Origin of the sequence: Frankia sp. CeD (assembly GCF_000732115.1) — a bacterium.
Classification (GTDB): domain Bacteria; phylum Actinomycetota; class Actinomycetes; order Frankiales; family Frankiaceae; genus Frankia; species Frankia casuarinae.
Genome location: NZ_JPGU01000022.1, coordinates 24,240 through 70,782 on the forward strand (window position 1 = coordinate 24,240; position 46,543 = coordinate 70,782).

The window sequence follows — 46,543 nt, forward strand, 5'->3', positions numbered from 1 at the left end:
GNNNNGTCGGAGACGAGGGGGGACGGACTCGACTGGGTGACGGCGGCCGTGGCCGTCGCGATGGCGGTGGGCGACGGTTCCGGAGTTTCGGCGAGCGCCGGGGAGGCCAGTGCGATGGTCGCCATGCCGAGAACGCCGGCCACCGCGGCACGCATTCTGGTGATACGCATAAATCCGTCTCCTCGACGTGTGCCGAGCACGTTGATTGCGGGCAGGAGCGATTGCAGCCAAGAAGGTAGCAACGCGCCGTTCGTCCCCGGCGGGCCGGGTCCGGCGTAGCGGAACTGTTGGGTCGAAGAGGGACGGAGGACGGGCGCGACCCCTTTGTCGATCATGGAGTTCTCGACACTTCATGTTCGACAGGGAAGGGGAATGGGCCCGGGACGCCCGCACCGGGCGGCGTTGGAAAGAGCTGCCGAAGCCTGGATCCAGGCTCACTGGCGGCCCTCGACGCCGCCCCACACNGCCCGACATGGCGGGCGGGCCGGGTACGGCGCGTGCTCACGGNAGATGGAACGACGATGCGCCCCCAGCACGGCAGCCGCCACGTGCACCTGCCCGAAGGCCTCGCCCACGCCTGCGGCGTGCTCCTGACACAGGTCGACGTCGACGAGAAGACCAACGAAAATCCCTTTGTTCTCCGCGGTTTAGGCCAGATTCCTGACCTGACCGGCGTCCTGATCACTGCTTTCCCGGCCCCGCCCTCACACGCCCAGGCGGCAGGATCAAACGGCCACCAGCTCAACACACTGGAGCCCGGGGAACCGTGCCCGCAGAGCCTGGCAGATCTGCTCCGGCCTCCACCGTATGGCGAGGTGGTCCTGGATGAGGTCCCGCAGCTACGAGTTACGGATGATCTTGCTGGTGTCCGAGAAACGGGCCGCACCTCAGTTCACTCGCGTCAGCATTTCGTTGTCCGGTGCCGTGGACCAGTAGCACGGGAACGAGAACAGTAGTCACAGCTACAACGGAGAGCGCCCAGAAGGCAGGGTCTTCTCGATGCGAGGACGGGGCCCAGCCAGAGCCACCGGAGCCGGCACCTGTGGATTTGTGTACGCGCCCTCAGCCAAAGTTCTCCCAAGATCGGCGAGACTTCAAGGGGCGAGGCGTTCGACGACCCAGAGATCTTCGGCCGCGGTCGGGACGCCGCCGCCCGCATCGCCGCCGCCCGCATCGCCGACCCGGACACCGGTGGCGTCCGGGTCGGCGACGGCGAGGGAGTCCGTGCCGCCGCCGTCGGCCGGTACCGACACCCGCCGGTACCGCAGCCGGTCGTGCAGCCGGTCCGCGCGGCCCTGCCAGAACTCCACGGTGTCCGGCACGATGCGTAGCCCACCCCAGAACTCCGGTGTCGGCACCCGGGTGCCCTCGGGCCAACGGGCCGCGAGCTCGGCGGCGCGGTCGTCGAGCACCGTACGGGACTCGATGATCGTCGACTGGTGGCTGGCCCAGGCGCCGAGCTGCGAACCATGCGGACGCGACTGGAAGTAGCGTTCCGTCTCGGCCCGGCTCACGCGCTCGATCGATCCGATGACGACGACTTGGCGCTCGAGGGCGTACCAGGGGAAGACCAGCGAGCCGAAGGGGTTCTCGGTGGCCTCACGGCCCTTGCGCGAGGCGTAGTTCGTGTAGATCACGAAGCCCCGCTGGTCGAACCCCTTGAGCAGCACGGTCCTGGCACTGGGCCGCCCAGCGGCGGATGCCGTCGCGAACACGGCCGCGTTGGCCTCCGGAACGCCTACCCCGGGGGTGGCCGCGTCGATGAACCAGGCGGCGAACTGTTCGACCCAGGTCGGCGCGAGATGCTCCGGCTCCAGACGACCGGCGCGGTAGCCCTGGCGGAGCAGGGCGGGATCGGGGACGTCCAGATCGGGGACGTCCGGGTCCGGACCGCCCACCGGCGGCTCGTCGGCAGCGGAGGCTGGGGCCACGCCCCGATCCTGCCAGGCAGGCCGCGCACCCCAGCGGGACGGCCCCGAGAGTGATCCCGCCGGGCCAGGGTCCGTCGTCCCGGTCAGGAGAGCTCGGCCAGGATCTCGCGGACGCCGAGGTCCCAGCGAACCGTGAGGTNGGTGCACCGTCGGCCGGCCAGCCGATATGGCGCGTCGCCGCCCGACGACCCCGACAACAATGCTGGTAGCAGGGTGATACCGCGAGCGGCGAGATCATCGGCCAGCGCGGGCAGCCATTCCTGGACGATCCACGGCGTGTGGATTCCCAACGTTGAGTATCCGAGCACGAGAAAGTCGGCGACGGCGAGCGTCTCATTCATGAACATGGACACGGTGTCGCCGATGCGTATCTCCCAACGGTCCAGGTGCACCGCGTGCCCCGCCGCGCCGATCGCCCGGCCCAACCGTTCGGCGGGTGCGATGTCCGCTGCGCGATGACTGATGAAGACGAACGCCATGATCCTCCCGTCGTGTTCGCGCTGCGTGACTGCCGCCGGTCAGGCGTTCCAGGCACGAGGCCCGACCGTAGCGCGGAATGATCTCAGTTGACCAAACTTTCCATTCACGACTTTCGGCATATTCGTATAAATAGTAATATGATAGATAAAACTGCTGTGACTTACGTCATATTTTATGGGTTTCGCGTTGCCCGGTGCGTCGGTCTGTGCGCGGTCGGCCCCAGATAAGGGTTGGATGGAGCATCGCGGGGCACCTGCGCCCTGGCGCGCTGGGAGGCCTCACGGCAGGATCGGACGGAGCAGCACCGACGAAGCAGGCAGCACCGACGAAGCAGCACCGACGAAGCAGGACGCGGACGGGCCGCCGGCGGGACCATAGAGACAGAACCGGTGGGACCAAGAGACAGAAGCGGAGATCCGGACTCGATGGCCGAGAAAACAAGCGATTTCAAGCCCGGTCTGGAAGGTGTGATCGCCTTCGAGACGGAGATCGCCGAGCCGGACAGGGAAGGTAGCGCGCTGCGTTACCGCGGCGTCGACATCGAAGACCTTGTTGGCAAGGTCGACTACGGCCACGTCTGGGGGCTGCTGGTCGACGGGGCGTTCGAGCCCGGACTGCCGCCGGCCGAGCCCTTTCCGGTCCCGGTGCACTCCGGTGACATCCGGGTGGACGTGCAGAGCGCGCTCGCGATGCTCGCGCCCTACTGGGGCCTGGGCCAGCTGATCGACATCACCCCGGAGCAGGCACGGGACGATCTTGCCCGGGCATCGGTCGTGGCGTTGTCGTTCGTCGCCCAGTCCGCGCGGGGCCTTGGTCAGCCGGCGGTGCCGCAGAAGGAGGTTGACCGGGCCCGGACGATAACCGAGCGGTTCATGATCCGTTGGCGTGGTGAACCGGATCCCAGGCACGTCCAGGCCGTGGACGCCTACTGGGTCTCGGCCGCCGAGCACGGCATGAACGCCTCGACGTTCACCGCCCGGGTGGTCGCCTCGACCGGCGCGGACGCCTCGGCGGCGCTGTCGGCTGCCGTCGGTGCGCTGTCCGGTCCGCTGCACGGCGGTGCTCCGTCCCGGGTGCTCGCGATGCTCGACGAGGTCGAGCGCACCGGCGACCCCCTCGGCTACGTCCGCCGCGCCCTGGACCGCAAGGAGCGCCTGATGGGCTTCGGGCACCGGGTGTACCGCGCCGAGGACCCGCGGGCCCGGGTGCTGCGCCGGACCGCTCGTGACCTGGGCTCGACCCGCTACGAGGTGGCGGAGGCGCTGGAGGCCGCCGCGATCGAGGAGCTGACCAATCGGTTCCCGGNTCGCCCGCTGCGGACCAACGTCGAGTTCTGGTCGGCGGTGGTGCTGGACTTCGCCGAGGTGCCGGCCCATATGTTCACGTCCATGTTCACCTGTGCCCGCACCGCCGGCTGGAGTGCCCACATCCTGGAACAACAACGCACCGGGCGGCTGATCCGCCCGTCCGCGCGGTACGTGGGCCCCGCTCCGCGCCCGCTCGGTGACGTTCTGCCGGGGGTCAGCCGTGGCTGACGCTCCCGCGATCGTGCTGCCCGACCGGCTGCGTCCCCGGGACGGCCGGTTCGGCTGTGGCCCGTCGAAGATCCGTCCCGAGGCGGTCGAGGCCCTCGCCACGAGCGGGGCGACCTACCTCGGCACCTCACACCGGCAGAAGCCGGTCAAGAGCCTGGTCGGCCGGGTGCGGGCAGGCCTGTCCGAGCTGTTCTCCCTGCCCGAGGGCTACGAGGTCGTGCTCGGGATCGGCGGCGCCACCGCCTTCTGGGACGCGGCAGCCTTCAACCTCGTCCGGACCCGCTCCCAGCACCTCGTCTTCGGCGAGTTCGGGGGCAAGTTCGCCGACACGACGAAGGGCGCGCCGTTCCTGGCCGCGCCGTCGGTGATCTCCTCGCCGCCCGGTACGCATCCGGACTGGGCGCCGGAGGCGGGCATCGACGTCTACGCCACTCCGCACAACGAGACCTCGACCGGTGTCGCCCGTCCGGTCCGCCGGCCGGTGGGTGCGGACGACGGCGCCCTGCACCTGGTCGACGCCACCTCGGGGGCCGGCGGGCTGCCGGTCGACGTGCGCGAGGTGGACGTCTACTACTTCGCGCCGCAGAAGAGCTTTGCCTCCGACGGCGGCCTGTGGGCGGCGCTCGTGTCCCCGGCGGCGATCGACCGGCTCGCCGAGATCGCCGCGACGGACCGGTGGATCCCGCCGTTCCTCGATCTCACCACGGCCCGGGACAACAGCTCCAAGGACCAGACCTACAACACCCCGGCAGTCGCGACGCTGTTCCTGTTCGCCGACCAGATCGAGTGGATGCTCGCCCAGGGCGGGCTGGACTGGTGCGTGCGGAGGACCGCGGAATCGTCGTCCATNCTCTACACCTGGGCCGAGAAGACCTCCTACGCGACACCGTTCGTCGCCGACCCGGCCGCGCGTTCACAGGTCGTCGTGACGGTCGACTTCGAGGGGGTGGACGCCGCCGCCGTGGCCAAGGTGCTGCGCGCCAACGGTGTCGTCGACGTCGAGCCCTACCGCAAGCTCGGCCGCAACCAGCTGCGGGTGGCCTGCTTCCCGGCGGTCGAGCCGGCCGACGTCGAGGCGCTCACCACGAGCATCGACTACGTGGTCGAGCACCTGTAGGTGGTCGAGCACCTGTAGGCGCCGGGAACCGGCGGGAGCCGCCGGCCAACCACAAGGGCCGGGGCCGCGGGAGACGCCGCGGCCCCGGTGGGGCCGCATCCGGTCAGCGCAGCGGGCGCTCCGGTGCCGCCTGGGCCGCCTGGGCCGCGATCGGGTCGATCCCGCTGNCCCCGACCCCGCTACGGTCGTCTATCGGGACATACGACCGCTGGTCGTAGCCGATGTACAGCTGGCGCGGTCGGGCGATCTTCTGCTCGGGGTCGAGTAGACCCTCCTCCCACTGCGCCAGCCATCCCGGCATCCGGCNGATGGCGAACAGCACCGGGAACATCTCTACCGGGAAGCCCATCGCCTGGTAGATGATGCCGGTGTAGAAGTCGACGTTTGGGTAGAGCTTGCGCGCGACGAAGTACTCGTCCTCCAGCGCGATCCGCTCCAGCTCCATGGCCAGGTCGAGGAACGGGTTCGTGCCGGTGACCTTGAAGACCTCGTCGGCGACCTGACGGATCACCCGGGCCCGCGGGTCGTAGTTCTTGTAGACCCGGTGGCCGAAGCCCATCAGCTTCTTCTTGCCGTCCTTCACCTGGGCGATGAAGGCGGGGATGTTCTCGACCGACCCGATCTCCGAGAGCATCCGCAGCACCTGCTCGTTGGCGCCACCGTGCAGCGGACCGTAGAGCGCGGAGATCGCGGCGGCGGCCGCCGAGAACGGGTCCGCCTGCGAGCTGCCGACCGCGCGCATCGCGTTGGCCGAGCAGTTCTGCTCGTGGTCGGCGTGCAGGATGAACAGCACGTCGAGGGCGTGCTCCAGGTTGGGGTCCGGCTCGTACTTGAGCTCGGTGGCCTTCCACATCATGTTGAGGAAGTTGCCGGCGTAGGACAGGTCGTTGTCCGGGTAGACGTACGGGAAACCGACCGAGTGCCGGTAGGAGAACGCCGCCAATGTCGTGATCTTGGCGATCAGGCGGACGATCTGCAGCCGGCGCAGCCCCGGGTCGTCGATCGTCTTGGCGTCCGGGTAGAAGGTCGACAGCGCACCTACCGTGGAGACCAGCATGCCCATCGGGTGCGCGTCGTGGTGGAAGCCGTCGATGAACTTCTTGATCGACTCATGGACCAGGGTGTGATGGGTGATCTCGTCTTCCCAGGTCGACAGCTCCTCGGCGGAGGGAAGCTCGCCGGCGAGGAGCAGGTAGGCGACCTCGAGGAAGCTGCTCTTCTCCGCCAGCTCCTGGATCGGATAGCCGCGGTAGCGCAGGATGCCGGCGTCACCGTCGATGTAGGTGATCGCACTCCTACAGCTCGCCGTGTTCGTGAAGGCGGGGTCGTACGTCATCAGCCCGAAGTCGTCGTCGCTCGTTTTGATCGAGCGAAACGCACTCGCACGTACCGCGCCGTCCGTAACCGGTATCTCATACGTTTTTCCGGTGCGGTTGTCGGTGACGGTCAGTGTGCTGACCTGCTCGGACACGCCGGGCTCCTCTCGCTGTGGCGGTGCCGCAATGACGGCACTAGCCCAAGTCGGGGCGCGCGTCCGGGTACGGAGCGCTCACGCCGGTTCGCTGGCTCACATGGTTGTTCCCAAGTTTGGCCGTTCGTGCCTGCACATGCCCGTGATCGGTGAGCTCCGTCCCACGTGTGCTACACCACCCCCGGTGGGACAGAGTCTCCCGTGGCTGCGCTCGGGGTTGGAATCACGCTTCGATGGTCACCGCGGCTCGCCCAACCGGGTGGACCGCTCCTCGCAGAGCGAGGAGCGGTCCTCGCCGCCGGCCTCGCCGCCGGTGGCTCGGAGCCAGGCGAGCACGGCCAGCACCCGACGGTTGTCGTCCGCGGAGGCCGGCATCCGCAGCTTTGTGAAGACGTTGGCTACGTGGTTCTCGACGGTCTTCGGCGCCAGATGGAGTTTGGCGCCGATGCCCTGGTTCGATCGTCCCTCGGCCATGTGCCGGAGCACGGCCCGCTCCCTGGCGGTGAGGCGTTCCAGTTCGTCGGCCCGCCGGCGATGGGCCAACAGGCCGGCGATGACTTCCTCGTCGACGACGAGCCGGCCGCTGACCACCCTGCGTAACGCGTCGTGCAGCGCGGTGATGTCGTCCACCCGGTCCTTGAGCAGATATCCGATGCCGCCGCCCCCGTCGCCCAGCAGCCGCAGCGCGTACGGCGTCTCGGCGTACGTGGACAGCACCAGGATGCCCATCGCGGGATGGGCCGCACGTATCGTCTCGGCCGCTATCAGCCCCTCGTCGGTGAACGTCGGAGGCATCCGGATGTCCAGGATGACGGCGTCGGGCCGGTTGCCGGCGAGCTGGTCGATGATCTCGTCCGCAGTCCCGGCCTGCGCGACGACCTCGACTCCCGCGGCGGCCAGCAGCATGGCCAGCCCCTCGCGGAACAGGGCCGAGTCGTCCGCGACGGCTACCCGCACGGGATGCTCGCAGTCAGCCGGGTGCCGCCGCCGGACGGGCTGACGATGCTCAGGTCGCCGCCGAGCGCACGNACCCGATCCGTGAGACCCGCGAGCCCGCCACCCTCGACCACGACGGCACCGCCCTTACCGTCATCGGTGACTTCGATCAGGATGCCGCCGTCCACGCACCGGACCGTCACCCGGACCTGGGCCGCCCCGGCGTGTTTGACCGTGTTCGTCAGCGCCTCGCAGATCGTGTAGTAGGCGCCGGCCTCCAGGATCGGCTCGAACCGGACGGTCGGGNTGTCGAACTCGACCTTGACGGGGAGGGGCTCGATCACCACCTCCAGGGCTGGGCGCAGCCCACCCTGACTCAGCATGGCCGGGTGGATTCCCCGGGCCAGACTGCGCAGGTCCTGGAGAGCATGATGCAGATCCTCGCGAGCGGCTTCGATGGCAGAGATCGTATCGGGGTCGGAGGTCTTTGTCCGGGCGAGTCCCAGTCTGGTGGCGAGGGCCAGCAGCCGTTGCTGGACGCCGTCGTGCAGATCGCGCTCGAGGCGGCGCCGTTCGATCAGGCCGGCCTCCACGATGCGGGCCCGGGAGGCGCGTACGGCGTCCAACTGCGCGGCCACGGCGGCGTGCAGCCGGGCGTTCTCCAGCGCCATGGCGCTGGCCTGCAGGGCGACCGTGACCAGGTCGCGGTTGCGCTCCTGGGCGGCGGTGGCGGAGATCAGCGCCAGTGGCGCGCCCGACGAGGTCGTCACCGGCACGAGCAGCCGGCCGGCTCCGGGGCGGGGCGGGGNGGCCGTGGCGCCGTCGGCGTCGACGTGCCGCCGCTCCTGCGGCATCCATAGGAAGAGCTCGGCGGAGTCGTCGTGCAGAGCCGTACGCAGGATGTCCCGTACGGCCGGGACCGTCGGTGGCATCGGCAGCGTCGCCAGGATCTGGGCGATGCGGGCGCGGGCGAGCTGGCGGCGTACGCCTGCCGCGGCGAAGGCCAGGGGGATGGTCAGCAGCGCGAGCGCGATGAGGATGAAGGCCGGCGGGACGTAGGCTCCGCTGGGGTTGCAGACGAAGATGTTGACCGTGGCGGCGAGGGTGAACGCGACCAGCAGCGCGATGGCGACCGGTCCGAAGATCCGGCGGNCGAGCGCGGAGTAGCGGCGCAGCCGCACGCGGACGACCCAAAAAAAGGCCGCGGCCAGCACGAGGGTCAGGCTGTCGAGGACCCAGATGATCTCCTCGAAGGCATCCCGGTCGATCGGCGAGCCATACCACCAGACATTTCGGGAATATCCGAACCAGGTCGGGTCGGAGATGCCGACCAGTCCCAGGTTTGCCACCGGGATGAGGAGGACGGCGCTCGCCAGCAGGGCGCGCTCGCGGTTGCTCTGCAGTCGCCCGACCGGATATCGCAGCGCGCCCCAGCCGAGACAGACCCAGAAATGCGTGTAGGCGAACGTGGAGATGAAAGCCGACGGACCCTCGTCCCACGCCACGGTCCAGGTCAGTGCCCACAGCAGACCACTGAAGATCATGGCTCCGGTGGCGCTGCCCAACGCGTCCTCACCGTTCAGCAGCACTCCGGTGAGGACGAAGGTGAGCGCCACCGAGACGTTGATGCCCGCCGTCACCGGGTTGTCGGAGAATGCCGGCCACTGGCAGGCGACCGTTCCGGCCGTGGTGGCCACACCCCCGATGCCGAAGCACCATGAGCGGTGGCGGGCGGCGCAGGCGGCCAGCCGGCGGGGTACACGCGGATGAGGCACCTCAATCCACCGTATGTAGCCGGAATCTCACCGAACAAGCGTCGCACATGGCGACCGGGGGTTTCGAGGGTTCCCCCCTAATCTCCCGGCGGCAACCCCCCGAAGAACTCTGGAGCTGCCCCCGAAGCCAGCGGTGGCATCGAAGGTGGAGGCTGGGAGAAACGGGTCGGTGTCCCTCGGGGACCGGGCCTTCGGGGCCGGGTCTTCGGGGTCGAGCCTTCGGGGCCGGAGCTCGCGAGAGGCCGCCTGTGGTGGTGGGTCGGCTGCCGCTGGGGGGTGGCCGGCCCACCTCCTGCTGTTTTCGGCGGTTCACCAGAATGTCATTCGTTTCTGAGTGTCGCTAACGAGTACCGTCGTGAGATGGAGACCGAGACGGCACGTGAGGCCGAACTCGCGTCCGCGCTGCGCCTGTCGGTGATGCGGCTTTCCCGGCGCATGCGCCAGGAGCGGTCGAGCCGGCTCACCCCCACGCAGACCTCCGCGCTTGCCACGCTGGAGCGGCACGGCCCCATGACGCTCGGGGAGATCGCCGCCCNCGAGCGCGTCCAGCCGCCGTCGATGACCCGGGTGATCGCGCATCTGGCCGTCACCGGGCTCGTCGAGCGCCGGCCGCATCCCACCGACGGCCGTCAGGTGATCGCCGAGGTGACCGAGGCGGGTCGAGCCCTGCTCGAGGACGACCGTCGGCGCCGGGACGAATGGCTGACCGATCGGCTGGCCGAGCTCTCACTCGAGGAGATCGCCGCGCTGAACCGCGCCGCACCGATCCTGGACGCGCTTGCCGGCTCGTAGGCTGCCCGCCGATCCGAGCATCGTTCCGACCGCCGTTCAGAGCTCCACCCAACCGCCCTGCTGATGGGAGGTCTGCGCGGCGGCCATCAGGTGGTTCGCGGTGAGCAGGTCGTGGAAGGTGGCGCCGCGGACCAGCCGGGCGTCGTCGAGTTCGGTGGCACGCACCACGTCGTAGGTGGCCTCCATCAGCCCCGGCCGGGAGGTCGGCACGGTCGGCATCATCAGATCCCGGATGCCGCTGCCGTCCTGGCGGCGGACCAGACGGCCCCGGACGACGATGCGTCCGGAGTCGCCGCATACCGTGAGGGTGGCTGTGCCGAGGTTCCCGCCCATCTGCTCGTTGATCAGGACCGTCGCGCCGCTCGCCGCCAGCAGGGCCAGCGTCACCGGTGCGTCCGGGGTGAGCGCCGGGGCGGGCATCGCGGCCGGATCGGCGCAGACCGCGAGGATCTCGCCGCACCAGCGCATCGCCAGATCGATGATCTCGACTCGCCCGGCGGGCCCGTTCGGCGCGCCCACCACGGTCATCTGGGTGAGCCGGCCCAGGGAGGGAACGGTCGCCGCGACGTGGGTGGCAGCCGGCCAGGCCCGCCCGTCGAGCGCGACCACGTGGGCGAGATCACCCTCCTCGGCGAGGTCGGCGACCGCGCGCAGGGCCTCGGCCTCGACGGTCGCCGGCCCGGCCAGGAGCACGTGCAGGCCGATCTCGGCCGCTTGCCGGGCGACGATGTCGGAGGCGGGCGGCGGCATCTCCACGCAGACCGCCTCGATGTCGTCCGAGAGCAAGGTGAGCAGATCGGCGTACGCCCGTCGGACACCCGCCTCGGCGGCCCAGGCCAGGGACTCCAGCGGCTCCGGGGCGAGGAGACCGACGACGTCGACCCCGGCATCGCGCAGCACCTCGGCGGTAGTGCTGTCCGAGCCGTCGGTGACCAGGGCCATCGCGAGGGGCAGGTCCGGCTGCCGCCGACGCACGACGCGCCGCAGCTCCCGCCAGGCCTGAGAAAGGGCGGGATCGCGCGGCGGCACCAGATCGGGGAGCGTCGTCACAGCATTGATAGTGCTCCCCGTCCGGTGGCGAGGGTCGCCGGTCAACCCGATTGTCGCCGAGAACCGATCGGAGGCCGAGCGCTCGCCATCCGAGCCCGGAGCAGGTCCGTGCCGCACTGTTCGTCTCGTCCCAGGGAGACTGTCGTCTCGTCCCAGGGAGAGGGAGCCTGTCGTTCCAGGGAGGTTGAGCTGGCAACCAGACTGTTCGTGGCGGCCGTCCCACCCCCCGAGGTCGCCGAGGCGCTGCTCGCGGCCGTGCGCAGGACGCGCGCCGCGGCGGCGGATCTGCGCTGGACCACGCCGGACCAGTGGCACGTCACGTTCGCCTTCCTCGGGCCGGTGCCGGACGACCGGCGCGCCGAGCTCGGCGTGAGACTGGCGCGGGTGGCACGCCGGCACGGCCCGTTCGCCGTCGAGACGGTCGGCGGCGGACGGTTCGGCGATCGGGTGCTGTGGACCGCGGTGCGGCAGCCACCGCCGGTGACCGCGGACGCATCCGTCGACGGCATTGCCGCGGCCGCCGCCGCGGCCGCCGGTGACGTGGCAGGCTCGCGAGCCAGCCCACGCCTGACGGCGCTGGCGGTCGGGGTCCGGCGGGCCGCCGAGCGTGCCGGGGCGGCCCGCCGGAACACCCGTCCGTTGCGCGCACATCTGACACTCGCCCGGGTGCCGAACGGACGCGGGCGAGCACTGGAACCGCTCGTCGAGCTGTTGCGTGCCGATGTCCCACCGCTGCCCTGGAGCGTCGAGCGGCTCATCCTGATGAGCAGCTCGGGCGGCGGCGAGTCCGGATCATCCCCCACCTACCGGGCGGAGACGGTCTGGGACCTCGTCGGCGGTCAACCGTCGGTCGAGGGATCCGCCGGGCGGTAGCGGTAGCCCACGCGGCGGATGGTCTCGATGCGGTCCCGGTGCTCCGGGCCGAGCTTGCGCCGCAGCCGCGTCACCAGGACATCCACCGTGCGGATGTCGGGAGCCGACTCGTCGTCGACCTGATGGCCCCAGACCGAGCAGAGCAGTGCCTCCCGGCTGTACGCCTGCCCGGGATGGCGGACGAAGAAGTCCAGTACCTCGAACTCCAGGTAGGTCAGCTGCAGGGTCCGGCCGTCAACGGTGGCGAGCCAGGCGGTGCGGTCGACCCACACCCCGCGCTGGGGCGGCGGCGCGATCTCCCACTGGCCGGTCCGGAGGCCGGCGTCGGGCGTGTGCGTGGGCGCCGTCGCGGGCAGGGACGGTCTCGGCAGGGACGGTCTCGGCCGGGACGGTCGTGGAAGGGACGCCGCCGGAACGGACGCCGCACGGGAGGGCGCGGTGTGGGGCGTCCGGTACGGGAGGACGGTCGTCTGCGGGGGCATTGCTGGCCTTTCGGTCAGGTTTCTCTCGGTCACCGAAGATCGGGTGGGCGGCGAGATGCCGTCGACGTGTCAGCGTTCTGGCCGGTGGGTCCGCCGGGTACGCGGCGCGGTGGCGCGAAGATGGTGGCGGTGTCTCTCACCGGCGGCGGCGGGGGAGGGCGGGGCCGATGTTGTTCGGGGGAGGTCGGCATGTGCAGCTACCAGCGATGACGCTGCCCGGTGGGGCTTTCCTGGCGATGCTTGCCGGTTCGCGCGAGACGAGGCAACGTCGGTTGACAGACGGTGGCGTGCCCTGGTGCGGCGTCCGGACCGACTGACGCTTCGTGAAGCGCCGTGCGGGAGGTAGGCGGCTGCCCGTCAGGCCGCCGGACAGGCGGCCGAGGCAACGCGGAGCAGATCAATGTGGCCCCGGGTGACCAGGATCAGCCGCTTCAACACAAGAGCAACGGAAGCACACTGCTCCGGTGGTCGCCAAGCATTGAAAAGTATGACTTATCTCACCTCTTGGTCTTTCGGTGGAATCCGTGGTGCATGACGCCGGCCGTGGAGGTCCCGGGATATCCATCTTCCCGATGGAGAAGCGTGAATATACTCACGGACTGTTCCAGGAACCGCGGCCGGGGACGTCAGGAACAGGAGATGCCGTGGCTCTGCCTGATTTCTTCGTGATCGGTGCTCCCGACGCGGGTACGGAGGTCCTGCACGAGGAACTCGGCCGCCATCGATCCGTCTTCATGTCCGAGATCCCGCAACCGGGGTACTTCCTGGCCGGGCGCATCCTGGAAAGCGGGCTCGACGTCACCACGGCAGGCCGGGCCGGCGTCGTCTGTTCCGTTTGGGACAAAGCCGGCGGGAGTGCCGGTCGTCCGGGCTGTGTGGCTCGCGCCGGGCCGGGCGAGCGATCACCTGTCCGTCGGCGATCCGACTACGAGGCGCTGTTCGACGCGGCTCCGGCGGGTGCGGTGCGCGGCGAGAGCACCCCGTACTATCTCGCCGACTTCACGGCGCTGCGGCATATTCACGAACTGCTTCCCTACGCGAAGCTCATCGTCGTTCTTCGTGATCCGGTGGAGCGGGCCTATGCGAACTGGGTCCGGATGCGGCTGGCCGGTCTTGAGGACCTCGACGATTTCGAACGTGCCGTGGCCGCCGAGGCCGCCCGGACGGCCGCGTGCTGGCCATGGCCGTGGCGCTACCTGGCCCTGGGCAGGTACGGCACGCAGCTGCAGCGGCTGTTCACGCTGTTCCCCCGCGAGCAGGTACTCCTGACGGCGCACCGCGATCTGATCGGGGATCCCGCCGCCGTCATTCGACGGGCCCACGGTTTCCTGGGGGTCAAGCTGGGGGTCAAGCGCCGAGGCCGTCCCGGGCCACCCGGGACGTCCGTGCCGACGCCCCCGTCCGTGCCGACGCCCCCGTCCGTGCCGGCCTTCCCGGCCCCCCGGCTGGATCCGGCGATCGGGGCCCGGCTGCGGGACGGGTTCCGTTCCGATATCGCCCTGCTGAGCGACGTGACGAGACGCCGGTTCGACGAGTGGCTCGTCGAACCGGCGGACGACTCCTGACTATCATCCCGGCCGCGAGCAGCCCGGCCGCGAGCCGAGAGGGTAGCGTCGAGCGGGATGAGCGTCTCAGCAAGCAGCGATTCCACGGGTGGTGCGCACGCCCCCGAGGTACCGCCCGTCCCGGAGGGCGGCGAGCCCGCCGCGACAACCCGCCCGTCCGCGCCCGAACCGTTGCCCTACGACGGGGTCGCCTCCGTCGCGGTGGGAACCGTGCTGTGGGCCATCGCCGCGCTGGTCATGGTGTTCTTCCTCGACGACCTGCGGGGCGATGGCCGGCTCTGGTGGTTCGCGACGGCGATCTGCGGCTTCGTCCTCGGGCTCGCCGGCCTGTGGATCGTGATCCGCCGCCGCAACCGGCTGCGGGCGCGGGGAAACCCTGACCACGCGGATCGATAGTCCGGCGACCGGAACCCACCGGCGCGGCTCAGGTCTCGTCGAGGTCGTCCTCCGCGGCTCGGAAGGCGGCACCGTCGGGGTCGCGCAGCGCCGCGGCCAGCGCATGCCGCCGGTCCCACTGCCCGCCGCGCCAGGCCAGGGCCCGCGCGAGCGCGTCCGAGCCGGCCTCGGCATCCACGTGGATCTCGCCGCCGATCCCGCCGAGTACCCGCCAGGGCACCCGGGTTGGCCGGCCGGCGAGATCCTCGACCAGCAGCGGGTCGTGAACCCGGTACGGTGTGCCGTCCGGTGCCTGCCGGGCCTCGCCGGGGCCCGCCGAGGCGATCTCGCAGGTGCCCGCCTCGGCGGTGAGGCGCACGCCGAGGACGTGGGCCACCTCGGCCGCCCGGTCCAGCGGGAGACGCAGCCCGAAGCGGTCCGCGCCGAGCAGCCCCAGCATGTCCGGTGCGTCCACCACGACGACGTCGGCGCAGGCCCGGACGCCGTCCGGGGTGCGGACGGTCAGCGGCGGGNCGAACCGCCCGNCGTGGGCGGAACCGTCCGGCGCCGTCAGGACCCGGGCCACCGCGTCGACCGCGGCGATGTACAGCGTGCGAGCCGCGGGCCACGGCACGTCCCGGTCAACGTCGCCCAGCCGGTCGAGCAGGTCCATCACCGCGCCCAGGTCGCCGAGGACGTCCTCCAGCGTCAGCCGGCAGCCGAGGTGGCGCAGGAACTCGTCGTCGACCCCNGGGAGCGGTGCCGCCGGCGCGAACAGCCCGGTGAGCAGGGGGTCCGCGTCGGGTAGGACGAGCTCGCCCGGAGGCAGAACCCTGCTGTCCCGGTGCGCCGGGTGTTCCGCGGAGCGCTCCGCCGGGTGTTCCGCGGAGCGGGGCACCCGGCCGTCGCCACCGACGGGCAGCACCGCGTGCCGCGCCAGCCACCAGCGCGTATAGGACGGCTCGGGGGCGAACACGATGTCCCGCAACGGTGGTCGGGCGAGCTCGGCGAGCGCCTCGGGCCAGGCGGTCCGGTCGACGAGTTCGAGGTCGCGTACCGCCGCGAACACCCCGATCATGGCGGGTGCCGGTGGCCCGCCGGGAGGCGGCCGACGCAGGTTCGCCGAGCCGCCCGGCGCGCCGTGGTCGTCCGCCGCGACGTCGTCAACCCAGATGTCGCTGTCGTCGAGGTCAAGCAGGATCTGCTCGTCGGGATCCAACGGCAGGTCGTGGGCGTGCAACACCCCGAAGGTGCGCAGCACACCGACCTTCGCCAGTACCTCGGCGGGCCAGGCCCGCGCGACCTCGGCGCTCAGGGTGCCGAAGGGCGCGTCCTCGGCGAGCACCCGATCCAGGGGGCCTCCCTGGATCAGCAGCTCGCCGGCCGGGGTGAAGTCACCGTCGCCGTCCGGCAGCAGCAGCTCGTCGAGCCAGCTCAGGTCGGCCGCGGACTCCTCGCCCGCGTCCCGGACCAGCGCCAGCACCGCGTTCGCCAGGGCGGTGAGATCATCGGGATCGTCCTCCGGATCGGCGTCCAGGACCGCCTCGCGTACCGCCGCATCCCTTAGGACACCCGCTGGAGTGCCCTCAAGCGCGCCGAGGGTGCGCAGGGCATCCCGCGCCGCGTCCTGGGCGCAGGCGTCAGGATGCACGACCCGCAGCGGCAGCCCCGATCGGGCCAGCGCGACGATGTCGAGGTCGGCGGTGGGCAGCAGGGTCCCACGCGGACCGGTGACCATCCGCGTCCGCAAGGCGCTGGACCCGGCTGCCCCGCGCGGCTCGGTGTCCTCCCAGGGCGCGGGAACCTCCGTGACCGGTACCGGAAGCGCGCCGAGCGCATCCCGGTCCGGCGCCCCGACCAGGAGCGGATAGAGACGTCCCCACCAGTGTGGCGGGCGGGGNACCCCNGNGAGCAGCTCGACTAGGGCGGCGCTGTCCACCCGTCGAACGCCCAGGGCGGAGAGTGCGGTACGCCACCGGCGGGCCGCATAGGCCGCNGGGAGCAGGCCGGGANCCTGCCCATCGNCCTTCGCCGCGACGGTGTCGTCGCTATCCGGACCCGCCCCGTCCGTGCCGGCGATCTCGGCCGGGTCGGCCTCGGTCCAGGCCTCGGCCGGGTCGGCTCCGCAGGAGCGCAGCAGCTCGGTGACCGCATCGGTCGCGGGGCCGAGATCGCAGACGGAACAGTCCCGGCCACGCAGACCGGCGGGCAGCATCGCCGCGTCCGGGAGAAGTCGGGTCAGCACGTCCCGTAGCCTGCCGTCGACTTCGCCCACCGGCAGCCCCGTCGGCACGAGGGCCAGCGCGGCCAGCGGGTCGCCAGGTGTCTCGGCTGGGTCCCTGCCGGCGTCTGGGTCCCTGCCGGCGTCTGGGTCCCTGCCGGCGCCCAGGTATTCGGCCAGCGCCACGGTGGCCGCGCTCAGCTGATCGGTGAGCCAGTCTCGTAACGGACCCGATACCGTGTGTCGACGCGAGGGATCCAGTGGCAGCTCGACGCTCGCCAGGATCGGCAGCGAGATCGGTTCGTCCGTCGGCTGAGGTGCCCGCACGACCCGGGCGACGCTCTCGGGCCATCCGCCGTCGCGGACCATGACCCGGGCGGTGAAGCGGTTCCGGCCGCGCTCCTCTACCGGGCGGTCGGCCAGCAGGTTGGCCGGGATCACGCCGCTACGGGCGATGCCGCGCCAGCGCTCGCCGTCGAGATCGGCGATCTCCACGCGGGTCGCCGTCACGCCCGGCGCGGGCTGGGATGAGCCGCCCCCGCGGATCCATCGACAGGTGATCGTCCGAACGGCTCCGTCGACGTCAACCACGATCTCGCTGGGACCGCCGAGGACGAGCGGCAGAGTCGGATCGAGCCCGGCCAGCAGATCCCGGGCCGCCGTGGCCGCCGCGACGTCCCGCAGCGGGAGGCGGATCACGGTGTCGTACCCGTCCGGCGGTGCGGGCGGCGCGGGAAGATCGAATGGCAGCCGGAGGATGGGTACCGCCCCGTCGCGCCGGGCCAGTTCTTCGGTCAGGCCCGGCGCCGGCGTCGTGGTGCCGGCGCAGCCCACCCCCGCGGCCGTCACGGCCTTGATCACCCTGCTCTTCGACCAGGTGACTCCGGACGCCCTCCCGCCCGGGCGGGACCGGGAGACGATCGAGGGATCGTCGCTCACCGCGAGCACTGCGGCGAACCCGGCGCCGAACCGCCCTACCGACGTGGTGTCCCGTTTCGCCGAGGCACGCAGGGTCGACAGCGCCTCCACCCCCGCCGGGCTCAGCGGTGCCCCCGTGTTGGCGATCTCCAGCAGGCCCCCGGGACCGGCGCCGGTCTTCGAAGCATCCGGAGCATCCGACTCCGAAGCGGAGGTGCGCAGCCGCAGGTACACCCGGGCCGGGACGCCGGCCTCACGCGCGGCGTCGACCGCGTTCTGCACAAGTTCGACGACGAGGCGGTCGCGATAGGCGCCGAGAGCCGCGTCCTCCTCGGCATTGGCGTCTTCCCGGAAGCGGGCCGGGGAGGCGGCCCAGGCGTCAAGAACCCGCTGCCGGATCGCGGCGGTTGCGTACTCGTCGGCGGGAGCGCGCGGGATCGTCACTGGCACCCGTCCATACTCGTCTTCCTGCCCGGCAGGGCGGGGGATCGGGTCCGGCACACCGGCGCGCGCGGACAGCCGGATATGACCGCGTACCGGTTTGTACCGGTTTGTACTAGATGTTATCGGGTGGTGCCTGGTGGTATCTGGCAGGTAGGCTATCCGGCCGGGACGCGGCGCCGGGCAGGATGGAGGGGTGCCACCCCGCGGACGCCGCCAGGATCCCAGGGCGACCGGTACCGAGCTGGCCGCGACGTTGGCGGACCAGTGGCAGCGGATCGTCGATGCGGTGAGTGTCCTGCCCAACGGGGCCCTCGGGGTGCCGAGTCCGCTGCCCGGCTGGACGGTCGGCGACCTCGTCCTGCACGTCTCCCGCTCCGCGTCCGCGCTCACCGAGGCCCTGGCCCCCGCGGTCCCGGCGTCCCGGCGCACGACGGATCTCGTCACGGCGAGGGATCTCGTCACCGCGAGCGGCTACCTGACGGGCGCCGGAACCCGGACGGAGGCCGTCGCGGACACCGCCCGCTCGCTGGCGGCGAACCGTGGGCCGGCCGAGATCAGAGGCCGGCTGGCCGGCGAGGTGTCGGCCGCGGTGGCCGCCATGGCCGCGGTGACTCAGGAAGCGGTGGTCCCGACGCCGGGCGGCCCAATGCGACTGGCGGAGTTCCTGCGCACCCGAGCGGTCGAGGCGGTGGTGCACGGCCTCGATCTAGGCGTCACGCCGGTCCGGGATGCGCTCAGGGCGGCGACGAAGGTGTTCGCGGAGATGTTCGCCGAGCGGGCACCCGGACGCTCGGTGGAACTGCGGGTGCNGCCGTTCACAGCCGTGCAGATCGTCGAGGGTCCACGCCATACCCGGGGCACACCGCCGAATGTCGTCGAGGCCGAACCCGTCGCCTTCGTCCTGCTGTGCGCGGGCCGCCTGCCGTGGGCCGAGGCGGTGGCCGACGGCCGGGTCGCGGCCAGCGGCGAGCGCGCCGACCTCAGTTCCTACCTGCCCCTCCTGTAGATGCGGGTTGGCTGGTCCGGATGATCTACCAGGGACGATCTGGTCCGTCCGGGCATGCGCGCACAACGGCCGATGCGCGTCCTCACTGCTAGCGTGGTGGAAGGTAGCTGCCGGGGTGAGGCGGTGGTCGGAGTGGTCGGCGCGTCTCGGCACGTCTCGGCACGTCAGCGGACGAGCCCGGCACCTCTGTGGTCCCGCATGGTCCCGCGCGAGATCGTCCGCATTCTTCGGTGTCCCTGACCTGTCGAGGAGTCCTGGTGCCAGACGTCGCACCCCGCTTCGGCGCCACCCCCGGATGGGAATCAGACCTCTCCGACGAGCCGGGGCCGCGTGACGCCTGCGGTGTGTTCGGGGTGTGGGCGCCCGGTGAGGACGTGGCGAACCTGGCCTACTACGGTCTGTACGCGCTGCAGCACCGCGGGCAGGAGGCTGCCGGCATCGCGGTCGGGGACGGTCGGACCGTGGTGGTCTTCAAGGAACTGGGGCTTGTCGCTCAGGTCTTCGACGAGGTCACCCTGTCCAGCCTGAGCGGCCATGTGGCGGTCGGTCACACCCGGTACTCGACGACGGGCTCCTCCACCTGGGAGAACGCCCAGCCGTCGTACCGCACCGCCCGCTTCGGCGGCCCCATCGCGCTCGGGCACAACGGCAACCTCACCAACATCGTCGAGCTCGCGCGGACGCTCGGCGCGGAGCGGGACCGCCTGCGGGCGACCACCGACTCGGACCTCATCACCGCCATGCTCGCCGACCATCCCGGCCCGACCCTCGTCGACGCGGCGATGGACGTGCTGCCCCGCCTGACCGGGGCCTTCTCGCTGGTCTTCTCGGACGCCTCGACGCTGTATGCCGCCCGGGACGCGCACGGGATCCACCCGCTCGTGCTCGGCCGGCTCGACGGCCATCCCGACGGCGCGTGGATCATCGCCAGCGAGACGGCCGCCCTCGACATCGTCGGCGCCACCCTCGTACGGGAGATCGTTCCCGGCGAGCTGGTCGTCATCGACGCCGAGGGGGTGCGTTCGCGCACGTTCGCCCGGCCCGATCCGCACGGCTGCCTGTTCGAGTACGTCTATCTCGCCCGCCCGGACACGTCGATCGCCGGACGTTCCGTGCACGCCACCCGGGTCGATGTTGGCCGGCAGCTGGCCCGCGAGGCGCCGGTGGAGGCCGACCTGGTCATCCCCGTGCCGCAGTCCGGGGTACCCGCCGCGGTCGGCTACGCGGAGGAGTCGGGTATCCCGTTCGGTGAGGGCCTGGTCAAGAACTCCTACGTCGGGCGCACCTTCATCCAGCCCTCGCAGACGATTCGGCAGCGCGGGATCCGGCTCAAGCTGAACCCCCTGCGGGATGTGATCGAGGGGCGTCGCCTCGTCGTGGTGGACGACTCGATCGTCCGCGGCAACACGCAGCGCGCGCTGGTGCGCATGCTGCGGGAGGCCGGCGCCGCCGAGGTCCACATCCGGATCTCCTCGCCGCCGGTACGGTGGCCCTGCTTCTACGGCATCGACTTCGCGACCCGCGCCGAGCTGATCGCCAGTGAGGCGGGCATCGAGGAGATCAGAGCCTCTCTCGGGGCCGACTCGCTGGCCTACGTCTCGTTGGAGGGCCTCGTCGAGGCCTCCCGCCAACCGGCCGGCACGCTCTGCCGGGCCTGCTTCGACGGCGTGTACCCGGTTCCGCTGAACGATTCCGACAAGCTCGGCAAGCATCGGCTGGAGGCGACGGGCGGCGCGGAGACCACCGAGGACATGATCGCCGAGGCGTTGCGGCGCGGCGTGACGCTGGGCATGAACGGTGCCGATCCCTCCCCGGACAACCACGACGCCGAGCCTGAGCCCGAGCCCGATCTTGAGTCCGAGCCCGAGCCGGCCGGGGTGAGGCCCGCATGAGCGGTGGATTGAACTCGTACCGGGCGGCCGGGGTCAACGTGGCCGCGGGCGAGCGTGCCGTCGAGCTGATGCGCGGTCACGTCGCGCGCGCGATCCGGCCCGAGGTCGTCGGTTCGCTCGGCGGATTCGCCGGCCTGTTCGCGCTGGATACGGCGCGGTACCGTCGGCCGCTGCTCGCCTCGTCGACCGACGGTGTGGGCACCAAGATTGCCGTTGCCCGGGCCCTGGACACGCACGACACCGTGGGCATTGATCTGGTCGCCATGGTTGTCGACGACCTCGTGGTGTGCGGCGCGGAGCCGCTGTTCCTGCTCGACTACATCGCGTGCGGCTCCCTGGTCCCCGCGCGCGTGGCCGAGATCGTCTCCGGCATCGCAACCGGCTGCGAGCAGGCGGGGGCGGCGCTGGTCGGCGGGGAGACCGCCGAGCACCCCGGGCTCATGGGTAGCGACGACTACGACCTGGCCGCGACGGGGGNCGGGGNCGTGGAGGCCGACGACGTGCTCGGGCCGGAGCGAGTCCGGCCCGGGGACGTGGTGGTCGCGATGGCATCATCCGGCATCCACTCCAACGGCTTCTCGCTCGTACGGCATATCTTGTTCGGTCCTGTCGATTCTGGCCAGCCCGGTGGGATTCCCGAGACCGCGCGGGAGGATCTGGAGGCATACGTCCCGTCCCTGGGGGGCACGCTGGGCACGTCCCTGCTGGTTCCGACCCGCATCTATGCTCGGGACTGCCTGGCGCTGGCCGCGGCTGTCGAGGTGCACACCTTCGCCCNCATCACCGGCGGCGGTCTCGCGGCGAACCTCGCCCGGGTCATCCCGCCGGGCCTGCTGGCCACGGTGGACCGGGCGTCGTGGTCAGTGCCCCCGATCTTCGGTCTGCTCGCCGAGCGCGGCGAGGTGACCCAGGCGGACATGGAAGCCACCTTCAACCAGGGAGTCGGCATGGTGGCGGTCTTGCCGGCCACCGCGGTCGCCGACGCTCTCGCGCTGCTCGCCGCGCGGGACGTGCCGGCCTGGGTGGCAGGGGAGGTCGGCACGGCGGACGCTCCGGAGCCAGCCGGCGTGGCCAGGGCCCGGCTCGCCGGCCGGCATCCACGCTGAGGCGGCCCGTCCGGGACAGCACGTCCGGGACAGCCCGTCCGGGCAGGGCAGCCCCTCCGGGCAGGTTGGGCAACCTGTCCGGGCAGCCTGGGCTGATCAGGAGTGAACTGGCGAAGAAGCATGCAGCGCGGCCAACATCACGGCAGCACGTTATGGCGGTGGGAGCCCGGGCCTGAGCCCGGACGACCACCGTCGGCGACGACCACCGCGGTGAGCCTGCCGCGGTGAGCGACTACCGAAGCGACGCTGTCAGCGGGAGGAACGTCGATCGTCCTCGTCGTCTGCGTAGGCGTCGTATCCGTAGTCGTCATCTACGTACGAGTCGTCGTTGTTGTTCTCGCGCGTCGAGCCCGCGCCCAGATCCGCCTTCAATCGGTCGAGATCCATAGTGGGCGAGTTGTACTTGAGCTCGCGGGCGACTTTCGTCTGCTTGGCCTTAGCTCGGCCGCGCCCCATGGCTCGACCCCCTCGAACATGACGACGGGGACCCGCCCCGGTGCTCTCACTGTCTCGTGCTTCCCGAGACTACAGGGACCGGAGGCTTCTCGGCACGCCAACCCGACAGTTGCCTGTCCCCGGACAAGGTGTCCGCGATCGGAAACGGTGTATGAACCCGCTTGTCCGGTGGGTTCGATCGGGGATATCCGCTCGTCCCCGCCGTCGGCNGCCCGTTTGACGGGGCCTGGATGTGATCACCGTCACCTGTTCCCATTGACGTTCAGGCCTCCGCCGGGCGGGTGATCGTGCCTCGCCTCACGGTGTGCCTCGCCTCACGGTGTGCCTCGCCTCACGGTGTGCCTCGCCTCACGGTGCGTCTCGCCCCATCCGCGGTCGGCGTCAGGGCAGCAGGATCCCCCGCAGGCGTCCCACGTCGGTCATGCGGCGTTCGGCGAGCCGCTCCGCGGCCTCGGTCGGGGTCACCTCCTCGGCCTCGGCGAGGCGGAACACCTCCGAGGTGGTGTCGAAGATCTGCGCGGCCCTGGCCCGGGCCCGCTCCGGCGAGTAGCCCTCGATCTCGTCCGCGACCTGGATCAGGCCGCCGGCGTTGACCACGAAGTCGGGGGCGTACAGGACTCCGGCGTCGGCGAGCTGCCGCCCGACCTCGGGCTGCGCGAGCTGGTTGTTGGCGCCGCCGCAGACGACGCCGGCTCGCAGCCGGCGGACGGTCTCCGCGCTCAGCGCTCCGCCCAGCGCGCAGGGGGCGTACACGTCGATGTCGAGGTCGAGCAGATCGTCCGGGTCCGGCACGGTCTCGGCCGCCGGGAACTCCACCCGCAGCCGGGCCAGGGCCACCGGGTCCACGTCGCCCGCGACCACCGAGGCGCCGCTGTCGAGGAGATGCCCGACGAGCCGCCGCCCGACCTTGCCGACTCCCGAGACCGCGACGCGGCGCCCCGCCAGGCTCGGCGTTCCCCACCGGTGCCGGGCGGCGGCGCGCATGCCCTCGAAGACCCCGTAGGCGGTCAGCACGCCGGAGTCGCCCGAACCGCCGTGCGCCGGTGACCGTCNGGTTACCCACCGGGTTTCCCGGGCGATGACGTCCATGTCCGCCACATAGGTACCGACGTCGCAAGCGGTGATGTATCGGCCGCCCAGTGATGCGACATGGCGGCCGAAGGCGCGCAGCAGTGGCTCCGACTTCGCNACGGCCGGATCACCGATGATGACGGCCTTGCCGCCGCCGAGGTCCAGCCCGGCGCAGGCGGCCTTGTAGGCCATCGCCCGGGACAGGGCGAGGGCGTCCGCCAACGCGACTTCCTCGTCGGCGTAGGGGTGGAAGCGGGTACCGCCCAGCGACGGCCCCAGCGCCGTCGAGTAGATGGCGATGATCGCGTGAAGACCCGAGGGACGGTCCGAGCACAACAGCACCTGCTCATGGTCACAAACGGCGCTGAACAGGGACGACATGGCGCACCTCTCTCCTCGGGGCCTTCTGGGGGCCTTCTGGGGGCCTCCGTGGGGCCCGTGGCCCCCACCGCCCTGATCCCGCGCGCGGGCCAACCACCCCGCGCCGCGCCCAGGGCCCGCAGATCGTGTCCTGGCGAACCCTACGGCGCCGGTAGGCCGGACGGCTTGTGTGTGGACGTGCCAGGATCGAGGCATGCCAGGATCCAGGGCATCCGCGTGGGTGTCGTCGGTCGGATCGCGCGCGGTAAGTGGGTCCTGAGGTGCCCGTCGTCTCCCCCGCGGCGTATCTGCGGGTGTACGAACCGCTCGCTGCCTTTCCCGCGGCCGAACGTGGCCGCTGGCAGCGTTACGCCGCTGCGGGGCCGCCTTCGCGCCGGGCCGGGACCCGCCGGGAGCGGGTCCTGGCGCTGGTCGCGACCGTCCATCCCACCCTTGACGTCGCCGACGAGTCGGCCTTCGTCCAGTGGATCGACGGTCTGATGTTCGTCTGTCCGTGGTCGACCCAGCTGCGGGTGTGGCAGGCGGCGCTCGAGTTCCGCGGCCTGATGCCCGACCGCGTCGCGGAGGCGTTCCTGCCACGGCGGATCATCGAGCCGGCCGAGGTCGAGCTGGACCGGTGGAAGGCCCGCCGCCCCGCGCTCAAGGTCCACGTGCAGACCTGTACCTGGATGGTGCCACCGCCGTGGTTCCTGCTCTTCGACCCGGCCGAACGGTCCCTGGTCACGGGGGACACTGCCGAGCGGTCCATGATCTACCGCACCACGATGAGCCTCGCCAGACGGCGGGCGGGCCGGGCGGTGGAGGCGGTGGAGGCGCTGCGGGCGAGCTCTCCGGACGCCCCAGGAGTCGAGGGCGTCGGCGAGCTGGCCCGTTGGCTGGGGTCCTTCCATCCGCAGAGCAGGGTCGAACTGGACTACGACGGGCTAGTTGACCTGCTGGACGATGACATGCTTCGGCGCGACAACTCTGTAGAGGACATCGTCGAGGCTGTCAGTGCGTTACGCCGTGGGCGAACAGACCTAGCGGTCGAAGCCTACGAACGAGTCCTGATGAGGTGGAGGCCCTTGCAGGCACGGGAATCCGCGAGCTGATCGGCGCATTCTGTTAACTGAGAGTTGCCGCCCGCGTCGGACGAGCTGTGACTAGTCAGTAGATGGTCCTGACGTGCCATGTCCGAAATGCCCCCGAAGGATGCACGATCTGTATGGGACGGAGCGACGCTCTGTGACGGGAGGCCAACGCAATGACGACACGAACGCCAGACGCTGAGCCGCTGCTGACGCCCGCCGAGGTTGCCACGATGTTTCGGGTAGACCCGAAGNCCGTGACCCGGTGGGCGAAGGCCGGAAAGCTGACGTCGATTCGGACTCTGGGCGGTCACCGCCGGTACCGAGAGGCGGAGGTGCGTGCCCTGTTGAAGGGAGTTCCGAGCATCGGAAGTGACATCTAGGTTCGCGCCAACCTGGCGCGTTGCACGAGCCCCCTCCTCTCCTCGGGTGCGGGCCGCACGGCTGACAGTGCGAGGGTGTCGGTCGTGAGTCCCGCGGAATAGGGCCGAAGGTCTCGAGAGCGGTTGATCGTCCCGTATCGGACGACGGCCGGAGGCTGCGGTATCACCATCGGGCCGCTGATGGAGGGGTAGATAGATCCAGGCGTCGGGTCGTCCGGCATGTGGGTGAGCCCATGCGTCGGGATCCTGTCCCGCCGACGTCCCGCGTCAAGGACCACCTCCGCACCGGGAGGGCGCTGGGTGGACCTGCTGGGGAACCGGCGGACGGCCGTTACGGCTGTCCGCCGGTCTCGTCGCGCTGGGCCAAGGCACTGGACGGACGGCCGAGGCCCTGGACAGCCGAGAGGCTGGACAGAGATCGCTGGACAGAGATCCGAGCTGCCCGGAGGTTGATCATCGTTGGACCGCCGCCTGGCGCCGTAACCCGCCCGGCACCGTGACGTCGGGCGGCGCCGATAACCAGGGCTGGGGGCGGGAGTCGACTGTGCCCGGTTTCCGGCCCAGTACCAGCGCGTTCCGGTTCACGAACAGCTTCGCTCCGCAACCGTTGTTGGCCGTTTCGGCGCCATGGTCGACTCGGCGGCTGGGCCTCGGCGACGCCAGCCGGGGCCTGTGCGGCGGGATGATCTACGCTGTGCGTGATCTGTTCGAGGCCGGAATCGGGCCGCCGCCTGACGTCGTGGCGCCGGCAGTCGGTTCCCCGCTGTACGCGTACCTCGTCCGCCGCCTGCTGGAGAGCTTCGACATCCCGCGGGGGGTGGCCCGCTACTACCGGCTCATGCAGGGCGCCGATGCCGACGTCAACCGGGGGATCCGGGTCCGGCCGGGAGTCGCGCGGACGAGCCTGGCGGATGAGTGGCCACGGATCCGGCTCGATCTGGACGAGGGGTTGCTGTCCCCGATCGGGATCATCACGGTGCGCTCCCCCGATCCGCGGCTGCTCGGCCTGAACCATCAGGTGCTCGCCTACGCCTACGTCCAGGCCGGAACGTCGATCACGCTCCGTGTCTATGATCCGAACACTCCCGGGGACCGGGCCGACGAGGTCACGCTGAGTTTCGATCTCGCCGGGCCGGCGCGGATCGAGCACTCGATCGCGATCGGGGGGCGGCCGGTCCGAGCCTTCTTCCGTTCCCGCTACCGATGGGTCGACCCGCGCCGCGCCATCGCGCCCGCGGCAGGCCGCCCCGCGGGGCAGGAGGCGCCGGGCCGTTCACGCCTGGAGAAGGGCCGGTGACGCGGCAGCCGGGCAGCCGGGTGGCCGGGTGGCCGGGCAGTCGTTGGGCAGCCGGGTGGTTGGCCGGCCAGGGGAGCGTTCCCACGGGGATGCCGAGCGGTCGGGATCGGCCCGGGAAGGGTTTGTCGTCCGACCGGGCCATCCCCTATGCTTGCGGTGTTTCAGACGATCGACGTCGCGGTTGGGCGGATGCGCAGCCTCGCTGAGGGTCGTCGCCGCGCCCCCATCGTCTAGCGGCCCAGGACGTCGCCCTTTCAAGGCGGTAGCACGGGTTCGAATCCCGTTGGGGGCACCAGAGGGTAGCCGATCGGCCACTAAATGCTAACATCTAGAGCGCCGGTCAGGTAGTCAGGCTGCTTGCTGATCGTTTCTTTGGCGGGCGATGACGTGGAGGTTGTGGACGACGGCGGTGCGGCGGAGGTAGAACAGGTTCTTGCGCTGCCCGTGGTAGCGGGCGCGGCGGCCCTGCCAGTGGCCGACGTGGGCGAGGGTGTGCTCGACCGCGGTGCGTTCCCGCAGGCGGGCGCGGCCGGCCGGGGTCGCCTGGCGTTCACGGAGTTCGGCGAGCAGAGTCTCGTCGGGATGGATGCTCACGCTGCGCCCGCGGGTGCTGGTGGTGCACTGTTCCCGCAGGGGACAGGCCGCGCAGGTCGCTGCTGGGAAACGGACGGTGCGGCCCGGGGTGAAGGGCATGACCACCCCGGCCGGGCAGGTGAGCTGGCCGTGGTCGAAGTTCAGGGTGAAAGCGGTCTCGTCATACCGGCCGGTGGTGTTGCGGACTCGCCACGCCTTACAGAACACCTGCAGGTTCTCGTCGCGGTCGCGGACCAGAGTGGAGGGCAGGTAGGCCCGGTCGATGTGCAGCTCGGTCAGGTTTTTCGCTACCCCGCGGCGCAGCCGGGCCACACCGGCCGGGGTGGTCTCGACGTCCTGGTCACGGACCTGGCGGGCCACCGCGACAGCCGCCCCGACCGGGGCGGGCTGGGCAGCGATGAAGGTCTCCACCGCCTCCAGGGCGGCCAGCACCACCGCCAGAGCGTGGTCCCGCTCGCCGGGGTCGTCCCAGTCGGCGTCCAACGCGGCTTTCAGGCTGGATCCGGCCAGCACCGGGGCCCCAGCCCGGCGGGCCAGGACGGCGGTTCCTTCGTCCAGCCCCCACCCCTGCCCGGCCGCGATCACACCCAGAGCCTTGCGCAGGGCGTGTCCCATGTTCGGGGTGTCCTCGACCCGGCCGGCGCCCCACAACGGACTGGAGTCCAACGCCGCCCGTAACGCCCNCGGCCCGAACCCCCCGCTCACCATGGCGATCTCGATGGTGCGTGCGATCAGCCGCCGATCCCACCCAGCGTTGATCAGCCGGGTACGGAATCCCACCAGGGTGCCCTTGGCAAACGGGGGACGGTCGGTGTCCAGGCAGTCGAGCACCAGCTGCCAGCGCCGGTCCATCACCGTCGCCTCGATCACCTCGTCGTCGGAGATACCCGTGTAGGCCTGCAGGATCAGCGCCAACGCCAGCTGCGCCGGCGGCACCGGCGGCTGGCCCTTCGGACTGTCGCGGTAGACCTCGGCCAGCTCGGTCTGGAACGCCTCGTCGAACAGCTCATGCCGATACCGGCGCAGGAACACGAACAGCTTCGCCCGCCGCACCAGCCTGATCACTGTTTGTTCCGCAGCCGAGGGCTCCACCGGTGGACGCCACACCCCAGGACGCATCAGGCAGCACCTTCCGATCAGAGGCTGGCACCCGGCACCCACCCACCGGTGCTGCCTACCACAGATCACACACGGCTACTTGACCGGCGCACTAGCCGCCCGTCCGTCCCGAGCCCACTGAAATCCGCCGCGGAGCGTGCGCGCCGACCGCGGCTCGATTACCTGGGCGGTAATCGACCATCCCGGCGACTGTGGCACACGCTGTACGTGGCACAGCACCCTGCGGCCTGTGCCACGCACGATCACGTTGAGGAGGCTGATGTCAATGACCACGAGCCAACCCTCGGTCCGTGCCGGGGCCGAGGTCAGGACGGACGGGGCCACCTGGCTACAGCGTTTCCTCGCCCTCGACGCCGTCGTCACCACGGTGAACGGAATCGCCTATCTGGTGGCGTCGGGGCCGTTGGGGCGGCTGTTCGACGTCAGCGGCGATCTGCTGCTCGCTCTGGGCGCTTTCCTGCTCCTCTACGGCCTGGCTGTCGGTTGGCTCGCCAGCAGGCCGCGGCCATCGGTACTGGCCGTCAACGCGGTGATCGAGGCCAATCTCGCCTGGGCGGTGCTCAGCATCGTCGCGTTGTTGTTCTGGTTCGACGATCCCAGCATCGCCGGGCAGGTCTGGATTCCGCTGCAGGCGGCGACGGTCGGCGGTCTCGCCGTGCTGCAGTTCGCCGCCCTGCGTCGCAGTCGGGTGTGACTCCGAACACCATCCAGCACGATTTTGAAAGGGTACTGAGTTGACTTCGTACAACGACGCTGTCCAGCGGTACTTCGCCGCCTGGAACGCCGCCACTCCCGAGGACTTGAAGGACGCGGTCGCCGCCGCGTTCACAGAAGAAGGCACCTACACCGACCCGCTGGCCGACGTCAGCGGGCACGACGGCATCGCCGCCGCGATCAGCGGAGCGCACGAGCAGTTCCCCGGTTTCGAGTTCAGGCTCGCCGGCTCCCCTGACGGGCACCACAACATCGCTCGTTTCTCCTGGGAACTGGTCTCGAAGGCCGATGGCTCGGCTCCGGCGGCCGGCTTTGATGTGATCACTCTCGCCGAGGACGGACGAATCAGCTCGGTGAGCGGCNTCCTGGACCGGCTTCCGGGAGCCTGACCCCGGAGGTCCGGGCACGGCCCGGTGGAGACGTGCCGACCGGACATCCGTGCCACGGATGCCCGGCCGGCACGCACTTTCGCCTGGGTCTTTCTCCGGGCCTGGGGGCTCATACCACGGGTGCGCCTTTCATGGCGACCTGAAGCGCCTGTGCCGTCTCCGGATCGGCTGGCAGGAAAGTCTCTACCGCCAGTTCGGAGACGGTCACGTCCATAGGCGTGTTGAACGTGGTGACCGTCGAGATGAGAGACAGGATCGTTTCGCCTGCCTGGATCTGCAGTGGCAGCGCGAGCGGGTAATGCTCCGCGCCGAGGGAGGCGTGCGCCTGGCCGTCTCCGTCCGAACCAGGCGCCGGGTACGCCGAGACCTCGTTGAACAATTCCTTGAGTTCACTCGATGGCCGTAGCGTGACCTGTCGGTCGATACGCTCCAGCAGGTGTGCGCGCCACTCGGAAAGGTTACGGATCCGGGGAGCTAGCCCTTCCGGGTGAAGGGTGATCCTTATGGCATTCATCGGCGGTTCGAGCAGGAATTTTGGAAGGTCCCCGAGCAGNGCCTGGACACCGCGGTTGGCGGTCAGGATGTCGTACCTGCCATCCATGATCAACGCGGGATTGGGCTCGTAGGCGGCCAGCAGCCGCTCCAGCCCCGTCCGGAGCACGTACATCTGCGGGTCCTGGAGGCTAGAGTTTCGCAGTTTTCTTGATCGTCTCGCGGTGGTTAGCGAGGCGAGTTGATTTAACCTATTGATGGGACGAGTTGTGTCCGGGTGTGGCACGGCTGCGGCGTGCCGGTAGAGGAAGCAGGCTTCCCGACGGGCTGATGGCGGGAGCATCGACGCTTCCTAAACCAGCTCGAATGAGTGGACGCCGATGCTCCCGGATGTCACTGTACCGTTTTCCCTGGCCGTTCTCCTGGCTGATTTCCGACCGTGCTTCACCGTGCCGACCTTCCGGGTTTTCCGCGCCCTGGTGGCCGGGATGCTCGCGGCCACGGGCCGGCGCACGGTGTGCGGGATGCTCGTCGGCGCCGGGCTGTCGCGGGTGTGGCCGCACGACCGGGCGCACCGGTTCTTCTCCGCCGCGGTCTGGTCCGCCGACGAGCTCGGGGTGACCCTGGCCCGGCTGGCGGTGCGCCTCCTGATCCCCGCCGGGGCACCGGTGACCGTGGCGGTCGACGACACGCTGTTCCACCGCAGAGGCACCAAGGTCTGGGCCGCGAGCTGGTTCCACGACGGCTCGGCCGTCGACACCCGCCAGATCGGCTACGGCAACAACTGGGTCCTCGCCGGAATCATCGTCACCCTACCCTGCCTCGACCGGCAGATCTGTCTGCCGGTGATGGCCCGACTGGTCCGCAAGGACACCACATCGGCCTCCCGGCTGTGGCTGGCCGCCCGCATGGTCGAGAAACTGGCCACCGCACTGCCCGGACATACGATCCACACCGTCGCCGACGCCGCCTACGCCGGCGACGAGCTACGCACCCTACCCGCCCCGGTGACCTGGACCACCCGACTACGCAAGAACGCCGCCCTCGACGGTGGACTCGCGCAGGAACCTGCGGCGCCAGTACCGGTCGGCGCAGATCAGCCAGGGGTCGGTGACGAAGTCCGCCGATGAGACCCGGAAGGGAGGTTCGATGTTCGCGTCGATCAGTTCGGCGGCGACGTCCTCGCAGACCCGGTCCAACTCGCGGGAGTCGGCTGAGGCTGCCTGACCGAGCCGCGCATTGATCGATGCGACGTCCATGTGCCCCCTCCGTCAGATCTTCTCCGGATATGTACCACACGGCTGCGGGGCGGATCGGTACATACTGCGAACATGCGGGTCGATGTGGTCACCGCGGTACACGCCGAGTACGCGGGTTACCTGCCCGCGGCGTGGGACTCGCTGCACCGGCAGAGCCATCCCCACTGGACATGGCGGGTTCACCTCGACGGGTCGCCCGACGAGGTCCTCGACGTGCTGACCGCCTGCGGAGCGGCGGACGACGGCCGGGTCCGGATCGCCGCGCACGGCACCCAGGAAGGCCTCGGGGTCGCCCGCAACATCGCCCTCGGCGCGTGCACCGCGCCGCTGGTCCAGAACCTCGACGCCGACGATGAGCTCGAACCCGGCGCGCTCGCCGACCTCAGCGGCGCGCTCGCCGCCCATCCCGCGGCAGGCTACGCGGTCGGCCATGCCCGCGACCTGCACGCTGACGGCACCCTGCGCACCGCGCCGCTGGCAGTGCCCGCCGGGCCGCTGGCCCGCGGTGCGCTGGCCGTCGCGTGGGCGTCCGCCTTACCCGACCGCACCCTGCCACCCGTGCATCCGGCCGGGGTGATGTGGCGCCGAAACCTGCTCCTCGTCGTCGGGGGATGGGCGGCGCTGCGCGGTGTCGAGGACACCGCGACCCTCATTGCCGGCTCCGCCCTCGCCACCGGAATACTGCTCGACGTCCCCACATTGCGCTACCGACGCCACGACGCACAGCGTTCCCGCCAGAACGGCAATTTTTCGGAGGGCAATATTTGCTCATCTGGCGGTGTGCCGCCCTACTCGCCGGCGGACCCCCCTGGGAAGAGCGGTAACCAGCAGGGCCGTGTGGGATGATCGGCTGAATAGCATTCGTGGTCCACGAGCAAAGAGGCTGAGTTCACCAGAGTTCGGTTTTTACCAGAGTTCGGTGAGCGCGGCGAACAGCTGGAGCCGGTGCTGTAGCCAGCCGAGGGTGCGGAAGTCGCCGCCGAGGCTGGCGGGCGGGTTGCTGACCAGGGTGTCCCGACGCAGGAGATCAGCAAAGTCGATGGTGGCGCCCACGGCTCCGGGTACGTTCGCGCGGGCCAGGATCGCGAGCATTTCGCTGGCCATGATGCCGTAGCCGATGCTGGTGGGATGGACGCCGTCGAGCGCGATAAGACCTCCCTGGGTACGACCCCGGGCGTCGGAGAGGAAGAATCGGGTGTCGGGCCGGGGGTGCAGCTCGCGGAGTGCCTGGGGTAGCGGATAGGGGCCGTACCGGTTCCACCAGCTCGGTCGGGTGGTCGGGTCGTCGAGATAGCGGCGGTAGGCGAGCCGGTCCAGCAGGGCGCACAGGTCGAAGACCCGCCAGTCGTCACCGGCCTGCCGGTGCGCCCTGACGTGTTCGATGATGACCTGGTTGTACATGTCGATGGCGCTGTCGATCTGCCGGCACTGCGTCCCGGTGAGGCAGGGGTCGGCGGTGTCGAACTGGTCGTCGCTGATCCAGGCGTAGGTGTAGCGGGCGAAGTATCGCGAGCCTTCCGGCTTGTCGCCGACCCCGCGGGCGAGCGGTGCGACGGTGACGTGGGGGACGGTGACCAGCACGACATGCCGGGCTCCCACCTTTTCGATTTCGGTGACGAGCTGGTCGTACTCCTGCTGGAAGTGGGCGGGGCGCCATACCGTGTAGGCCTTCTTCCCGTTCAGGTCGGCGAAGTTGTCTCCGCTCCAGACCAGCCGCAGCCGCAGAACGCTGGACAGCGCGTTGTTGGCCCCGAGAGCGACCACGAGCGTGCCGACGCCCTCGGCACCGAGCTGCCGCGCCGCCGTCAGCTGGGTGGTACCCGGGTCGCCGGGGCCGGCCAGGGCACGCAGGGCAGCGATCGGCCCGTCGTTCTGGACCAGGAGCCTGCGCGGATTCCAGGACCGGCGGGCGGGGCGCTCGGCCAGCTGTTCCTGGCACCAGCCGACGTTCTTCGAGAGTGCGTCGCGGACATCCCAACCGTAGATTGCGAGATTGTGGTTGAATTCCGCCTGCTCGACGGGGAGCCGGCCCGGGCCGAAGCCCCAGTAGCGTTGCACCCCCCGCGCCTGGGTGTACAGCGCGACTATCAGGCGTAGCGCGTGCGCCGGTAGCGGCCGGCCCTTGGTAATGGTGTCCGCGTGGCGCAGCAACTCCTCCATGTTGAGGGGGAGGCCGGCGCAGCCATCCGGCCCGGGATAGACCGGATAGCGAAACGGCGTCACCCCCATCGCCTCGGCCAGCAGAGCCGGCCACGACCGGTCGGTGTTGCGGACCGCCAGATTCTGGAAGCCATGGGTGAGCGAATCACCGATCGTCACGAGCGGATGGGCGACATCCACGTCGGACTCGATGGTGAACTCTAGGCCGAGGTCGTCCCGAACGGGCTCCGGAGCCTCCACGCTAATCACCAGCTCGTCCGGCGCTGGCACCTCCGGTACGGACATCGCGGCTCTCCTTCCCCCAACCCACGATTTCCCCGACCTATGATTTCCCCCAACCCGCGATGCGTGAGTCGCCCCCGAGGTCGAGAGCGCCATTGTGCACCCACGCACCTGTCCAGCCCCCCGAGTCCCCAGCCCCCGAGTCCCCCGAGTCCCCGGAGACCTCTCGACCACCGGGATCGTCGAGTTCGACTCCGTGAACCGGAGGGGGTTGGCCGTGACGACGGGGTGTCCTCCCGATGCGTCGTGTGGGTCAGCTCGGCGCACCCGGCGGCCNCCCGCCGGGCCCGCCGGACGGTGGCTGGCCGCCGGGCGCACCGGCGGGCTGGCCGCTGGACGGGGNGGTCGTGGTGTCGACGCCGACGGCGAGGGAGACCGTGTAGCCGCTGGTGACGTTGCCGGTCACGGTGGCGAGCTGGCGGGCGCCACCGTCGTCCCCGAAGACGTTGTCGCTGTCGAGACTGGCCTGAGACAGGTTCGCGATCGACGCCTTGTAGCCCTGCTGCGCGTAGACTTGGTCGCAGACGTTCTTCGGCAGGGCGACCTGGGACGTGGCGATCGCTTTGGTGGCGTCGGTGATGCTGGCCTGGTCGGGGTAGACCTCGAAGTGGATGTGTGGCCAGCGTCCGCTGTAGCAGGCCGGGAAGATGCTGGTGAAGCGTACCTTCCCGGCCTNGTCGGCGATCTGGACGCCGCGCAGGTAGTTCTGGTCGGTGATGCCGTTGGTGTACATCGAGTAGCGGCCTTCGCGGTCACAGTGCCACACGTAGACGGCCACTCCCGCGAAGGGGACGCCGTCGGCGAGATCGGTGATGGTCAGCTCCAGCGTCATGGGAACGCCCTCGGCGGTGCCGGTCGCTCCGCCGAAGCTGGACCGGATGTCGCTGCGGACCACGCCGCTCTGCTCGAGCACGTCCGGCCCGTTGGAACCGTCGCCCGGGTAGGGGCCAGCCGTCTCCTGGGGGATCTCCCCGGACGCCCCGCTGGTCGAGGCGGATGACGACGTGCTGGGCGACGCGGTGGAGCCGGACGATCCCGAGGCTTCGGCCCCGCCTGTTCCGCAGGCAGTCAGGCCCGCCGTCGCGGCACCGAGGCCGAGAAAGGTCAGCATCCGCCGCCGGCTCAGCAGCGTGCCGAGGTCGAAGCCCAGTCCCTGGTCGACGGCCTCCTCCTCGGGCCGGGGCAGGGGACGCCCCTCGTACGTCGGCCTCCGGCCGTCCCGCTGGTAATCCGTCATGCGCTCTCCCTGAAATCGACTGATCTTGTGCCTTCACCATGGCGGGACAGTTTTTGCCCGCGCTGTGCGTCCGCTGTGCCTCGGCTGTGCGCGCCAGGTCCCCATCACGGCGGCGGCGGGAAGACCGGCAGGCACGAGCCGGCAGGCACGAGCCGGCCGGATCGGGCCGGCCGGCACGGATCGGGCCGGCCGGCACGGATCGGGCCGCATGACGGTACCGGTGGGGCTGAGGCTGACTACGGGATGGTCCACTCGCGCACGGTGACGATGTCCAGCCGTCGTTCCACGACGGCGCCTGCCGGCCAGCCGTTGACGAGCCGGGTCAGCTCGTCGGCCAGCGATTCGGAGCCGACGGCGTGCCACCTCTGCGCGGCTAGGCCTGCCCGTAGCGCCTCGGCGTAGGAGCTCCGGCTCATCTCGGCGATGTCGCGAACCATCGCCGTCGTCGTCGCGTTGGCCCTGGGTGGCCGCGGTCGCGGTCAGGATCTTCATGTCGGCTCCTCGGAGCAGGGAGGTGTCGGGTGCACGGGCAAGCGAGCGGTCACAACCGCGGGCCGTTGAGTCGTGACCGCGGGCTGTTGAACGGACGGGCCCCGAACGCAGTCGGGCCCCGAACGCAGTCGGACCCGCGCATCGAAGCACCCGGGAGCTCAATCGACGAGGAGTAAATCCGGCTGTGGGCGCCCTCGACGGACGTCACCGCAGGTCAGGTGCCCTATATCGAGCGTGCGCCGCCGAACGCCGAGAAGCCGAACGCCGAGAAAACGCGCTCATCTGCAGTTCCTTGACTCCGGGGGCGGCGACGGCGTCCAGCTCGCGCGGAGCGCCCTCGGCGAGTTCGACCCGTCGTTGCTCCGGGTCGCGGCGGGATCGGGTGCGCTGTCGGTGCGTCGGTCGGTCCAGCTCGATGCCGAGACCTCGGTCTGGATCGGGACGTCGTCCGGTGCGCATCCCGGGGCGGCTGTCGAGGTAACCGGCCCGGCGCAGCAGCAGCAGCCGGCAGCGGTCGGGCCCGCGTGGCAGGCGGTGCTCAGGATGATCACNGCGACGGAGCCGGGGCTGGTCGAGCTGGTGCGGGAGCTGGCGGCGCGGGATGTGCCGGTACCGGAGGTCGGGTACGAACTCGGGGACGCGGCCTGGCAGGCGGAGCTGGCCTGGCCGGCCGCCAGGATCGGGGTCGTCACCGCGGCCGGGCCGGGCGACCCCGAAGGCTCGGGACGCGACGCCGCCTACGCGGCGGCAGGCTGGCTGGTGCGGACCGTGTCCGAATGGCAGGCATCCGATCTCGCCTCGAACCTCACATTGAATCTCGTAGCGAACCTCGCAACGAACCTCGCAACGAACCCCGCATCAAGGATCGATGGTCCACTCGGCTCACGGAGGGACAGCCAGTCGTGCGGAACGGCAGCTGACCCACACCCGGGTCAGGCCCGCCCAGGTCAGGCCAGAGCCGGCGCCGGGAGTCGGCGACACCGCAGGGGGGGGAGCCGGGCGGCCAGAAGGACGTCGAACGGCCGTTGTTCGAGGCCTTCACCGACCAGGACCTGGTCGACCTCGGTGTGGTTCCGGCCCTGCTTCCGCTGATCAGACGGATCGTTGACGAGGACGAGCTGCTCGGGCTCGCCGAGGTCGCCCCGCAGCTCACGTCCGACGTGCTCCTGGCGCTGCACGACGGCAAGAGCGTCGAAGAAGTACTCGAACACGTCACCGTGCCGGTGAAGGCCGACAGCCCGGTCGACCCGGAGGACTTCGCTGCGGCGGTTGCCCGGCCGGCGACCCAGGTGACCAGCGACGATGCCGCGCTGCAGGCGGTGCTGGGCGAGTCGTTCGCGCGGTGGCAGGTCTTCCTGCATCCGACCCAGCGCCAGCTCGTGGACCGGGTCTACGGCGGACCGGCGCGGGTCAGCGGCGGGCCGGGNACCGGGNAGACGATCGTCGCGCTGCACCGGGCCGGGCACCTCGCCGCCCGGCTGCCGCCGGGCGATGACAAGCCGATCCTGCTCACCACGTTCAACCGCAACCTTGCCGCCGACCTGCGGGCCCGGTTCCTCGACCTGGTCGGCCCCGACCTCGTCGATCGGGTCGATATCGTCAACATCGACAAGCTCGCGAGCCGGGTTGTCGGTGAGGCCGGGGCGAGCCGTCGCCGGCGGACGATCGACGATGACGCCGCCGTGCGGGAGTGGGCCGCGATGCTTGACGAGGTCGGTGAACGACGGTGGGACGCCGAGTTTCTCGCGGCCGAGTGGGCCGAGGTCGTTCTGGGCCAGGTGCTCCGTTCCCGCACCGACTACTTCAAGGCCCGGCGACCAGGTCGAGGGCGGCCACTGTCCCGAGCCGACCGCGACGCGGTGTGGCAACTCGTCGAACGTTTCACCAAGCGCCTGGACGACGCCGGTGTGTGGACGTGGCGCCAGGTAGCCGAATACGCCGCCCGCACCGAACAGGACCGCGCGGCCGCGGTGGTGAGCGCGGCCGGTCAGCCCACCGCTTCCGGCTCCCTGCCCAGGTACCGCTATCGGCATGTCGTCGTGGATGAGGCCCAGGACCTCAACCCGGCGCACTGGAAGATGCTGCGGGCCATGGTCGCGCCAGGTCGGGACGACATCTTCCTCGTCGGCGACACCCACCAGCGAATCTACGATAATTACGTCACGCTTGGTAGTCTCGGCGTGAATATCCGTGGTCGCAGTGCCAAGTTGACGCTGAGCTACCGCACCACCCGTCAGATCCTGTGGACAGCGCTTCGGCTGCTTGCCGGTGAGACGTACGACGACCTCGACGGCGGCGACGACAACCTCGCGGGGTACCGGTCGCTGCTCAGTGGCGGAGAACCCGTGCTCGGTGAGGCCGTCACCTGGGCGGATGAACTGAAGCTCATCAGCGGGCAGATCAGGGTCTGGGAGAGCGCCGGCGACGGTTCGACCAGTGCCGGCGACGGTTCGACCGCCGTGTGCGTGCCGACTCGACGGATGGTGGAGGACGTCGTCACACACCTCGAGGCGAGCGGGATTTCTGCCATCGAGATCGGGCCGGACGGGCCGAAGCGAGCCGGCGGCGTCCACGTGGGCACCATGCACCGTTTCAAGGGCCTGGAGTATCGGCGGATCATCATCGGAGGTGCCAGCGCCGGGCTTGTGCCCCGTGGCGTGGTCGAGCGGTACCAGGACGTCGACCCAAAGCGGTACCAGCAGGAACGGGCACGAGACCGGTCACTGCTGTTCGTCGCGGCGACCCGCGCCCGCGACGACCTGGCGATCTTCTGGCACGGCCGGCCAAGCCCGTTCCTGGCCGCCGCCTGGACGCGGCGTCGCGCCGTTGGGTCGAGCTTGCGCAATTGACGAAGCGCATGCGGGGTTATGCCGACCGGGTACCTCATACCAGGCCGAGGTCGGCCTTTACCTTGTCCCATGGAACTACCTTGTCCCATGGAACGGGCGTCTGCCCGGTAGCCGCCATCTCCTCGACGTAGACCACTTGGTTATCGCGGACCAGTCGAGCGGCAAGCTTGTGATGATGATCCCGGCGGGTTTCGCGCACTTTCCGGTGCAACNCCGCTNCCCGCCGCACCGCCTTCCGACGGTTCGCGGAACCTTTCCGTGCGCGGGCCAGCGACCGCTGGGCGCGGGCGAGATGCCGCCGCTTCGACCGCGGCGGGCGAGGGTTCGCCACGATCTCACCCGTGGACATGGTCACCAACCGATCGAGCCCGAGATCGACCCCCACCTCGGCGGGCACGACCGGGTACGGCTCGTCGGTCACATCGACCACGAACGACACGTAGTACCGGCCGTCCGCTTCCCGGATCACCGTGGCCGACGACGGAACCGACGGCAACCCCCGAGACCAGGCGAGTTCGACATCTCCGACCTTCCTGATCCGAGTTCTTAACGCGACTGGGCGACACTCGCCACCTGGTCCGTCAGCATGCTTGAGCGGGAGGTGTTCACCGAAGCGGGGTCGCGGCCCGGCTTCTCGGCCTGCCGCAGAACACCTTCCACTACTGCTTGGCGGGTGGCACGGTCGGCGACCGGGCCTACAAGCCGGTGATCCGTGTCGCACCCCGGGCGGCCGGCCTCGACTACAAGAAGACTGCCAACCGTACGTCTGGCCGGCCCCTCGTGCTTCTTGCGGGAACGGCCGCCGCATGTCGGATCACGAGGAGTAAGCGTCGTGAACCCGGACCTGCTGTCCGGGGCGTCTACTCGGGATCGTAGGCGAGGTTGGGGCGTAGCCAGCGCTCGACGTCGGAGATCTTCAGGCCCCGCCGCTGGGCGTAGTCCTCGACCTGGTCCCGGCCGATGCGCCCGACGGTGAAGTACCGCGACGACGGATGGGCGAAGATGAGCCCGCTGACGGCGGCGGCGGGGGTCATCGCGAAGGACTCGGTCAGGCCCATCCCCACCCGCCCGGCGTCCAGCAGGTCGAACAGCGCCTGCTTCTCGCTGTGGTCGGGGCTCGCCGGGTAGCCGAAGGCGGGACGAATGCCGCGGAAGCGCTCGGCGTGCAGATCCTCCAGCGACGGCTTGGCGTCCGGCTCGAACCAGGCGCGTCGCGCCTCAAGGTGGACATACTCGGCGAACGCCTCGGCGAGCCGGTCGGCCAGGGCCTTCACCATGATCGCCCGGTAGTCGTCCTGCCGGGCCTCGAAGCCGGCCGCGAGCGTGTCGGCGCCGTGGACGGCCACGGCGAACCCGCCGATGTGGTCCCCGGCCGGGGCCAGGTAGTCGGCGAGGCTGCGGTTCGGCCGCCCCGCGGGCTTGGCCGTCTGCTGGCGCAGCATCGGCAGGCGCAGCCGCCCCGTGCCACCCGGACCCGGCGTGCCACCTTGACCCGGCGAGNTGGCGCTGTTCACCGCGCCGACGTCGATCTGATCGATCAGGATGTCGTCNTCCTCCGCGACGGCGGGCCAGAAGCCGTAGACCCCGCGGGCCTGAAGGCTGCCGTCCGCGATGATCTGATCGAGCAGGACGTTCGCCTCGNCGTACAGCTCACGGGCCACCGGCTGGTCCAGGATCGCCGGGAACTTGCCCTTCAGCTCCCAGGCAAGGAAGAAGAACTGCCAGTCGATCATCGAGCGCAGCGCGCCGAGGTCCGGGGTGACGACGCGGACGCCGGTGAAGGCGGGGACGGGCAGGTCGTCGAACGTGACCTGCTCGCGGTTCGCCCGGGCCTGCGCGAGGGGGAGCAGCGGGCGCTGCTGGCGGTTCTCGTGCTGCTCACGCAGGAGCTTCTGCTCCGCCCGGTTACGCACGGCGAGCTCCCCGGCCCGGTCGGCGTCGAGCAGGTCCGAGACCACGCCGACGACGCGGGAGGCGTCCAGCACGTGGACGGTGGTGGCGTCGTAGGCGGGGGCGATGCGGACCGCGGTGTGCTGGCGCGAGGTGGTGGCACCGCCGATCAGCAGGGGCAGTTTCAGCCCGCGGCGCTGCATCTCGGTGGCGACCGTGACCATCTCGTCCAGGGACGGGGTGATCAGGCCGGACAGGCCGATCGCGTCGGCGCCCTCCGCCACCGCCGTGTCGAGGATGACCGTGGCGGGGACCATGACCCCCAGGTCGATGACCTCGTAGTTGTTGCAGCCGAGGACCACACCCACGATGTTCTTGCCGATGTCGTGCACGTCGCCCTTGACGGTCGCGAGCACCACCGTGCCGTTGCCACGGTTGGCACGGCCGGTGCCGGTGCCGGCCAGCAGCGCCTGCTGCTTCTCGGCCTCCATGAACGGTTCCAGGTAGGCGACCGAGCGCTTCATCACCCGGGCGCTCTTGACCACCTGCGGCAGGAACATCTTCCCCGACCCGAAGAGGTCGCCGACGATCTTCATGCCGTCCATGAGTGGTCCCTCGATCACGTCGAGGGGGCGGGCCGCCCGCGCCCGGGCCTCCTCCGTGTCGGACTCGATGAAGTCGACGATGCCGTGCACGAGCGCGTGCGCCAAGCGCTCCTCGACCGACGCCTCGCGCCAGGACAGGTCCACCGTGCGCTTCGTGCCGCTCCCGCTCACGGTCTCGGCGAACGCGACGAGCCGGTCGGTGGCGTCGTCGCGCCGGTCGAAGAGCACGTCCTCGACGAGTTCGAGCAGGTCGGCGGGGATGTCCTGGTAGACGGCGAGCTGGCCGGCGTTGACGATGCCCATGTCGAGCCCGGCGCGCACGGCGTGGAAGAGGAACGCCGAGTGCATCGCCTCGCGGACGATGTCGTTGCCGCGGAAGGAGAACGACAGGTTCGAGATGCCGCCGCTGGTCCGCGCTCCCGGGCAGTGCTGCTTGATCAGCGGCAACGCGTCGAGGAACGCCTTCGCGTAGCCGTTGTGCTCGGCGATGCCGGTGGCGACGGCGAGCACGTTCGGGTCGAACACGATGTCCTCGGCCGGGAAGCCGACCCGCTGGGTGAGCAGGTCGTAGGCGCGGGCGCAGATCGCCACCTTGCGTTCGGCGGTGTCGGCCTGGCCCCGCTCGTCGAAGGCCATCACGACCACGCCNGCGCCGTAGTCGCGGATGCGCCGGGCCTGCTCCAGGAAGGGCTCCTCGCCCTCCTTGAGGCTGATCGAGTTGACGACGCCCTTGCCCTGCACGCAGCGCAGCCCGGCCTCCAGCACACTCCACCGCGAGCTGTCGACCATGATGGGCAGGCGGGCCGCCTCCGGCTCGGTGGCGAGCAGGTTCAGGAACGTGGTCATCGCCCGCTCGCTGTCGAGCAGGTCGGCGTCCATGTTGACGTCGAGCAGGTTGGCCCCGCCGCGCACCTGCTCCAGGGCGACGTCCACGGCGGCCTGGTAGTCGTCGGCCTCGATCAGCCGCCGGAACCGCGCCGAACCGGTGACGTTGGTGCGCTCCCCGATCATGACGAAGCCGGTGTCCTCGCCGATCTCGAACGGCTCCAGCCCGCTGAAGCGGGTGCGCGCCGGCGGGGTCGGAACCGGGCGCGGCGGCGCACCGCCGACGGCGGCGGCGATCCGCGCGATGTGCGCCGGCGTCGTCCCGCAGCAGCCGCCGACGATGTTGACCAGGCCCGCGGCGGCGAATTCGCCGATCAACTGGCCGGCTTCGTCCGGGGTCTGGTCGTAGCCGCCGAAGGCGTTCGGCAGGCCGGCGTTGGGATGGCAGGCCGTGAACGTGCCGGCGAGCCGGGCGAGCTCGGCGACGTGCGGGCGCATCTCCTCGGCGCCGAGCGAGCAGTTCACCCCGACGACCAGCGGATGCGCGTGGGCGATGGAGCTCCAGAACGCCTCGACGGTCTGCCCCGACAGCGTCCGCCCGGACAGGTCGACGATCGTTACCGAGATCCACAGCGGCAGCCGCGGGGCGACCTCGCGGGCGGCGGCGATCGCGGCCTTCGCGTTGAGCGTGTCGAAGATCGTCTCGATGAGCAGCAGGTCGACCCCGCCGTCCGCCAACGCCTGGATCTGCTCGGCGTAGGCGGCCCGGACCTCGTCGAAGGTCACCGCCCGGTACGCCGGGTCCTCCACTCGCGGGGACAGCGAGAGCGTGACGTTCAATGGGCCGATCGAACCGGCGACGAACCGCCGCCCCCCGGTCTGCCGGGCGGCCTCGTCCGCGGCCTGGCGGGCCAGCCGCGCGCCCCGCAGATTCANCTCCCGCACCAGCGACTGCAGCCCGTAGTCCGCCTGGCCGATGCTCGTCGCGGTGAACGTGTTCGTCGTGGTGATGTCCGCGCCGGCCGCGAGATACTGCCGGTGCACGTCGAGGATCACGTCCGGACGGGTCAGGTTCAGCAGGTCCGGGTCGCCGGCGAGGTCCTTCGGGTGGTCGCGGAACCGCTCCGTGCGGTAGTCGGCCGGGGTGAGCCCGGCGTTCTGCAGCATCGTGCCCCAAGCCCCGTCGAGCACGACGACCNGCTGGGCCAGCAGCTCCCGGAGCTCCCGGTCGCCGGCCTCGACCGCGTCTGCCCCGACCGTGCTGGCCTCGACCACACCGTCATGGACGGCCACCTCGTCGACCGACCTGGACCCTGCCATCAGACCACCTCCCGGTTATGGGAGGCGCCCTTACTGAACGGTGCGGGCCGAGCGTGGCGGACCTGGGCCCGTTGCAGCGCCTCTCGACCTGTGAGTGACGATACCGTGCCATCGTGATCACTTCACGCCGGCTCGAGCGTTTCGCTGTCGCTGTCGCTTGAGAGTCGTATGCTACCCGGGCGGGACACCGGTCCGCGCCGCGCATGAGCTCATCCGGACCTGGCAGAGACCTGGCAGAGGTGTCGGCATACAGCGCACGGATCTGGGCGTCGCTCGGATGGTGGCCCGTGCCCGGGAAACCGACCATCCAACCGGCGACAAGCACCGCGTGGTCCAGTACGTCGTCATCCGTGATCATCTGGTTGACCAGCCCGAGCTCGGCCGCCTCGGTGGCGCTGACGGCGTGGCCGGACAGCAGGAAGTCCGAGACCCGGGCGGTGCCCATGATCTGGGGAAGATGCCAGGACAGACCGTATTCGACGGCCAGGCTGAGGCGGGAGAAGCCGGAGCCGACGAAGGCGGAGGCCGCGATGAACCGGACCTCCGGGTCGGCGTCCGCGGCACACAGGGCCTGCGCCTAGGCGGTGGCCATCGGCAGGGTGAACGCGCTCATGACCTCGGGCCGGTTCAGGGTGGCGACGGCGACCCCGTCATCGGACCCGGGTCAGAACGGGATCGGCAACGGCGGTCTGGATCGACTCCGTGCTGCTGCGCACCTTTCGCTCGGTTCCCGCGAGGTCGGCGGCGTGCCTGGCATTCCCGGGTGCGCCCCGGCGTGCCGTCGCGCCCGCCGCGTGGACTCCGCGGATCTCATGCCGATGTCGCGTCTCCATAGCGGATCGCGAGTGATCGGGTGCGTGGACTGTTGGGCAAGAATCCTGGGCTCCCGGCCCTTCGAGTGGTCCCGGTGTCGTGTAGCATGACCTCCAGATCCGGACAGGGCCCGTGGCTGGCACCTGGAGGGCGACAACTGAAGATCGATCTAGAGCATGGTCCCGTGGTGAAGCCTGGAGTTCACGCCGCCCTGTCAAGGCGGAGGTCGCGGGTTCGAATCCCGTCGGGACCGCGTTCGTAGGGCTAACAGTGCGCTGTGGCTCATGCGAGAGTCGCACTGCCCGGGGCAGGTAGCTCAGTCGGTACGAGCGTCCGCCTGAAAAGCGGAAGGTCGGCGGTTCGACCCCGCCCCTGCCCACCACCTCTGATCAGGGGTTTTACCTCGCGACTGAGATCGTTTGAGGCCATTTGAAGATCGTTATGTAGCAACGTCTGTAGCAACGGCGACCGCAGTTAGACGGCGGACGGTCGCCCGCGCACCCCGCTGACCTGCACAGACACTTCCGACAGACCGTCCGCTTTGCGGCAAAACAGTCGAGCCAGCTCGATCGCCTCGGCACCGCGCCCCATCGCATCCGGCGTCGCGCAAAAGCCCTGGTCAAGCGTTCGTCACGAGGCGCAGATCCGGCGCCGCACCGCTCTGAACGGGCCGTTGAAGCCTCATGACCTGCGATGTTCGCACTCGCGGTCCGGCGCGCCGCATCACTCCCGGATGGTCGTGGGCCGCTGCTACACCGGTAGCTACAGATGGGCCGGAGAACCTGACGGAATCCGCTGATGTAGCCGTCTGACCTGCCCCGACTCGGGAAGCGTCGCGGCCGGACCGTCCGTTTCAACGGCGGACGGTCCAGGGAGCGCGTGCTGGTGTCAGATTGACACGCTGCTACCACACGAGTCCTCGTGATCTGACCGGAAATACCAACTGAACGTGGGCACGCTCGCGCCCGCCAGGGCACTTGGCCGCTGGTGCGCGCGACAGCGGCGGATCCCGTGGGCTGCCGGCTGGCCGTTCTGACGGTGAGCGGTGCTGGCGTGTCCGGTCGTCGCCCCGACAGAGCGGCCGTCAGGCCGCCGGGTCGGGCGTTCCGCTCGCGGCGGCCGTCAGGCCGCGGCGAGCAGGGCGGTGATCTCCTGTGCGCTCAGGTTGAGGCTCTTGAGCTCGCGCAGGGCGTTGCGCTTGCGGCGTTCCCTGCTCTGCAGGCTGGCGTGGTAGTCGACTCCGAGGTCATGGAACCGCGCGGTGGGGTCGTTCAGCAGATGCCAGACGATGGTCAGGATGGAGCGGGCGACGGCGACGAGGGCCTTGAGATGGCCGCGGCGTTTGACGAGGCGCCGGTAGCGGGAGCCGAGGAAGGTCTTCGTCTTCGCCGCCGCCATGGCGGCCTCCCCGAGGGCGCCGCGCAGGTAGGGGTTGCCCTTGCCGGTGCGCCCGGTGCGGCTTTTCGCGCCGGNCTGGATCGTCTGGGGGGTCAGTTTCGCCCACGAGTTCAGGTGGCCGGAGGTCGGGAACTGGGCCATGTCGGTCCCGATCTCGGCGATGATCACCTGGGCGGTGTGGCGGGCGATGCCGGGGATCTCGTCGAGCCGGTCGAGGATGTCCAGGCCGGGCCGGGCCGCGGCGCCACCGCCGCCCTGGCCGGTCCCGGTGGTGGCGTCCCCGTCGGGGCCGGTCTCGCCACCGCGGGCGGCGTCGGCGGCGGCGTGGGCCGGGGCAGGCAGGGCGGCGATCGCGGTGTCGATCCGCTCGGTGAGCTCGGCGATCCGCCGATCGAGGCCGTCGATCTGGGCGAGCAGCACCGAGAGCAGGTAACCGTGGTGCTCGGTGAACTGGCCGGTCAGCGCGGTCGCCAGCTCGGCCTGGGTGGCCTTGACCCGGCCGCGGGCAAGCGCCGCGAGCTTCTTCGGATCACGTTCGCCCGCGACGAGCGCGTCGAGCATCGCCCGACCGGAGACCCCGAAGATGTCCGACAGCACCGTCGACAGTTTGATCAGGGCGTCCTCGAGGAGCTTCTCGACCCGCAGCCGGTGCCGGGTGCACTCGGCGGTCAGGTCCAGGCGCAGCCGGGTGAGGTTACGGATCTCGCGGATCTCGGGTGGCGGCACGAAGGAGGGCCGTAGCATGCCACGCTCGTTGAGTTTGGCCAGCCAGATCGCGTCGAGTTTGTCCGTTTTGGGTCTTCCCGGGACGTTCTTGACGTCCCGGGCGTTAACCAGCCACACCGTGAGACCGCGGGCCTCGAGCAGGTAGTAGAACGGGCGCCAGTAGTCCGGCGTTATCTGTAGTTTTCAAGATCGAATATAGTTGTTTTGGCAGGTCAGGGCCGTCACGGACGCGTCCGCGACGGGGCGGGTCCGCTCGGCCGGATCAGTGTGCGGACCCGGGGTTGGCGTCGAGGCGCCGAGGCAGGGATAGCGCCGCGTGGGGTCGTCCGGCGCCGCGCTGGGGGCGGTCGTCACGTGACGACTGTGTCCGGGTGGCGCTCACGGGTCGTTGGGGTTGGTGTCGGTGCCGGCCGTGGCGTTGGGGCCGAGGCGGCGGCGGAGTATCAGGTTCTCCCCGTGGGCTGCGGCGAGCGCCTCGTTCAGCGCGGTGATCTCGGCGCGGTGGCGGGCTTTGAGTTCGCTGAGCTGCGCGGTCAGTGTCCGCACGACGTTGCTCGGCTGGTCCGGTTCCGCCGGTCGGGATGGCTGGGCGGTCTGTGTCGCGCGCAACTGCTCGATCCGGCTGCGCAGGCCGGTGTGTCGATAGAGGAAGTCCAGGGAGACCCCGGAGCGGGCGGCCAGGCCGCGGAAGGTGACCGGCTCGTCGGCGGCGCGCATCTCCTCGAGCGTCTTTTCGGCTCTGGTCACGGCGGTGG

At 70.4% G+C, this 46,543-nt stretch carries 37 protein-coding genes, 3 tRNA genes, 2 pseudogenes and 1 riboswitch (1 of these 43 running past the window's edge); of the genes and pseudogenes, 20 read left to right on the plus strand and 22 right to left on the minus strand.

Going from position 1 to position 46,543, the window contains the following annotated elements:
- The 3 genes and pseudogenes from CED_RS13140 to CED_RS13150 all read right to left on the minus strand — a co-directional run.
- A pseudogene (locus CED_RS13140) lies at positions 1 to 170 on the minus strand (hypothetical protein) (it extends 631 nt beyond the left edge of the window).
- 924 nt (positions 171 to 1,094) lie between these two features.
- Positions 1,095 to 1,898, minus strand: coding sequence for a pyridoxamine 5'-phosphate oxidase (gene pdxH / locus CED_RS13145; RefSeq protein WP_035729252.1), 804 nt, complete (start codon positions 1,896 to 1,898; stop codon positions 1,095 to 1,097).
- Between the two features lie 116 nt (positions 1,899 to 2,014).
- Positions 2,015 to 2,410 (minus strand): toll/interleukin-1 receptor domain-containing protein, encoded by a 396-nt coding sequence (locus tag CED_RS13150; RefSeq protein ID WP_035910952.1) that lies wholly within the window; start codon positions 2,408 to 2,410, stop codon positions 2,015 to 2,017.
- A 426-nt stretch (positions 2,411 to 2,836) separates the two neighbouring features.
- On the opposite strand from CED_RS13150, the gene CED_RS13155 reads away from it, so the two are divergent.
- Entirely contained in the window at positions 2,837 to 3,946 is a 1,110-nt protein-coding gene (locus CED_RS13155) for a citrate synthase 2 (RefSeq protein ID WP_035910955.1), read from the plus strand.
- The gene (serC, locus tag CED_RS13160; RefSeq protein ID WP_035910958.1) at positions 3,939 to 5,063 is read left to right on the plus strand and encodes a phosphoserine transaminase; all 1,125 of its coding nucleotides are present in this window, start codon (positions 3,939 to 3,941) and stop codon (positions 5,061 to 5,063) included. The genes CED_RS13155 and serC overlap by 8 nt, the downstream gene beginning before the upstream one ends.
- Positions 5,064 to 5,166: 103 nt before the next feature.
- Here the strand turns inward: serC and CED_RS13165 are convergent, their stop codons facing one another.
- The 3 genes from CED_RS13165 to CED_RS13175 all read right to left on the minus strand — a co-directional run bounded on the left by CED_RS13165 (position 5,167) and on the right by CED_RS13175 (position 9,245).
- Positions 5,167 to 6,534 carry a citrate synthase gene (locus CED_RS13165; RefSeq protein ID WP_063613434.1) on the minus strand — a complete coding sequence of 456 codons (1,368 nt, stop codon included), beginning with the start codon at positions 6,532 to 6,534 and terminating at the stop codon, positions 5,167 to 5,169.
- Positions 6,535 to 6,771: 237 nt separating this feature from the next.
- On the minus strand, positions 6,772 to 7,491 hold the full coding sequence (locus tag CED_RS13170) for a response regulator transcription factor (RefSeq protein ID WP_011434560.1): 720 nt from the start codon (positions 7,489 to 7,491) through the stop codon (positions 6,772 to 6,774).
- Positions 7,482 to 9,245, minus strand: a complete 1,764-nt coding sequence (locus CED_RS13175; protein WP_035910961.1) for a histidine kinase — start codon at positions 9,243 to 9,245, stop codon at positions 7,482 to 7,484. Before CED_RS13175 ends, CED_RS13170 begins: the two co-directional genes overlap by 10 nt.
- A gap of 360 nt (positions 9,246 to 9,605) precedes the next feature.
- Between CED_RS13175 and CED_RS13180 the strand changes: the two genes are divergently transcribed.
- Entirely contained in the window at positions 9,606 to 10,037 is a 432-nt protein-coding gene (locus tag CED_RS13180) for a MarR family transcriptional regulator (protein WP_035910964.1), read from the plus strand.
- A gap of 36 nt (positions 10,038 to 10,073) precedes the next feature.
- Here CED_RS13180 and CED_RS13185 read toward each other — a convergent pair whose 3' ends face one another.
- Positions 10,074 to 11,087: a Gfo/Idh/MocA family oxidoreductase gene (locus CED_RS13185; RefSeq protein ID WP_023840617.1), complete on the minus strand. Its 1,014-nt coding sequence runs from the start codon at positions 11,085 to 11,087 to the stop codon at positions 10,074 to 10,076.
- A 207-nt stretch (positions 11,088 to 11,294) separates the two neighbouring features.
- On the opposite strand from CED_RS13185, the gene CED_RS13190 reads away from it, so the two are divergent.
- Positions 11,295 to 11,960, plus strand: coding sequence for a 2'-5' RNA ligase family protein (locus tag CED_RS13190; protein ID WP_049760797.1), 666 nt, complete (start codon positions 11,295 to 11,297; stop codon positions 11,958 to 11,960).
- Here the strand turns inward: CED_RS13190 and CED_RS13195 are convergent.
- Both CED_RS13195 and CED_RS26205 read right to left on the minus strand, forming a co-directional pair.
- Positions 11,927 to 12,442, minus strand: a complete 516-nt coding sequence (locus tag CED_RS13195; protein ID WP_011434565.1) for a winged helix-turn-helix domain-containing protein — start codon at positions 12,440 to 12,442, stop codon at positions 11,927 to 11,929. The two genes, CED_RS13190 and CED_RS13195, sit on opposite strands and share 34 nt — an antisense overlap.
- A gap of 357 nt (positions 12,443 to 12,799) precedes the next feature.
- Positions 12,800 to 12,880, minus strand: coding sequence for a putative leader peptide (locus CED_RS26205; RefSeq protein ID WP_347272474.1), 81 nt, complete (start codon positions 12,878 to 12,880; stop codon positions 12,800 to 12,802).
- Between the two features lie 206 nt (positions 12,881 to 13,086).
- On the opposite strand from CED_RS26205, the gene CED_RS13200 reads away from it, so the two are divergent.
- Together CED_RS13200 and CED_RS13205 are read left to right on the plus strand one after the other, a co-directional pair.
- Positions 13,087 to 14,007, plus strand: coding sequence for a sulfotransferase (locus tag CED_RS13200; protein ID WP_035910967.1), 921 nt, complete (start codon positions 13,087 to 13,089; stop codon positions 14,005 to 14,007).
- Positions 14,008 to 14,064: 57 nt separating this feature from the next.
- Positions 14,065 to 14,403 carry a DUF2530 domain-containing protein gene (locus CED_RS13205; protein WP_035910971.1) on the plus strand — a complete coding sequence of 113 codons (339 nt, stop codon included), beginning with the start codon at positions 14,065 to 14,067 and terminating at the stop codon, positions 14,401 to 14,403.
- A 28-nt stretch (positions 14,404 to 14,431) separates the two neighbouring features.
- Here the strand turns inward: CED_RS13205 and CED_RS13210 are convergent, their stop codons facing one another.
- Entirely contained in the window at positions 14,432 to 17,971 is a 3,540-nt protein-coding gene (locus CED_RS13210; protein WP_051868799.1) for a sacsin N-terminal ATP-binding-like domain-containing protein, read from the minus strand.
- 187 nt (positions 17,972 to 18,158) lie between these two features.
- Here CED_RS13210 and CED_RS13215 point away from each other — a divergent pair, with 187 nt between their 5' ends.
- The 3 genes from CED_RS13215 to purM all read left to right on the plus strand — a co-directional run bounded on the left by CED_RS13215 (position 18,159) and on the right by purM (position 21,969).
- Positions 18,159 to 18,971 carry a sterol carrier family protein gene (locus tag CED_RS13215; protein WP_035910978.1) on the plus strand — a complete coding sequence of 271 codons (813 nt, stop codon included), beginning with the start codon at positions 18,159 to 18,161 and terminating at the stop codon, positions 18,969 to 18,971.
- 257 nt (positions 18,972 to 19,228) lie between these two features.
- Positions 19,229 to 20,863, plus strand: a complete 1,635-nt coding sequence (purF, locus tag CED_RS13220) for an amidophosphoribosyltransferase (protein ID WP_011434570.1) — start codon at positions 19,229 to 19,231, stop codon at positions 20,861 to 20,863.
- Positions 20,860 to 21,969: a phosphoribosylformylglycinamidine cyclo-ligase gene (purM, locus tag CED_RS13225; RefSeq protein WP_035910981.1), complete on the plus strand. Its 1,110-nt coding sequence runs from the start codon at positions 20,860 to 20,862 to the stop codon at positions 21,967 to 21,969. The genes purF and purM overlap by 4 nt, the downstream gene beginning before the upstream one ends.
- A gap of 249 nt (positions 21,970 to 22,218) precedes the next feature.
- Here purM and CED_RS13230 read toward each other — a convergent pair whose 3' ends face one another.
- Entirely contained in the window at positions 22,219 to 22,425 is a 207-nt protein-coding gene (locus CED_RS13230) for a DUF3073 domain-containing protein (protein ID WP_011434572.1), read from the minus strand.
- Positions 22,426 to 22,806: 381 nt separating this feature from the next.
- Entirely contained in the window at positions 22,807 to 23,877 is a 1,071-nt protein-coding gene (locus CED_RS13235) for a Glu/Leu/Phe/Val dehydrogenase (RefSeq protein ID WP_035910984.1), read from the minus strand.
- 260 nt (positions 23,878 to 24,137) lie between these two features.
- On the opposite strand from CED_RS13235, the gene CED_RS13240 reads away from it, so the two are divergent.
- The 4 genes from CED_RS13240 to CED_RS13255 all read left to right on the plus strand — a co-directional run bounded on the left by CED_RS13240 (position 24,138) and on the right by CED_RS13255 (position 26,919).
- Entirely contained in the window at positions 24,138 to 24,968 is an 831-nt protein-coding gene (locus tag CED_RS13240; RefSeq protein ID WP_011434574.1) for a hypothetical protein, read from the plus strand.
- Between the two features lie 152 nt (positions 24,969 to 25,120).
- Positions 25,121 to 25,327, plus strand: a complete 207-nt coding sequence (bldC, locus tag CED_RS13245; RefSeq protein WP_035910987.1) for a developmental transcriptional regulator BldC — start codon at positions 25,121 to 25,123, stop codon at positions 25,325 to 25,327.
- A gap of 544 nt (positions 25,328 to 25,871) precedes the next feature.
- On the plus strand, positions 25,872 to 26,624 hold the full coding sequence (locus tag CED_RS13250; protein ID WP_011434575.1) for a hypothetical protein: 753 nt from the start codon (positions 25,872 to 25,874) through the stop codon (positions 26,622 to 26,624).
- Between the two features lie 219 nt (positions 26,625 to 26,843).
- Positions 26,844 to 26,919, plus strand: a tRNA-Glu gene (locus tag CED_RS13255).
- Positions 26,920 to 26,972: 53 nt separating this feature from the next.
- On the opposite strand, the gene CED_RS13260 is transcribed toward CED_RS13255, so the two are convergent.
- Positions 26,973 to 28,337, minus strand: a complete 1,365-nt coding sequence (locus tag CED_RS13260; RefSeq protein WP_035910990.1) for a transposase — start codon at positions 28,335 to 28,337, stop codon at positions 26,973 to 26,975.
- A gap of 265 nt (positions 28,338 to 28,602) precedes the next feature.
- On the opposite strand from CED_RS13260, the gene CED_RS13265 reads away from it, so the two are divergent.
- Both CED_RS13265 and CED_RS13270 read left to right on the plus strand, forming a co-directional pair.
- A complete protein-coding gene (locus CED_RS13265) occupies positions 28,603 to 29,031 on the plus strand; it encodes a hypothetical protein (RefSeq protein WP_011434577.1) in 429 nt (142 codons plus the stop codon).
- Positions 29,032 to 29,071: 40 nt separating this feature from the next.
- The gene (locus CED_RS13270; protein WP_035910993.1) at positions 29,072 to 29,440 is read left to right on the plus strand and encodes a nuclear transport factor 2 family protein; all 369 of its coding nucleotides are present in this window, start codon (positions 29,072 to 29,074) and stop codon (positions 29,438 to 29,440) included.
- Between the two features lie 109 nt (positions 29,441 to 29,549).
- Here the strand turns inward: CED_RS13270 and CED_RS13275 are convergent, their stop codons facing one another.
- On the minus strand, positions 29,550 to 30,107 hold the full coding sequence (locus CED_RS13275) for a hypothetical protein (protein WP_023840621.1): 558 nt from the start codon (positions 30,105 to 30,107) through the stop codon (positions 29,550 to 29,552).
- Between the two features lie 205 nt (positions 30,108 to 30,312).
- On the opposite strand from CED_RS13275, the gene CED_RS13280 reads away from it, so the two are divergent.
- Complete coding sequence (locus tag CED_RS13280; protein WP_051623759.1) at positions 30,313 to 31,062, plus strand: transposase; 750 nt, start codon at positions 30,313 to 30,315, stop codon at positions 31,060 to 31,062.
- 201 nt (positions 31,063 to 31,263) lie between these two features.
- The gene (locus CED_RS13285) at positions 31,264 to 32,037 is read left to right on the plus strand and encodes a glycosyltransferase family 2 protein (protein WP_023840623.1); all 774 of its coding nucleotides are present in this window, start codon (positions 31,264 to 31,266) and stop codon (positions 32,035 to 32,037) included.
- A gap of 60 nt (positions 32,038 to 32,097) precedes the next feature.
- Here CED_RS13285 and CED_RS13290 read toward each other — a convergent pair whose 3' ends face one another.
- From CED_RS13290 to CED_RS13300, 3 genes are all read right to left on the minus strand, one after another.
- Positions 32,098 to 33,636 carry a hypothetical protein gene (locus tag CED_RS13290; RefSeq protein WP_011434582.1) on the minus strand — a complete coding sequence of 513 codons (1,539 nt, stop codon included), beginning with the start codon at positions 33,634 to 33,636 and terminating at the stop codon, positions 32,098 to 32,100.
- A 250-nt stretch (positions 33,637 to 33,886) separates the two neighbouring features.
- On the minus strand, positions 33,887 to 34,870 hold the full coding sequence (locus CED_RS13295) for an intradiol ring-cleavage dioxygenase (protein WP_035910998.1): 984 nt from the start codon (positions 34,868 to 34,870) through the stop codon (positions 33,887 to 33,889).
- A 236-nt stretch (positions 34,871 to 35,106) separates the two neighbouring features.
- Positions 35,107 to 35,307, minus strand: a complete 201-nt coding sequence (locus CED_RS13300; protein ID WP_023840626.1) for a hypothetical protein — start codon at positions 35,305 to 35,307, stop codon at positions 35,107 to 35,109.
- Between the two features lie 1,080 nt (positions 35,308 to 36,387).
- Between CED_RS13300 and CED_RS13310 the strand changes: the two genes are divergently transcribed.
- Positions 36,388 to 38,211: a UvrD-helicase domain-containing protein gene (locus CED_RS13310; protein ID WP_051868797.1), complete on the plus strand. Its 1,824-nt coding sequence runs from the start codon at positions 36,388 to 36,390 to the stop codon at positions 38,209 to 38,211.
- Between the two features lie 34 nt (positions 38,212 to 38,245).
- Here CED_RS13310 and CED_RS25330 read toward each other — a convergent pair whose 3' ends face one another.
- The 3 genes and pseudogenes from CED_RS25330 to CED_RS26210 form a co-directional block, all read right to left on the minus strand.
- Positions 38,246 to 39,019: an RNA-guided endonuclease TnpB family protein gene (locus tag CED_RS25330; protein WP_152569742.1), complete on the minus strand. Its 774-nt coding sequence runs from the start codon at positions 39,017 to 39,019 to the stop codon at positions 38,246 to 38,248.
- A 52-nt stretch (positions 39,020 to 39,071) separates the two neighbouring features.
- Positions 39,072 to 42,851 carry a methionine synthase gene (gene metH, locus CED_RS13320; RefSeq protein ID WP_035911004.1) on the minus strand — a complete coding sequence of 1,260 codons (3,780 nt, stop codon included), beginning with the start codon at positions 42,849 to 42,851 and terminating at the stop codon, positions 39,072 to 39,074.
- Between the two features lie 15 nt (positions 42,852 to 42,866).
- A riboswitch (S-adenosyl-L-homocysteine riboswitch) is annotated at positions 42,867 to 42,942 on the minus strand.
- Between the two features lie 231 nt (positions 42,943 to 43,173).
- A pseudogene (locus tag CED_RS26210) lies at positions 43,174 to 43,419 on the minus strand (enoyl-CoA hydratase-related protein); the annotation flags it as partial.
- Positions 43,420 to 43,842: 423 nt separating this feature from the next.
- On the opposite strand from CED_RS26210, the gene CED_RS13335 reads away from it, so the two are divergent.
- Positions 43,843 to 43,917 (plus strand) — tRNA-Asp (locus CED_RS13335).
- A gap of 52 nt (positions 43,918 to 43,969) precedes the next feature.
- A tRNA-Phe gene (locus tag CED_RS13340) sits at positions 43,970 to 44,046 on the plus strand.
- Between the two features lie 740 nt (positions 44,047 to 44,786).
- Here CED_RS13340 and CED_RS13345 read toward each other — a convergent pair.
- Together CED_RS13345 and CED_RS24330 are read right to left on the minus strand one after the other, a co-directional pair.
- Positions 44,787 to 45,962: an IS110 family transposase gene (locus CED_RS13345; RefSeq protein WP_255361113.1), complete on the minus strand. Its 1,176-nt coding sequence runs from the start codon at positions 45,960 to 45,962 to the stop codon at positions 44,787 to 44,789.
- 204 nt (positions 45,963 to 46,166) lie between these two features.
- A partial coding sequence (locus tag CED_RS24330; protein WP_035911043.1) for a DUF6262 family protein occupies positions 46,167 to 46,543 on the minus strand: 377 nt, incomplete at its 5' end.

Coding starts and splice junctions, on each gene's coding strand:
- CED_RS13195 (WP_011434565.1), bottom strand. CDS start 12,442: ATGCCCCCGCAGACGACCGTCCTCCCGTACCGGACGCCCCACACCGCG.
- CED_RS13205 (WP_035910971.1), top strand. CDS start 14,065: ATGAGCGTCTCAGCAAGCAGCGATTCCACGGGTGGTGCGCACGCCCCC.
- CED_RS13230 (WP_011434572.1), bottom strand. CDS start 22,425: ATGGGGCGCGGCCGAGCTAAGGCCAAGCAGACGAAAGTCGCCCGCGAG.
- CED_RS13265 (WP_011434577.1), top strand. CDS start 28,603: ATGACCACGAGCCAACCCTCGGTCCGTGCCGGGGCCGAGGTCAGGACG.
- CED_RS13280 (WP_051623759.1), top strand. CDS start 30,313: ATGCTCCCGGATGTCACTGTACCGTTTTCCCTGGCCGTTCTCCTGGCT.
- CED_RS13285 (WP_023840623.1), top strand. CDS start 31,264: ATGCGGGTCGATGTGGTCACCGCGGTACACGCCGAGTACGCGGGTTAC.
- CED_RS13290 (WP_011434582.1), bottom strand. CDS start 33,636: ATGTCCGTACCGGAGGTGCCAGCGCCGGACGAGCTGGTGATTAGCGTG.
- CED_RS13300 (WP_023840626.1), bottom strand. CDS start 35,307: ATGGTTCGCGACATCGCCGAGATGAGCCGGAGCTCCTACGCCGAGGCG.